This is a genomic window from Bradyrhizobium sp. SZCCHNR2028 (assembly GCF_032380995.1).
Taxonomy (GTDB): Bacteria; Pseudomonadota; Alphaproteobacteria; order Rhizobiales; family Xanthobacteraceae; genus Bradyrhizobium.
The window spans coordinates 1-55,814 of record NZ_JAUHJF010000025.1; the positions used below are offsets into that span (position 1 = coordinate 1).

At 65.6% G+C, this 55,814-nt stretch carries 54 protein-coding genes, 1 tRNA gene, 2 pseudogenes and 2 riboswitches (1 of these 59 running past the window's edge); of the genes and pseudogenes, 21 read left to right on the forward strand and 36 right to left on the reverse strand.

The window, feature by feature from the left end; translation table 11 throughout:
• Window positions 1–181: pseudogene (locus tag QX121_RS27655) on the forward strand (hypothetical protein); the annotation flags it as partial.
• Between the two features lie 93 nt (window positions 182–274).
• On the opposite strand, the gene QX121_RS27660 reads toward QX121_RS27655, so the two are convergent.
• Entirely contained in the window at window positions 275–634 is a 360-nt protein-coding gene (locus QX121_RS27660) for a hypothetical protein (protein ID WP_315813544.1), read from the reverse strand.
• 165 nt (window positions 635–799) lie between these two features.
• Here QX121_RS27660 and QX121_RS27665 point away from each other — a divergent pair, with 165 nt between their 5' ends.
• On the forward strand, window positions 800–1,165 hold the full coding sequence (locus QX121_RS27665) for a nuclear transport factor 2 family protein (protein ID WP_315813545.1): 366 nt from the start codon (window positions 800–802) through the stop codon (window positions 1,163–1,165).
• A 174-nt stretch (window positions 1,166–1,339) separates the two neighbouring features.
• Window positions 1,340–3,205, forward strand: coding sequence for an AMP-dependent synthetase/ligase (locus QX121_RS27670; RefSeq protein ID WP_315813546.1), 1,866 nt, complete (start codon window positions 1,340–1,342; stop codon window positions 3,203–3,205).
• 34 nt (window positions 3,206–3,239) lie between these two features.
• On the opposite strand, the gene QX121_RS27675 is transcribed toward QX121_RS27670, so the two are convergent.
• A tRNA-Gly gene (locus QX121_RS27675) sits at window positions 3,240–3,313 on the reverse strand.
• 242 nt (window positions 3,314–3,555) lie between these two features.
• Between QX121_RS27675 and QX121_RS27680 the strand changes: the two genes are divergently transcribed.
• From QX121_RS27680 to QX121_RS27700, 5 genes are all read left to right on the forward strand, one after another.
• Window positions 3,556–3,975, forward strand: coding sequence for an SPW repeat protein (locus tag QX121_RS27680; RefSeq protein ID WP_315813547.1), 420 nt, complete (start codon window positions 3,556–3,558; stop codon window positions 3,973–3,975).
• Window positions 3,976–4,199: 224 nt separating this feature from the next.
• A complete protein-coding gene (locus tag QX121_RS27685) occupies window positions 4,200–4,772 on the forward strand; it encodes a methylated-DNA--[protein]-cysteine S-methyltransferase (protein ID WP_315757628.1) in 573 nt (190 codons plus the stop codon).
• A 76-nt stretch (window positions 4,773–4,848) separates the two neighbouring features.
• Complete coding sequence (locus tag QX121_RS27690) at window positions 4,849–5,688, forward strand: AraC family transcriptional regulator (RefSeq protein ID WP_315813548.1); 840 nt, start codon at window positions 4,849–4,851, stop codon at window positions 5,686–5,688.
• A 52-nt stretch (window positions 5,689–5,740) separates the two neighbouring features.
• Complete coding sequence (locus tag QX121_RS27695) at window positions 5,741–6,100, forward strand: VOC family protein (protein ID WP_315813549.1); 360 nt, start codon at window positions 5,741–5,743, stop codon at window positions 6,098–6,100.
• A 10-nt stretch (window positions 6,101–6,110) separates the two neighbouring features.
• Complete coding sequence (locus QX121_RS27700; protein WP_315813550.1) at window positions 6,111–6,512, forward strand: SRPBCC family protein; 402 nt, start codon at window positions 6,111–6,113, stop codon at window positions 6,510–6,512.
• Between the two features lie 16 nt (window positions 6,513–6,528).
• On the opposite strand, the gene QX121_RS27705 is transcribed toward QX121_RS27700, so the two are convergent.
• Both QX121_RS27705 and QX121_RS27710 read right to left on the reverse strand, forming a co-directional pair.
• Window positions 6,529–8,007, reverse strand: coding sequence for an MATE family efflux transporter (locus tag QX121_RS27705; RefSeq protein WP_315813551.1), 1,479 nt, complete (start codon window positions 8,005–8,007; stop codon window positions 6,529–6,531).
• A 120-nt stretch (window positions 8,008–8,127) separates the two neighbouring features.
• Entirely contained in the window at window positions 8,128–9,234 is a 1,107-nt protein-coding gene (locus tag QX121_RS27710) for a 2'-deoxycytidine 5'-triphosphate deaminase (protein WP_315735780.1), read from the reverse strand.
• Between the two features lie 112 nt (window positions 9,235–9,346).
• A riboswitch (SAM riboswitch) is annotated at window positions 9,347–9,426 on the forward strand.
• Window positions 9,427–9,502: 76 nt separating this feature from the next.
• Here QX121_RS27710 and QX121_RS27715 point away from each other — a divergent pair.
• Window positions 9,503–10,711 (forward strand): O-succinylhomoserine sulfhydrylase, encoded by a 1,209-nt coding sequence (locus tag QX121_RS27715; RefSeq protein ID WP_315813552.1) that lies wholly within the window; start codon window positions 9,503–9,505, stop codon window positions 10,709–10,711.
• 81 nt (window positions 10,712–10,792) lie between these two features.
• Here the strand turns inward: QX121_RS27715 and QX121_RS27720 are convergent, their stop codons facing one another.
• From QX121_RS27720 to QX121_RS27730, 3 genes are read right to left on the reverse strand one after another with little or no spacing between them, the layout of a single operon-like run.
• Window positions 10,793–11,953, reverse strand: a complete 1,161-nt coding sequence (locus QX121_RS27720) for an SGNH/GDSL hydrolase family protein (protein ID WP_315813553.1) — start codon at window positions 11,951–11,953, stop codon at window positions 10,793–10,795.
• Window positions 11,954–11,966: 13 nt separating this feature from the next.
• Window positions 11,967–12,725, reverse strand: a complete 759-nt coding sequence (locus QX121_RS27725) for an SGNH/GDSL hydrolase family protein (protein WP_315735774.1) — start codon at window positions 12,723–12,725, stop codon at window positions 11,967–11,969.
• On the reverse strand, window positions 12,725–14,065 hold the full coding sequence (locus QX121_RS27730) for an OpgC domain-containing protein (RefSeq protein WP_315797791.1): 1,341 nt from the start codon (window positions 14,063–14,065) through the stop codon (window positions 12,725–12,727). Before QX121_RS27730 ends, QX121_RS27725 begins: the two co-directional genes overlap by 1 nt.
• Before the next feature lie 323 nt (window positions 14,066–14,388).
• On the opposite strand from QX121_RS27730, the gene apaG reads away from it, so the two are divergent.
• Window positions 14,389–14,781, forward strand: coding sequence for a Co2+/Mg2+ efflux protein ApaG (gene apaG / locus QX121_RS27735; protein WP_315735770.1), 393 nt, complete (start codon window positions 14,389–14,391; stop codon window positions 14,779–14,781).
• Window positions 14,782–15,682: 901 nt separating this feature from the next.
• On the opposite strand, the gene QX121_RS27740 is transcribed toward apaG, so the two are convergent.
• From QX121_RS27740 to QX121_RS27750, 3 genes are all read right to left on the reverse strand, one after another.
• Window positions 15,683–16,690, reverse strand: a complete 1,008-nt coding sequence (locus QX121_RS27740; RefSeq protein WP_315797792.1) for an Hsp33 family molecular chaperone — start codon at window positions 16,688–16,690, stop codon at window positions 15,683–15,685.
• A gap of 253 nt (window positions 16,691–16,943) precedes the next feature.
• Window positions 16,944–17,870, reverse strand: a complete 927-nt coding sequence (gene argF / locus QX121_RS27745; RefSeq protein WP_315717175.1) for an ornithine carbamoyltransferase — start codon at window positions 17,868–17,870, stop codon at window positions 16,944–16,946.
• 8 nt (window positions 17,871–17,878) lie between these two features.
• Window positions 17,879–19,090 (reverse strand): aspartate aminotransferase family protein, encoded by a 1,212-nt coding sequence (locus tag QX121_RS27750; RefSeq protein ID WP_315813554.1) that lies wholly within the window; start codon window positions 19,088–19,090, stop codon window positions 17,879–17,881.
• 477 nt (window positions 19,091–19,567) lie between these two features.
• On the opposite strand from QX121_RS27750, the gene QX121_RS27755 reads away from it, so the two are divergent.
• Complete coding sequence (locus QX121_RS27755) at window positions 19,568–20,083, forward strand: GcrA family cell cycle regulator (protein WP_315717142.1); 516 nt, start codon at window positions 19,568–19,570, stop codon at window positions 20,081–20,083.
• Between the two features lie 121 nt (window positions 20,084–20,204).
• On the opposite strand, the gene QX121_RS27760 is transcribed toward QX121_RS27755, so the two are convergent.
• The 4 genes from QX121_RS27760 to QX121_RS27775 all read right to left on the reverse strand — a co-directional run bounded on the left by QX121_RS27760 (window position 20,205) and on the right by QX121_RS27775 (window position 24,818).
• Window positions 20,205–21,512: an ATP-binding protein gene (locus QX121_RS27760; protein WP_315740514.1), complete on the reverse strand. Its 1,308-nt coding sequence runs from the start codon at window positions 21,510–21,512 to the stop codon at window positions 20,205–20,207.
• A gap of 28 nt (window positions 21,513–21,540) precedes the next feature.
• Entirely contained in the window at window positions 21,541–22,596 is a 1,056-nt protein-coding gene (locus QX121_RS27765; RefSeq protein ID WP_315740515.1) for a lysylphosphatidylglycerol synthase domain-containing protein, read from the reverse strand.
• Window positions 22,597–23,113: 517 nt separating this feature from the next.
• Window positions 23,114–23,419 (reverse strand): hypothetical protein, encoded by a 306-nt coding sequence (locus QX121_RS27770; protein WP_315740516.1) that lies wholly within the window; start codon window positions 23,417–23,419, stop codon window positions 23,114–23,116.
• A gap of 4 nt (window positions 23,420–23,423) precedes the next feature.
• A complete protein-coding gene (locus tag QX121_RS27775) occupies window positions 23,424–24,818 on the reverse strand; it encodes an OmpA family protein (protein ID WP_315797795.1) in 1,395 nt (464 codons plus the stop codon).
• A 164-nt stretch (window positions 24,819–24,982) separates the two neighbouring features.
• On the opposite strand from QX121_RS27775, the gene QX121_RS27780 reads away from it, so the two are divergent.
• Window positions 24,983–26,041 (forward strand): polysaccharide deacetylase family protein, encoded by a 1,059-nt coding sequence (locus QX121_RS27780; protein WP_315813555.1) that lies wholly within the window; start codon window positions 24,983–24,985, stop codon window positions 26,039–26,041.
• A 116-nt stretch (window positions 26,042–26,157) separates the two neighbouring features.
• Window positions 26,158–26,967 carry an SDR family oxidoreductase gene (locus QX121_RS27785; RefSeq protein WP_315813556.1) on the forward strand — a complete coding sequence of 270 codons (810 nt, stop codon included), beginning with the start codon at window positions 26,158–26,160 and terminating at the stop codon, window positions 26,965–26,967.
• 121 nt (window positions 26,968–27,088) lie between these two features.
• Here the strand turns inward: QX121_RS27785 and boxB are convergent, their stop codons facing one another.
• From boxB to QX121_RS27805, 4 genes are all read right to left on the reverse strand, one after another.
• Window positions 27,089–28,540, reverse strand: coding sequence for a benzoyl-CoA 2,3-epoxidase subunit BoxB (boxB, locus tag QX121_RS27790; RefSeq protein WP_315813557.1), 1,452 nt, complete (start codon window positions 28,538–28,540; stop codon window positions 27,089–27,091).
• A gap of 110 nt (window positions 28,541–28,650) precedes the next feature.
• Window positions 28,651–30,339: a 2,3-epoxybenzoyl-CoA dihydrolase gene (gene boxC / locus QX121_RS27795; protein WP_315813558.1), complete on the reverse strand. Its 1,689-nt coding sequence runs from the start codon at window positions 30,337–30,339 to the stop codon at window positions 28,651–28,653.
• A 95-nt stretch (window positions 30,340–30,434) separates the two neighbouring features.
• A complete protein-coding gene (locus tag QX121_RS27800) occupies window positions 30,435–31,238 on the reverse strand; it encodes an alpha/beta hydrolase (RefSeq protein ID WP_315797799.1) in 804 nt (267 codons plus the stop codon).
• A 339-nt stretch (window positions 31,239–31,577) separates the two neighbouring features.
• Window positions 31,578–33,113, reverse strand: a complete 1,536-nt coding sequence (locus tag QX121_RS27805) for a benzoate-CoA ligase family protein (protein ID WP_315773696.1) — start codon at window positions 33,111–33,113, stop codon at window positions 31,578–31,580.
• Between the two features lie 109 nt (window positions 33,114–33,222).
• Here QX121_RS27805 and QX121_RS27810 point away from each other — a divergent pair, with 109 nt between their 5' ends.
• Window positions 33,223–34,143: a helix-turn-helix transcriptional regulator gene (locus QX121_RS27810; protein WP_315778269.1), complete on the forward strand. Its 921-nt coding sequence runs from the start codon at window positions 33,223–33,225 to the stop codon at window positions 34,141–34,143.
• Between the two features lie 7 nt (window positions 34,144–34,150).
• On the opposite strand, the gene QX121_RS27815 is transcribed toward QX121_RS27810, so the two are convergent.
• Window positions 34,151–35,473, reverse strand: a complete 1,323-nt coding sequence (locus tag QX121_RS27815) for a lipase family protein (RefSeq protein ID WP_315778268.1) — start codon at window positions 35,471–35,473, stop codon at window positions 34,151–34,153.
• 103 nt (window positions 35,474–35,576) lie between these two features.
• Window positions 35,577–36,182, reverse strand: a complete 606-nt coding sequence (locus tag QX121_RS27820) for a hypothetical protein (protein ID WP_315778283.1) — start codon at window positions 36,180–36,182, stop codon at window positions 35,577–35,579.
• A gap of 62 nt (window positions 36,183–36,244) precedes the next feature.
• Here QX121_RS27820 and QX121_RS27825 point away from each other — a divergent pair.
• The 3 genes and pseudogenes from QX121_RS27825 to QX121_RS27835 form a co-directional block, all read left to right on the forward strand.
• Window positions 36,245–36,538: pseudogene (locus QX121_RS27825) on the forward strand (shikimate kinase); the annotation flags it as partial.
• A gap of 129 nt (window positions 36,539–36,667) precedes the next feature.
• Entirely contained in the window at window positions 36,668–37,018 is a 351-nt protein-coding gene (locus QX121_RS27830) for a PilZ domain-containing protein (protein ID WP_315813559.1), read from the forward strand.
• Between the two features lie 4 nt (window positions 37,019–37,022).
• Window positions 37,023–37,280, forward strand: a complete 258-nt coding sequence (locus QX121_RS27835; protein ID WP_315813560.1) for a hypothetical protein — start codon at window positions 37,023–37,025, stop codon at window positions 37,278–37,280.
• A gap of 12 nt (window positions 37,281–37,292) precedes the next feature.
• Here the strand turns inward: QX121_RS27835 and QX121_RS27840 are convergent, their stop codons facing one another.
• The 5 genes from QX121_RS27840 to QX121_RS27860 form a co-directional block, all read right to left on the reverse strand.
• A complete protein-coding gene (locus QX121_RS27840; RefSeq protein ID WP_315786399.1) occupies window positions 37,293–37,661 on the reverse strand; it encodes a hypothetical protein in 369 nt (122 codons plus the stop codon).
• Window positions 37,662–37,783: 122 nt separating this feature from the next.
• Window positions 37,784–38,989 carry an agmatinase family protein gene (locus tag QX121_RS27845; protein ID WP_315757653.1) on the reverse strand — a complete coding sequence of 402 codons (1,206 nt, stop codon included), beginning with the start codon at window positions 38,987–38,989 and terminating at the stop codon, window positions 37,784–37,786.
• A 40-nt stretch (window positions 38,990–39,029) separates the two neighbouring features.
• Window positions 39,030–39,803 carry an ABC transporter ATP-binding protein gene (locus QX121_RS27850; protein WP_315813561.1) on the reverse strand — a complete coding sequence of 258 codons (774 nt, stop codon included), beginning with the start codon at window positions 39,801–39,803 and terminating at the stop codon, window positions 39,030–39,032.
• The gene (locus QX121_RS27855; protein WP_315740529.1) at window positions 39,803–40,624 is read right to left on the reverse strand and encodes an ABC transporter permease; all 822 of its coding nucleotides are present in this window, start codon (window positions 40,622–40,624) and stop codon (window positions 39,803–39,805) included. The genes QX121_RS27850 and QX121_RS27855 overlap by 1 nt, the downstream gene beginning before the upstream one ends.
• Before the next feature lie 151 nt (window positions 40,625–40,775).
• Complete coding sequence (locus QX121_RS27860) at window positions 40,776–41,846, reverse strand: putative urea ABC transporter substrate-binding protein (protein WP_315813562.1); 1,071 nt, start codon at window positions 41,844–41,846, stop codon at window positions 40,776–40,778.
• Between the two features lie 74 nt (window positions 41,847–41,920).
• A riboswitch (guanidine-I (ykkC/yxkD leader) is annotated at window positions 41,921–42,022 on the reverse strand.
• Between the two features lie 220 nt (window positions 42,023–42,242).
• Between QX121_RS27860 and QX121_RS27865 the strand changes: the two genes are divergently transcribed.
• A complete protein-coding gene (locus QX121_RS27865; protein ID WP_315740531.1) occupies window positions 42,243–42,578 on the forward strand; it encodes a hypothetical protein in 336 nt (111 codons plus the stop codon).
• Between the two features lie 343 nt (window positions 42,579–42,921).
• On the opposite strand, the gene QX121_RS27870 is transcribed toward QX121_RS27865, so the two are convergent.
• The 8 genes from QX121_RS27870 to QX121_RS27905 all read right to left on the reverse strand — a co-directional run bounded on the left by QX121_RS27870 (window position 42,922) and on the right by QX121_RS27905 (window position 50,692).
• The gene (locus QX121_RS27870) at window positions 42,922–43,626 is read right to left on the reverse strand and encodes an ABC transporter ATP-binding protein (RefSeq protein WP_315740627.1); all 705 of its coding nucleotides are present in this window, start codon (window positions 43,624–43,626) and stop codon (window positions 42,922–42,924) included.
• A 16-nt stretch (window positions 43,627–43,642) separates the two neighbouring features.
• Entirely contained in the window at window positions 43,643–44,413 is a 771-nt protein-coding gene (locus QX121_RS27875) for an ABC transporter ATP-binding protein (protein WP_315740532.1), read from the reverse strand.
• Window positions 44,406–45,353, reverse strand: coding sequence for a branched-chain amino acid ABC transporter permease (locus QX121_RS27880; RefSeq protein WP_315813563.1), 948 nt, complete (start codon window positions 45,351–45,353; stop codon window positions 44,406–44,408). Before QX121_RS27880 ends, QX121_RS27875 begins: the two co-directional genes overlap by 8 nt.
• Window positions 45,350–46,267 carry a branched-chain amino acid ABC transporter permease gene (locus tag QX121_RS27885; RefSeq protein WP_315740534.1) on the reverse strand — a complete coding sequence of 306 codons (918 nt, stop codon included), beginning with the start codon at window positions 46,265–46,267 and terminating at the stop codon, window positions 45,350–45,352. Before QX121_RS27885 ends, QX121_RS27880 begins: the two co-directional genes overlap by 4 nt.
• Window positions 46,268–46,412: 145 nt before the next feature.
• Window positions 46,413–47,582 carry an ABC transporter substrate-binding protein gene (locus QX121_RS27890; RefSeq protein ID WP_315740535.1) on the reverse strand — a complete coding sequence of 390 codons (1,170 nt, stop codon included), beginning with the start codon at window positions 47,580–47,582 and terminating at the stop codon, window positions 46,413–46,415.
• A gap of 261 nt (window positions 47,583–47,843) precedes the next feature.
• Window positions 47,844–49,064: an ABC transporter substrate-binding protein gene (locus tag QX121_RS27895; RefSeq protein ID WP_315813564.1), complete on the reverse strand. Its 1,221-nt coding sequence runs from the start codon at window positions 49,062–49,064 to the stop codon at window positions 47,844–47,846.
• Window positions 49,065–49,136: 72 nt separating this feature from the next.
• Complete coding sequence (locus tag QX121_RS27900) at window positions 49,137–49,460, reverse strand: 2Fe-2S iron-sulfur cluster-binding protein (protein ID WP_315813565.1); 324 nt, start codon at window positions 49,458–49,460, stop codon at window positions 49,137–49,139.
• Between the two features lie 8 nt (window positions 49,461–49,468).
• The gene (locus QX121_RS27905; protein WP_315813566.1) at window positions 49,469–50,692 is read right to left on the reverse strand and encodes a cytochrome P450; all 1,224 of its coding nucleotides are present in this window, start codon (window positions 50,690–50,692) and stop codon (window positions 49,469–49,471) included.
• Between the two features lie 77 nt (window positions 50,693–50,769).
• Between QX121_RS27905 and QX121_RS27910 the strand changes: the two genes are divergently transcribed.
• The 3 genes from QX121_RS27910 to atzF all read left to right on the forward strand — a co-directional run bounded on the left by QX121_RS27910 (window position 50,770) and on the right by atzF (window position 54,196).
• Window positions 50,770–51,276, forward strand: a complete 507-nt coding sequence (locus QX121_RS27910) for a MarR family winged helix-turn-helix transcriptional regulator (RefSeq protein WP_315813567.1) — start codon at window positions 50,770–50,772, stop codon at window positions 51,274–51,276.
• Between the two features lie 349 nt (window positions 51,277–51,625).
• The gene (locus QX121_RS27915; protein WP_409999380.1) at window positions 51,626–52,165 is read left to right on the forward strand and encodes a DUF805 domain-containing protein; all 540 of its coding nucleotides are present in this window, start codon (window positions 51,626–51,628) and stop codon (window positions 52,163–52,165) included.
• Between the two features lie 243 nt (window positions 52,166–52,408).
• The gene (atzF, locus tag QX121_RS27920) at window positions 52,409–54,196 is read left to right on the forward strand and encodes an allophanate hydrolase (protein WP_315740541.1); all 1,788 of its coding nucleotides are present in this window, start codon (window positions 52,409–52,411) and stop codon (window positions 54,194–54,196) included.
• A 186-nt stretch (window positions 54,197–54,382) separates the two neighbouring features.
• On the opposite strand, the gene QX121_RS27925 is transcribed toward atzF, so the two are convergent.
• The 3 genes in view from QX121_RS27925 to QX121_RS27935 are tightly spaced (at most 2 nt apart) and all read right to left on the reverse strand, a layout consistent with a single transcriptional unit that may run on beyond the window.
• Window positions 54,383–55,114: a GntR family transcriptional regulator gene (locus QX121_RS27925; RefSeq protein WP_315813569.1), complete on the reverse strand. Its 732-nt coding sequence runs from the start codon at window positions 55,112–55,114 to the stop codon at window positions 54,383–54,385.
• Between the two features lie 2 nt (window positions 55,115–55,116).
• Window positions 55,117–55,509 carry an oxalurate catabolism protein HpxZ gene (hpxZ, locus tag QX121_RS27930; RefSeq protein WP_315813570.1) on the reverse strand — a complete coding sequence of 131 codons (393 nt, stop codon included), beginning with the start codon at window positions 55,507–55,509 and terminating at the stop codon, window positions 55,117–55,119.
• Window positions 55,490–55,814 carry the final stretch of an AtzE family amidohydrolase gene (locus tag QX121_RS27935; protein ID WP_315813577.1) on the reverse strand. The gene runs 1,076 nt beyond the window's last position, so 325 of the gene's 1,401 nt are visible here — the last part of the coding sequence; the start codon falls outside the window, past its right edge — the gene reads right to left on this strand; the stop codon is at window positions 55,490–55,492. The genes hpxZ and QX121_RS27935 overlap by 20 nt, the downstream gene beginning before the upstream one ends.

Here is a 55,814-nt window from a genome sequence, read left to right on the forward strand (position 1 = left end):
CTGGCTGGCTGGCTGGCTGGCTGGCTGGCTGGCTGGCTGGCTGGCTGGCTGGCTGGCTGGCTGGCTGGCTGGCATGGCCGAAATCCGGAGATGCGATCAATGCAATCACGAGTTTGGACCGTGCCGAGCCCCGCCCCGCAAGCGGGCGCGGCAGGATCACTCCCAGCAGCGCGCCGTCTGATCGATCGCGAGATCGAGCGAGGTCCGGCCGATATCGCGCTGGCAGCCGGGAGGACGATCTGCCTCCCGACGCCCTCGGTCCCCGTGAAGTTAACTAATTATCGGGCAGCCGAATCCGCGCTCCAAACGTGACGAGCGGCGCATCGGCGGCGCCGAGCTGGATCTGCCGCTCCGGCACCTCCTGATAGCTGCCGTCTTCAATCTTTCTTAATTCATATTGCCAGACCGTTAACGTCTCGCCGCGCGCGAGCGCGTCGCGGATGCGGCTGGCGCCGCGTCCCGGCAGCTTGACGAGGTCGTCGCGCATCATGCCGATCATCGTCGGGCGCTCGCCGCGATGCAGCTCGAAGAACACCATGCGATTGGGCTTGTCCTGCGGCTTGAGCACGGTATCCGCCGTGAACAGCACCAGACAGATTGCGATGGCAATCCACTTCCAAGTGTCGGACATCATGAGACGCATTCCCCGCACCGCCTCCGCGCGTGGAGTAGTCCTCGCGCAAACAGGCGGCAACTTACAGTTCTGTCATTCCGGATGAGATGACGTTCGACGTAGTCGATTCGCTGCGCGCCGGGCGCGATGATGGGCTCCTCATCGTTCACAACATGGAGAGCACCGATGACCAACCCAACCGAGATCGCCGAGAGCTACATCGCGCTGTGGAACGAACGCGATGCCGCGCAGCGTGGTGCATTGCTTGCGCGTCACTGGACCGCGGATGCGCTCTATGTCGACCCGCTGATGCGCGGCGAAGGACGCGATGGGGTGGATGGCCTGGTCGCGGGCGTGCAGCAGCGCTTTCCCGACTTCCGCTTTCGCCTGATCGGCTCCGCGGACGGCCACGGTCATCATCTCCGCTTTTCCTGGGAGCTCGGCCCCGAGGATGCGGAAGCCCCGATCCAGGGCACGGACTTCGTCGAGCTGGCCGACGGCCGCATCCAGCGCGTCACCGGGTTTCTCGACAAGGTCCCGCAGGGCGCCTGACGGACGTCCCGTTCCGCCCGGCTTCCGCAGTGCGGTCGGCCTGCCGCGATGGCCGGGCTCCCATGCGCAGACGCACGACCTGTCTCGTGGTGATTGCGCTACGTCAACGTCGGATCCGGTCCGCCGCTGCAGAGCTTCTGCTTCGCGACGAGTTCAGGATCGCCGGAGACGGGCGTGCAGCAGTCAAATCCCACCGATGATCACGCCATGGCGGCCGGCACGCTGGCCGCCATCACCACCTTGCCCGAACTCTGGCGCTGGCGCGTCGAACGGAGCCCGGACAAGCAGGCCTACCGACAGTTCGACGCAGGAAGCGGCCGATGGGCGAGCTTCTGCTGGCGCGAGATCGATCTCGTCGTCGACCGCTGGCGGCGGGCGCTTGCGGCCGACGGCTTCGCCCAGGGTGAGCGTGTCGCCATCCTGATGCCGAACGGGATCGCGCATCTCGCCATCGACCAGGCCGCGCTCTCGCTCGGACTGGTGCCGGTGCCGATGCATGCCGTCGATAATGCCGACAGCATCGCCTACATCCTCGCCGATTCCGGTGCCCGGCTGCTGCTGGTCGATTCGGACACACGCTGGGATGAGATCGCAGCGGTCGGCGAGGCCCTGCCCGACCTGCGGCGGATCGTCTGCGCCGACCGGCGAACGATCCGGCCGACCGGCGATCCGCGCCTCGTCGATCTGGAGGCGTGGTTGAACGCGGCCGGCGATGCCACGCTTCCCGGCACCCGGATCGCCATCGCGCCGCACGACCTCGCCGCCGTCGTCTACACCTCGGGCACGACGGGCCGGCCAAAAGGCGTGATGCTGTCGCACGACAACGTCGTCTCCAACCTCAAGGCCATTCATCAGCGGCTGGCGGCCGATACCGACGACGTATTCCTGTCGTTCCTGCCGCTGTCGCACACGTTCGAGCGCACCGCGGGCTACTACTACCCGATCGCCATCGGCGCCTGCGTCGCCTATGCGCGCTCGGTGAAGCAGCTGTCCGAAGATCTGGTGGAGGTCCGTCCGACCATCCTGATCTCCGTGCCGCGCATCTATGAGCGCATCTACTCGGTCATCATGCATCATCGCGCGATCGCAAACCCGCTCGAACGGGCGCTGCTCGACCTGACCATCGCGATCGGCGGCCGGCGCTTCGATGCGCAGCATGGGCGCGGAACCAGACTTTCAGCGTTCGACCGAATCGCGTGGCCGCTGCTGCAACGCCTGGTCGCCGCCAAGGTACTGGCTCGATTCGGCGGACGGCTGCACGTCGCCGTCAGCGGCGGCGCGCCGATCGCCGAGCCGGTGGTGCGGCTGTTCCTGGCGCTCGGGCTCGAGGTGCTGCAGGGCTACGGCATGACCGAGACATCGCCCGTCGTCAGCGTCAACACGCCTGACGACAACGACCCGCGCACCGTCGGACGCGCCCTGCCGGGCATCGAGGTGCGCATCGGCGACAATGACGAGTTGATGGTGCGCGGCCCGAACGTGATGCTCGGCTATTGGCACCGGCCGGAGGAGACCGCGCGCACCAGGGAAGCCGACGGCTGGCTGCACACCGGCGACCAGGCCCGCATTGACAGCGGACGCATCACCATCACCGGTCGGATCAAGGACATCCTCGTCACCTCGACCGGCGAGAAGATCGCGCCCGCCGATCTGGAAACCGCGATCCTGACCGATCCGCTGTTCGAGCAGGCCATCGTGATCGGCGAGAACCGGCCGTTCCTGACCGCGATCGTCGTGCTCAACGCCAACGGCTGGGCTGAGCAGCAGGCGAGGCTCGCGGCGCACGGCCAGCGCGGCACCGAGGCCGAAGCGGCCTCTCTGCTGCGCCACATTGCGCGAGCCGCGAAGGCCTATCCGTCCTACGCGACGCCGAAGGCGGTGCATTGGACCTTGGAGCCGTGGACCGTGCAGGAAGGCCTGATAACGCCGACGTTGAAGAACAAGCGTCCGGCGATCGAGCGGAGCTTCGCGAAGGAGATCGAGGCGATCTATGCGAAACGCGCGGCAACTTTGCGGCCATCGGCTACCGTACGAAGCTGATTTTGCAGAGCGTAGCAGCAGGACATTGCGGCATTGGAGCGGGCGAAGGGAATCGAACCCTCGTATGCAGCTTGGGAAGCTGCCGTTCTACCATTGAACTACGCCCGCGCTCGCCAATGCTTAGCCGAGACCATGCGTTTCGCCAAGCGGCTTGTTGCCGCGACACCGCCAGGCCCAGGGGTGGGGGAGGCAACAGTTCTGCACCGGCCTGATCTCCCGATCGTGATCGGCCGCGACCGCCGGCTCCGGAACGGATCGGGCCGGTCGCGCTTTTGCCCGTTGGAGGCGGCGCGCCTCGCTGCTTCGTCGCGCCGTCAAGGTCCGCCGTCAATGTCCTGGGAGCTCACATCATGCAGAGCCACAGCCCCGCGTCTCAGACCGCAACCTCGAAAGCCCTCGCCATCATGTCGGGCCCGTCGGCGCTCGACCTTTACACCCTCGGCTGCGGTCTGTTCCTGGCCGTCGCGCCCTGGCTGTTCGGCTTTGTCGGCAGCGCCGGCCGGATCGATGCTGCGTTGGCGGGGGCTGCCGTCGTCGTGCTCTCGCTCGGCGGCCTCCTGGCGTTTGCCGATTGGGAGGAGTGGCTGAAGGTCGCGCTTGGATTGTGGCTGATTGCAGCTCCGTGGCTGCTCGGGTTCGTGCATACGTCGGCGATGCATGTCAGCATCACGATCGGGATCGCCGTGACCTTCCTGAGCCTGCTCGAACTGTGGCTTGCGCATGATCCTGATTTTGCTGGCGATAGGCCTGCATTGGTGAGTCAGCCGTAGCGGCTCTGGTCGATCGCACCTCGCCTGCGCGCTGCGCCGCATTCCGTGATCGCGATGCCGATGACAGAGATCGCAGGCAGCGATCGCAACGGGACGCTTGACAACCATCACCCAAATCAGGGCAAACCCGCCCCGGTCACGCCGCGCTGTTAACACTTTGTAAACAAAGTTGATGCGGGCGATCGTGACGATGATATGATGTGGCGTGGGGTTGGGGTGGCGTCATGGGGCGTGGGTATACGATCTTTGATACGGCCCTCGGCCGTTGCGGCATTGCGTGGAGCGATGCCGGAATCACCGGCGTACAACTGCCGGAAGCACGGGAAATCGAGACGCGGCGGCGCCTGTTTCGCCAGTTTCCCGAAGCGCGGGAGCAGCGCCCGTGTTCGAATATTGAACTCGCCATCGAAGGCATCACCGCCATGCTGCGCGGGCAGGAGGTCGACTTCTCCGATGTCGTGCTCGATCTCGGCGGCGTGACACCATTCAACCAGCGCGTCTATGATTGCATTCGTGCCATTCCGCGCGGCGAGACGCGCAGCGCCGACGCGATCGCAGACGAACTGCACGTTCCCAAGGCGCTGAATTCGATCGCGCAGGCGCTGAGCAAGAATGCGCTCGTGCTGATCGTTCCCTGTCACCGCGTGCGCGACATCGGCAACGGTCTCGACAAGCCGTCGCCCAACAGCGGCGTCATCTCCAAACGGCGGCTGCTGTCGCTCGAAGGCGCACGGCCTCATGCGGGCCTGACGTTGTTCGACGCGTTTCTCGCGGTCGACCGGCCGCGCGCGTCGTAAGCGGGCGCCTCGCTGCGCGCGATATTATCTCGGACGCAGCCCTCCTCTTTCATCCGCAATGCGCTAGATTTGCAGGATGACCGCCACCATCCTGTTCGAAAGCCGTGACGTCACCGTCTCCGAGTTCCGCTGTGCGGCGGTTCCGGGCGAGCGTCCCTATGTCGAGCAGTATTCCGGCTACTCGCTGTCCTATGTGCGCAAGGGGAGCTTCGGCTGTCGGCACCGCGGCCGCTTCTTCGAGCTGGTCACCGGCTCGCTGCTGGTGGGCCATCCCGGCGATGAGTTCATGTGCACGCACGATCACGTCTGCGGCGACGAATGCCTGTCATTCTTCTTCGATCATGCGCTCATCGACGAGATCGGCGGCAACAGGCTGGCCTGGCGGGTTGGCGCGATGCCGCCGCTGCCGGAGCTCATGGTCCTCGGTGAGCTCGCGGAGGCCGTCGCCGCGCGCGAGCAGGACCTCGGTCTGGACGAGGTTGGCCAGATCATCGCCAGCCGCTTCGTCGCGACCGCCACGGGCCAGCAGGAACGGGCGGCGACGCCAAGCCTTCGCGATCGCCGGCGCGCGGTCGAGAGCGCATTGTGGATCGACGACAATGCGGCGCGCGACATCGATCTGGCGGCTGCGGCTGGTGAGGCCGGCGTCAGCCCGTTCCATTTCCTGCGGCTGTTCGCGGCGACGATCGGCGTGACGCCGCATCAATATCTGATCCGCTCCCGCTTGCGGCACGCCGCGCGGCGTCTCAGCGAGGAGGATACGCCGGTCACCACCATCGCCTACGATTCGGGTTTTGCCGATCTGTCGAATTTCACCCGCACCTTCGCGCGCGCTGCCGGCGTGTCGCCGGCGAAGTTTCGCAAGGCATCGCGCGGCGAGCGCAAGATTCTCCAAGACCATCTGAGCCGCCATTGATTGGATGATCCCAGCGCGTGCGACAGCCGCACGCGAAGCATGGAGATCATCGATGTACGATCATATCGGCCTCAAGGTCGGCAATCTGGACGCCAGCGTCCGCTTCTACACATCGGCGCTGGCGCCGCTCGGCCACATCCTCTGCTCCAAGGACGAGGCGTCGGCGGGCATCGGCCCGAAGGGGGAGCCGGCGCTGTGGCTGTATCTCGACAAGGGCGCCAGCAAAGGCGCCGCCCATATCGCGTTCCGCGCCCGGGACCACGCGGCGGTCGCCAGATTCCACAGCGAGGGGCTGAAGGCCGGCGGCAGCGACAATGGCGGCGCCGGGCCGCGCGCGGATTACAGCCCGACCTATTACGCCGCCTTCCTGATCGATCCGGACGGCAACAACATCGAAGCCGTGTGCCCGTAGGGTCAGCGCCATGGCATCGATTCAGAAGGACATTCCGATCGCAGCCCCGGCGGCTGCCGTGTGGGACGCGGTGCGCGATTTCGGCGCTGTTCATACCAGGCTGGCGCCCGGCTTCGTGACCGATACCAAGCTCGACGGCGACGTCCGCATCGTCAGCTTCGCCAACGGCAGCGTGGTGCGTGAGCAATTGGTCGACTGCAACGACGAACGCCGGCGCCTCGTCTACGCCATCAAGAACGAGCGCATCACTCAGCACAGCGCGTCGTTTCAGATCGTCCCGGAAGGCGAGGCGCGCTGCCGGGTGATCTGGACGACCGACGTGCTGCCACACGAGATCGCGCCCTATATCGAGCAGCAGATGGCGCTCGGCGCGCGCGCGATGCAGGACGCCCTAGGCGGGCTGCGCGCCTAGACGAGTCGAGCAGCCGTCAGCCGACATGCGGAGATGGCGGGATCTGCGCCCCCGAGCCGAGCTCGGCCGCCAGCACGGCCGGGCGCAGCTCCAGCGCTGCGGCCGGCTTCGGGCCCCAGCGGGTGAGCATGACGCTGGCGAGCGTCAGCACTCCGAGCAGGACCATCGAGGACGCCGCCAGCATGAAGAAGTCGCCCTCGGTCGCGGCATGGCTCAGCAGATAGCTACCGCCTGCGGCGATGAAGACGAGCCGCACCGTCTGTGCCAGCACCGGACCGATCACCCTGGCTGCGCCCTGCGAGGAGAAGTACATCGAGATCGCCAGGCCGATGAAGGCATACATTGGCGCTGCGACCTGAAGATAGTGCCGGCCGGCGCTGCGCGCGCTCTCGTCCTGGGTGAAGATGTCGACCCACAATTGCGGGACGATCGCGATCAGCGTCGACAGCGCACCCACCGACGCGAAAGAGACCAGCCCCGCCGTCCAGGCGATCCGGCGGGCGCGCGCGATTCTTTCCGCACCGATCGCCATGCCGACCATCGGCACCGAGGCCATGCCGACGGAGAACGCGACAGTGGTCACCATGAATTCGAGCCGTGCGCCGATGCCGTAGCCGGCCAACACGGCGGTGCCGAACGATGCCAGCATGTGCGTGAAGATCGCGATCGACAGCACGGATTGCAGCGGCGAGAAGCAGGCGATGGCGCCGACCTTGAGGATGTCGGCGAACATCGCACGGCTGATCTTGAGACCTCGCAGCTTCGGCCGGACGCGCGCTCGGCCCGAGGACAGATACCAGCCCATCACCGAGATGCTGACGCAGAACGCCAGCAGCGCGCCGGCGGCGACGCCGCGCATGCCGAGCCCGAGGCCCAGACTCAGCGTGCCGCCGAGCACGATCTGCAGCAGTGCCGAGCTGAGGATCATGAACGACGGCAGCTTCATGTTGCCGGTGCCGCGCAGGATGCCGGCCATCGAGTTCATCAGCCAGGGCAGGATCGCGCCGCCGAAGAAGATCTGCAGATAGGCTGTGGCATGGCTCAGCACCGCGCCGCGGCCGCCGAGCACTTCCAGCAAGGCGGGACCGAACACCAGCATGCCGACCATGAAGGTCGCGCCGAACAGCAGCGCAATCAGCAGCGCGTGCGTGGCGAGGGTCGAGGCCCGTTCGGTGTCGCCGGCGCCGAGCGCCCGCGCGATCGCCGAGGCCACGCCGCCGCCCATGGCGCCGCCGGACATCGTCATGGTCAGGATCACCAGCGGGAACACCAGTGCCATCGCCGCCAGCGCCTCGATACCGAGCCGGCCGATATAGGAGGTCTCCGCGATGACGACGCAGGTGCCGGCCGAGTTCGCGATGATGTTCGGCCAGGCCAGCGACAGCAGGGTGCGCAGAATGGGTCCGTCGACGAGCGCATTCCGAACCGGCTTCGCGATGGGCGGCAACGTACGCCCCTCGCCGACCGGACTGTCGGCCAAGCCGATCTCGGACATGCTCGCTCCCCGTTTGGCCGCGCCATCTGGCGGGACCTTTGTCGTTCCTCCTAGCACACCGCCGGGCCGCGCCCCGTGCAGCGGGCGCATTGGGGGTGCGCGGTCAGCGCGCAGCCGGGCCTAGAGGCGGAAGTGCTTGGAGAGCTTCAGGCCCTGGGCCTGGTAGTTGGAGCCGATGCGGCTGCCATACATCGCGTTCGGCCGGGCCAGCATCTTCTCATAGACGAGGCGGCCGACGATCTGGCCATGCTCGAGGATGAACGGCACCTCGCGCGAGCGCACCTCAAGCACCGCGCGCGAGCCCTGCCCGCCGGCGCCGGCATAGCCGAAGCCGGGATCGAAGAAGCCGGCATAGTGGACACGGAATTCGCCCACCAGCGGATCGAACGGCACCATCTCGGCGGCGTAGTCCGGCGGCACCTGCACGGCCTCCTTCGAAGCCAGGATGTAGAACTCGCCGGGATCGAGAATGAGGCTGCCGTCGGGTCGCGCCTTGATCGGCTCCCAGAACTCCTCCACGGCATAGCCGGCGCGGCGGTCGACGTCGACGACGCCGGTATGGCGCTTGGCGCGATAGCCCACATAGCCGTTGGCATTGCTGCCGGACAGGTCGACGGAAAGAGCGACGCCGCCGACGAGATCCGCATCATCGCGATCCACCAGCCGCTCGGCCTGATGCAGCGCGATCAGTTCGTCCTCCGACAGAACCGCGTCGCGGTAGCGGAAGCGGACCTGGGACAGGCGCGAGCCTTCGCGCAGCAAAACGGGAAACGTCTTCGGGCTGATCTCGGCGTAGAGCGGACCGTGATAGCCGGCTCCGATCATGTCGAATCGTCGCGTGCCGTCGGCGATCACGCGGGTGAACACGTCGAGCCGCCCGGTCGAGCTCTTCGGATTGGCGGCCGCGACGATGTCCTTCGGCAGCGCGAGACTCTCCAAGAGCGGCACGATGTAGACGCAGTTGGTCTCCAGCACTGCGCCGTCGGCGAGCGCGAATTCGTGCAGCTTCAACTCGTCGATACGCTCGGCGACCGTCGCGCCCGGCCCGGGCAGAAAGCTTGCCCGCACGCGATAGGCGATGTCGCCGAGCCGCAGGTCCAGGCTCGCCGGCTGGATCTGGCTTTCGACAAAATCGTATGCGGGGATGATCAGGCCAGCCTCCGCCATCGCCACGATCATGCGATCGGGGAGGATGCCGTGGGCGTCGGGGCTGAGCGAAAACGGCAAGACCTGATCCTTTGCAGGCGCCGGAACGGCGGCTTATCGAGCCTATATAGGGTCTTTTTACCGGTTATCCGATGGCTGGCTTGACGGAAAGGCCGGTTGCGACTATGAGCACGACTTATCCCGTGGTGATTTGAGCCGGCCGGCTTGCAGCCACGTTAAATAAGTCGCTAAACAGGCCGGGGACGATTGTGATCCCGGCCGTGAGGAGTTTTCCCAGGCCGGTTTTTTTGTGCCCATCGCTGGAGGCGGTGGTCACGATGGAGGTCACATGTCGAAGTCCCCCGCGAAGGCCCCGGCGTCGTTCGCCCGCTATCGTCCTGAAACCCGCCTGGTGCATTCCGGCACCTTGCGTTCCGAATTCGGCGAGACCGCCGAGGCGCTCTATCTGACGCAAGGCTTCGTCTACGCCACCGCCGAGGAGTGCGAGGCGCGCTTCAAGGGCGAGGATCCCGGCTTCATCTATTCGCGCTTCTCCAACCCGACCACGGCAATGTTCGAGCGCCGCATGATCGAGCTCGAGGGCGCCGAGGCCTGCCGCTCGGCCGCAACCGGCATGGCCGCAGTCACCACGGCAATCCTCGCTCCCCTCCGTGCCGGCGATCACGTCGTCGCCGCCAAGGCGCTGTTCGGCTCGTGCCGCTACGTCGTCGAAGATCTCTTGCCGCGCTACGGCATCGAATCGACCCTGGTCGATGGGCTCGACCTCGACCAATGGCAGAAGGCGGTCAGGCCGAACACCAAGTCGTTCTTCCTGGAGAGCCCGACCAATCCGACGCTCGACGTGATGGACATTCCCGCGATCGCCGAGATCGCGCACGCCCGTGGCGCGCGACTGATCGTCGACAACGTGTTCGCGACCCCGATCTGGCAGAGCCCGCTCGCGCTCGGCGCCGACGTCGTGGTGTATTCCGCGACCAAGCACATCGATGGCCAGGGCCGCTGCCTCGGCGGCGTGATCCTGTCGTCGGAGGCGTTCATCGCCGAGCACATCCACAATTTCATGCGCCAGACCGGTCCGTCGATCTCGCCGTTCAACGCCTGGGTCCTGCTCAAGGGCCTGGAGACCTTGGCGGTGCGCGTGCGCGCGCAGACCGAGACGGCGGCGAAGGTGGCCGACTTTCTCGCGGCGCATCCGAAGATCTCGCGGCTGATCTATCCCGGTCGCGAGGACCATCCGCAGGCGGCGACCGTGCGCAAGCAGATGCGCGCCGGCTCGACGCTGGTCGGCTTCGAGGTGAAGGGCGGCAAGGCCAGCGCGTTCCGCACGCTCAACGGCTTGAAGCTCGCGCGCATCTCCAACAATCTCGGCGACGCCAAGACGCTGGTCACGCATCCGGCGACGACGACGCATCAGCGGCTGACGCCCGAGGCGCGCGCCGAGCTCGGCATCAGCGAGGGCTTCATCCGCTTCTCCGCCGGGCTCGAGCATGCCGACGATCTGATCGAGGATCTGGATGCGGCCCTGAGGGCCGCGTAGCGAATGGCCGCATAGAGAATGGCGAATAGGGCGTACCGATTGCATCCTATTCGCTACTCGCTATTTCCCTACTCGCCACTCTCACATCGGCCGATAGGTCAGCACGTTGGCCGGCGTGTTGATGCCGAGCTTGACCTGGCCGACCGAGCGGATGATGTCGTCGCCGAGCAGCTGGGCGAAGCAGGCGTAGCCCCAATCGCTCATGTGCAGACCGTCCGAGATCACGAACTCGTTGATCGGGATCGCCTGCCGCTCGTGCCAGTCGCGCATCACCTCGAAGCGGGGGAAGATGCCGGCGTGATGCAGCTCGGCGATACGCCCGAGCAGCTTGTTCATGCGGCTGGCGTTCTCCGAGCGCTCGTTGACGCGCGGCGAATATTGCAGGTCGACCAGCACGACATCGGAGGCCGCCGCCTGGATCTTGGCGACGCCGTCATCGACCAGCTTGGCGGTCTCGGCGGGATCGAGATCGCGCAGCACGGCATTGGTGCCGACCTGCCAGATCACGAGATCCGGATGCCGGTCGATCACCGACGTCTCCAGCCGCTTCATCATCTCCGGCGCATCCTCGCCGCCGACGCCGGCATTGATGACGCTGATGTCGACCATCGGATATTGCCGGCGCAGCTGCGCGGCGAGCCGATTCGGATAGGTGTAGTCCGGCGCGCTCGCGCCATAGCCCTGCGTCGACGACGAGCCGAAGGCGACGATGACGACCGGCAGGCCGGAGGCGAGCTTGTTGGCGACGTGCGGCAGCGAAATGAAATTCTTCTTGGCGACGCCCTTCGGCGTCAGGCACGGCACGCGGTTGAAGATGTCGGTGGCCGACTTCGCGACCTGCTTGACCTTGTCGATCGCCCGCTCGGTGATGCTGCGCGACGGCGGCGCCGCCACGACGGCCTGCCCGGCTGCAGCCGGCGGCTGTGCATCGGTCATGGCCGGCGCGGTCGTCGCCGCAGGCGGCGAGGTCGTGGCCGCCGGGCGCGCCACGGCGATCGGCCCGGGCACCTGATCGCTCGCCTGCGCCACCGTGACGTGACCGATGCTCGGTCGCCCGCTGATCAGCGGAGCCTTTGGATCGGAGCTCTCCACATCGGAAAGCGCGGCGGGCACAGCCGGCGCTGCGCTCTGCGCCCGTAGCTTCTGCGGGCTCAGCGCGAGGGCGATGGCAATGGCAATGACCGCAACGGCCGAAAGCTTCTCCCATGTCCCGGAGACGCGGTGACACTCATTCGACGTCATGAACGACATAACCCTAGTTCTGCTGCGCCGGCCCGATATGCGCCGCGTCGATGATGAACTTCGACAGCGCCCGGCCGAGGCAGTCATGAACCTGCTTGGCCAGCTCGACCCCGTGCGTCGGATTGAACAGGTCGAAATCGCCCTGCTCGTTCCATTGCCGCATGATGGCAAACCGATCGAACAGCGGAATGTCCCGGTGCTGCGCCACCACACGCATGTTGTCGACATAGGGCGGCACGGAGATCAATGTCTCCGTCCGCGGACTGTATTGCAGGTTCATCAAGACGACGTCAGCTCCCGCCTTCTGCAGCGTCGCCACACCGTCGTCGACCGCCTGCCGGAACTCATCAGGATCGATCGACCGCATGGCGTCGACCGTGCCGGTCTGCCAGATGACCAAATTAGGCCTTTTTCCTTCCACCAGTTTAACGAGATTGCCCGCGACCTCCTCGGCCGTCTTCTTGGGCTGCAGCTCGATGCTGAGATTGACGGCGACGGTTGGCAGCTTGTCCTTCAACGCAGCCTGCAGACGGGCGGGGTAGGCATTGGCGTCGGAGGTGCTGACAATGGAGGATGACCTGCTTCCGACGACGAGAATATCCAGCGTGCGGCCGTTCTTGACGGCGTCTGCAACCTTCGGGAGCGGGCTCTCGGTGGTCAGCAGGTAGGCCGGCACCTCGCAGTTCTGCGGCGCCTCTTCCGCGCGCGCAGAGGCCGCCAGCGAAACAGCCAGCACTGCGATACCAAACCTTAACCACGAGACGGACTTCATCAGCCCCCTCCCGCCAGATCGGCGTTGCTGCGCGCACCTTTTCGCGTCGCGCCCTTATCGGCCTCACGCTTGTACCACGAAATCAACGACGCCACCCCCCACATGATGAGGATGCCGCAAAGGCTGATGACCGCGTGCATCATGGCGCCGCCGGACACTTCGGCAAGGACGAAGTGGCCCGCAAACGCCAGAAACACGCCGAGACAGAAGATCTCGAGCGAGTGTTGCCCACAGACAATCAGCGGACGCAGCCACGGCGACTTCAAGAGCGGCCAATCCTTGCGCAAATAGTGCACGGTGAGTGCTGCGAGTGCGAGAAAATGCGCGAAACGCAACACGTCAAGGTCGGTCTTGTCGATCGGATACATCCACTGCTCGATTCGGCGCGGCATCAGATGGCCGAGCTGCGGAATGTACCAGGTCAGGGTCACGCAGAAGGCCGCGACCAGATAGGCGACGCAGAGCCCGAGCGTGATCGGTGAGTTGATGATGCGCGACATGCGCCGCGCGCCGCCGAGCGCGCACCAGGCGCCGAACACGAACAGCAATTGCCAGGCGAACGGATTGAAGGCCCAGAAGCCGTTGGGATAGGCCGTCAGATAGAGATCGAGCTCCCAGGTCACGGCATAGAGAATGACGGATAGGCCGAGCGTCACGTCGGGCCGCCAGCGCATCAGCCACAGGATCAACGGCAGGAACAACATCAGCACGATGTAGAGCGGCAGCACGTCCATATTGACGGGGCGGAAGCGCAGGATCAGCGCCTGCACGATGGTCACGTCCGGCTGCTTGAGAAAATCCATGATTCCCATCTCTTCGGTGTAGAGCGGGTTCTCGAAGCTGGTCGCGACGTAGGAGATCTCGGCGAGGAAGATCGTGAACAGGAAGACGTGGGCGACGTAGATCTGCCAGACGCGGCGCAGGATGCGCGCGGTTGCGACGATGAAACCGGCATCCTGCATCGCCCGGCCGTAGACGAACGCCGCCGTGTAGCCTGAGATGAAGATGAAGATCTCGGTGGCGTCGGAGAAGCCGTAGTTGCGGAGCGTGAACCACGTCAGCAGGTTCGGCGGCAGATGGTCGATGAAGATCAGCCATAGCGCCAGCCCGCGAAACAGGTCGAGCCGCAGTTCGCGCTCGCCGACCGCCGGGAAGGTGATCGCAGGGACGGCGGTGATGGCGGGTGCAGCGCTGACGGCCGGCGCAGCCGCGACGGCAGATGCAGATGCAACCGCAGGTGCAGCCGCGCTCGCCGCAGCGGCAGTCTCCGTAGCCGGCGCGGGTGCGGCGCTGGCTGCGGGGGCGGACGGTCCGGCAAGGCGATCGACAATCGACGTCATCAGGCACCGCGTCAAAGCTGCCAGCCCTCGAGGCCCGGCAGGGGAAATGTAGGGCTGCGCAGTTTTCGCGCAAGCGATGAAGGACTTATCAGCTGGGCCGTGCCCAGTTTTTCGACCTTGGCGGACGGCTGGTGGCGATCGCACGACGCAGGACAGGGCGATCACCGCCAGGGTGCTGCCGGCCGCGCCCGATCCGAGCCCAAGGAACGGATCGCGCATACGGGCGACAGAGTCCGCGATTCTGGTGCCATAATGCGGAACTGTGTTGAAAGCACGATGGCGTCCCGATTGGTTCCGGCGCTGGTTTCCGCTACAATGCCACCATGTATCGCGCCGTGACTCGCCACATCGAAGTGACCGTCGAACCGAACTTCCTGCCTGAGAAGTCGTCGGTGGCCGATGGCCGCTGGTTCTGGTCCTATACCGTCGTCATCACCAACAGCGGGGAGGAGACGGTGCGGCTGCGCAGCCGGCACTGGATCATCACCGATGGGATCGGCCGGCAGCAGGAGGTCCGCGGCGAGGGCGTGGTCGGCGAGCAGCCGGTGCTCGCGCCGGGCGAGCGCTTCGAATACACCTCCGGCGTCCCGCTCACCACCGCGTCCGGCTTCATGGCCGGCTCGTACCAGATGGAGAGCGAGAGCGGTGAGCACTTCGACATCGCCGTGCCGGCCTTCTCGCTCGACAGCCCCGACGGCAAGCGGGTGTTGAATTAGCTGAGAAGGCATGCAGTTCGACTGCCCCCAGTCGTCCGCTCGCTGTCTCTTGTGCTGCTCTCGACGTTCAACACCTTGTCCTTGCGGCTCGCCTCGCCTGCCGATGTTTGGCCCGCTGTCGTCCCGGCAAGCTTCCGACAACGCGCCAGCGGACGACGTGCAATACGATGGATCCTGTACTCACGCCGCACGTCATCGCTCTCGCGACGCACCTCGCGTCCGAGCTTTGCCCATTCATCCGCCCTCTGCAAATAGAGGGCGCAGGGAAGGCCAGGCCTCGGCTGAGGCCTGCGGCCCGCCTGCAGAAAAAAATGCAGGCGGCAGGTACCACAGGTTCAGCCGGAACGACCCGGCCCTCCCTGCGCGACTGGTTTTAACGGCTGCTTCGCGTTCTCCCTGGCGCGCCGGGCTTTCTGGCCGCCATCCCCACGCGAAGCGAAGCCTCAACGTGAGTTGATATCAGCATCGGGATATCAGGACCGCGCGACTTGACCGTGCGTGGATCGCCGTTCGTCCGCGCAGACTGAACTACGCTGCGGCAACACACGCCCATCGCCTCCCACTGCCAACGGTCCGTGACGGTCGCGAAACGCCCCTCATGCGGCAACAGGATGCGCGGAAATGTGCCAGTGATTTGCCCGACGGCACAAGTTGTTTGTTGCTGCGACCAATCAACGCGACGGGCAAGGATGTGGCGTCGATCAGCGAGAAAACCGATTTTCAACAACGAACTAATCGAAATCGCCGGCGCACACGAACTCCCGACATTCTCTCCGACGCCGCGCGACGCAGCCTATCGAGCGTCATCGCGAGGAGCGAAGCGACGACGCGCTCGCGATGACGTACGGAGGGCTGTCGCTCGACCACGATCGCTACGATGCGCGGAGCGAGCGCAACAGAGTCAATTCTCCGTCACGCCGGCTTCATGCGGCGTGAACTGATAGACCGAGGAGCAGAACTCGCAGGTGACGACGACCTTGTCGTCCTGCACCATGTCGGCGCGGTCCTGGGGCGAGAAGCTCTTCAGCATGTTGGCGACCGCATCGCGCGAGCAGGAGCAGCGCGCCTGCAGCGGCACGGTGTCGAACACGCGGACGCCGCGCTCGTGAAACAGACGATACAGCAGCCGCTCGCCGGACAGCGCCGGGTCGATCAGCTCGATATCCTCGACCGTCGCGACAAGCGATTGGCCCTCGATCCAGGCCTCGTCTTCCTCGACCGCATGCAGCTCGGTGCCCTCGGGCGCATCGCCGGGATGCAGATCGGCCTGGCGCAGGCGCTCGGGCGCCTGGGGCAGGAACTGCGTCAGCAGGCCGCCGGCGCGCCAGCGGTGCTTGCCGCCGCTCCACTCCTCGCCGACGGCGAGGCGCACACGGGTCGGGATCTGCTCGGAGCGCAGGAAGTATTCATGCGCGGCCTCCTCCAGACTGCCGCCGGTAAGCGCGACGAGGCCCTGGTAGCGGCTCATGTCGGCGCCCTGATCGATGGTCATTGCCAGATGGCCCTTGCCGAGCAGACCGCCGGAGTCCTTGGCCGAATCCTTCAGCTCTTGCAGTCGCGCCTCGTCATAGCGTGCGTAAGCGCGCAGCCGGTCGGGCGCCTGGAAGTCGACCACCAGGAATGACACCGGCCCGTCGGTCTGGGTCTGCAGGATGAAGCGGCCGTCGAATTTCAGCGAGGAGCCGAGCAGCGTCGTCAGCACGATGGCCTCGCCGAGCAGCTTGCCCACGGGCGCGGGATAGGCGTGCTTGGTGAGGATATCGTCGAGCGCGGGACCCATGCGGGTCAGTCGCCCGCGCAGATCGAGCGCCGCGACCTCGAACGGCAGCACGGCGTCGTCGACCGGCACCGCCGAGGGCGCGCGGCTGGTATCGAGGTTGATGTCGGTTTCGGGGGAATTGGTTGTCATGGGGCGTATTTGGGGATGATTAAAACGAATGGAAGGGCATCCCCCGGCTGTCGTCCCGGCCTCGCGCCGGGACCCATACCGCGGATGCTATCGAGGGACGTCGGTGGTAGTCGCCGACGCTAAGCCGTAACCGACGAGCCACGATCGCCCCAACTACGCAGAGCAACGGCCACCGTTGCAAATCAGTTCGATCACGCGGTATGGGTCCCGGCGCGAGGCCGGGACGACACCAGTGAAATTGCGCCGTCGAACCCTAAGCTCGCTCGCCGAAGCACCAGGCCAAGATGCCCTTCTGCGCGTGCAGGCGGTTCTCGGCTTCGTCGAAGACCACCGACTGCGGGCCGTCGATCACCTCGTCGGTGACCTCCTCGCCGCGATGGGCCGGCAGGCAGTGCATGAACAGCGCCTCCGGCTTGGCCAGCGACATCAGCTTGGAATTGACCTGATAGGGCTTGAGCAAATTGTGGCGGTGCTCGCCATCCTTGTCCCCCATCGACACCCAGGTGTCGGTGACGACGCAGTCGGCACCGGCGACAGCGACCTCCGGATCGTGGCCAAGATGGATGTCGGCCCGGGTGGCGCGGATGAAATCCTTCATCGGCTTGCCCGGCGACAGCTGCGGCGGGGTGGCGACGTTGAGCCGGAACTTGAAGCGCTCGGCGGCATGCGCCCAGGAGGCCAGCACGTTGTTGTCGTCGCCGGTCCAGGCCACGGTGCGGCCCTCGATGGAGCCACGATGCTCCTCGAAGGTCATCACGTCGGCCATCACCTGGCAGGGATGCGAGCGCCGGGTCAGACCATTGATCACGGGCACGGTGGCGTGCGCGGCGAGCTCGAGCAGCGCCTCATGGCTGAGGATGCGGATCATGATGGCGTCGACATAGCGCGACAGCACGCGCGCGGTGTCGGCGATGGTCTCGCCGCGGCCGAGCTGCATCTCGGTGCCGGTCAGCATGATCGCCTCGCCGCCGAGCTGGCGCATGCCGACGTCGAACGACACGCGGGTGCGTGTCGACGGCTTGTCGAAGATCATCGCCAGCACCTTGCCCTCGAGCGGCTTCTTCGCCGGCTCGCGCGCCTTCAAGGTCTTCTTCATCGCGCTGGACAGCGCCAGCACGTTGCGCAACTCCTCCACCGGCATCTCGGTGAGATCGAGGAAATGACGCGGCGTGTTGCCCATGGTCTTGCTCATGATGCGGCCGCCTGCTTGGCAGGCCCGCCCGACAGCGCCGCGCAGGCGCGATCGAGCATCTCGACCGATTGTTCGATTTCGGATTCGTTGACGATCAGCGGCGGCAGGAAGCGTACGACGTTGTCGCCGGCCCCCACCGTGAGCAGCTTCTGATCGCGCAGCGCCGCGACCAGATCGCCCGACGGCACCACCGCCTTGACGCCGATCAGCAGGCCCTCGCCTCGGATCTCGGAGATGACATCGGGATGACGATCGAGAACGGCACCGAGCTTCTGCTTCAACAGCAGCGACATCTTGCGGACGCGATCGAAGAATCCGGGCGCCAGCATCACGTCGAGCACGGCGTTGGCCGCGGCGACCGCCAGCGGATTGCCGCCGAAGGTCGAGCCATGCGATCCCGGCGTCATGCCCGACGCGGCCTCGGCCGTCGCGAGCACGGCGCCGATCGGAAAGCCGCCTCCGAGCGCCTTCGCCAGCGACATCACGTCCGGCGTGACGCCGAGCCAGCGATGCGCGAACAGATCGCCCGTGCGGCCCATGCCGGTCTGGACCTCGTCGATGACCAGCAACAAACCGTTGTCGTCGCAGAGCTGGCGCAGCGCCTTGTAGAACGGCAGCGGCGCGGTGCGCACGCCGCCCTCGCCCTGCACCGGCTCGACCAGGATACCGGCGGTGTGCGGACCGATCGCCTTCTTCACTGCTTCGATGTCGCCGAACGGAACCTGATCGAAGCCGTCCATCGGCGGACCGAAGCCGTCGAGATATTTGGCCGAACCTGTCGCGGCGAGCGTGGCGAGCGTGCGGCCGTGGAACGCGCCTTCGAACGTAATGATACGATAGCGTTCGGGATGTCCCTTGGCGGCGTGATATTTGCGCGTGATCTTGATCGCGCCTTCCATCGCCTCCGCGCCCGAATTGGCGAAGAATACGTAGTCGGCAAAGCTCTGCTCGCACAGCCGCGCGGCGAGGCGCTCGCCATCCGGGCTCTTGAACAGGTTCGACATGTGCCAGAGCTTGGCCGCCTGCTCCTGCAGCGCCTTGACCAGATGCGGATGCGCATGGCCGAGCGAATTGACTGCGACGCCCGAGGTAAAATCGAGATAACGGTCGCCATTGGTCGCGATCAGCCACGCGCCTTCGCCGCGCTCGAACGAAAGATCGACCCGGGCGAATACGGGGAGGAGATGCGTAGCGGCAACACTGGTCATGGCGGATCACATGAGCTGACGGGCCGGCCGAGACACGCGCCACGCGGCGCCATCGCGCATCAGGGACCCCACCCTGGAAAACAAAATGTGCCGCCTTTTCAAGGCGGCACGTGCATCTATTGTATGCGGGCAGCGGTGGGAGTCAACTACGCGTCAGCTGATGCATGGGGGGCCGGCCCGTGAGATTCCGGACGCCTGACACAGCTCGAGACGTGCCACAGGGAACCACGGAATGTGTGGACTGCGGCCGCCGACTCTTGCGCGGGAGTCACGCCATATTGTAGCGTTTTCAACGTCGAGTACGACATCTCGTGCGGCAGTTCTGATCCCTCTCGAAGTTCTCTGAGTTTGCGTAACGTCCGGGTGCCTTGCGCGCGCCCGGCGAGGGACAAGGGATTCTGCCGCCAGGGATTTTCTTGAGACAGCATCGCAGCGCCGTCCCGGAATTGGCCGGCGCAACGCGAAGGGAAAGGTTCGATGACCGTATTGACCTGGTCCGACGATCGCGTCGAGCAACTGAAAAAACTCTGGGAAGCCGGACTGTCGGCCAGCCAGATCGCCGCGGAACTCGGAAACGTGACGCGCAACGCCGTGATTGGCAAGGTGCACCGGCTGGGCCTGTCCGGCCGCGCCAAGAGCCCGGCCACCGCGGCACCGCGCCAGCGCAAGGCGGCCCGCCCGGCACAGCCGATGATGCGGGTGGCGCGCCCGGTGGCGCGCGGCAACACGGCGCTCGCACAGGTTTTCGAAGTTGAGGCGGAGCCCGATCCGGTTGCATTCGACAACGTCGTGCCGATGAACCAGCGGCTGTCGCTGCTGGAGCTCAACGAGGCGACCTGCCACTGGCCGGTCGGCGATCCCTCGAGCGCGGATTTCTTCTTCTGCGGCGGCAAGGCGCTTTCTGGCCTGCCCTATTGCGCGCAGCATTCGCGCGTCGCCTATCAGCCCGCGGCCGACCGCCGCCGCCAGCCGGCGAAGTCGACCACGCGCTGAGCGGCCGGCGACCACGGCGGGCGATGAGGTGCTCCGCATCGCCTCGCGATGTCCGGCCTCTGTTCACAACGATCGATGATATGCGCCCGGCCTGCGCCGGGCCGCAAGATGCGCCCGCCCGTCAGGCGCGTGCTGCGGGCCTGGACTGCGGAAAGCAGGCCGTGAAAGCGGCGCCGTTGCGCGGCACGCTCTCGATCAGAAGCCGGCCGCGATGGCGGTTGAGGATGTGCTTCACCAGGGAGAGGCCGAGCCCGGTGCCGCCCTGCGCGCGGCTGTCGCCGACATCGACGCGATAGAAGCGCTCGGTCAGCCGCGGCAGATGCTCGGGCGCGATGCCGGGGCCGAAATCGCGCACCTTGACCCGGATCTCCGGCGCGTTCTCGGCGGAGACGGCCTGCTCCAGCGAGACGATCACGCGGCCGCCCGAGGCGCCGTATTTCAGCGCGTTCTCGATCAGGTTCTCGAACACGCGCAGCAGTTCCTCGCGGTCGCCGGCGATCGTCACCGGCGCCTCCGGCAGGCTGGTCTCGATCACCACTTGGCGCTCGCGCGCCAGCGACTCCAGCCCGTCGGTGACCTGGCGGATGATGGGAACGACGTCGACCATGGCGTGGGGCTGGACATGCGCCGACAGCTCGACCCGCGACAGCGACAGGAGATCGTCGATCAGCCGCGCCATGCGCGTCGCCTGGATGTGCATGATGCCGAGGAAGCGCTCGCGCGCCTTCGGATCGTCCTTGGCCGGCCCCTGCAGCGTGTCGATGAAGCCCGAGAGCGCCGCCAGCGGCGTGCGCAGCTCGTGGCTGGCATTGGCGACGAAATCGGCGCGCATCTCCTCGACCCGGCGCAGCGGGGTCAGATCGTGGAACGTCATCAGCATGCATTTGTCGGTGCCGCCGAACGCCGTCGGCACCGGCACCGGCGTGATGATCAGCTCCATCCAGCGATCGACCGGAACGTGATCGTGATAGGTGGCGCGGCGGATCTCGGTGGTGGCGATCGCCTCGCGCAGCGCGGTGATGATCTCCGGCGTGCGCAGCGCGAATTGGGCGAGTTCGCCCTTGCGCAAGGCAGGCGCTAGCTGCGCGGCGGCGGCGTTGAGGTGGATGACGCGGCCGGCGCGGTCGAGCAGCACGGCGGGATCGGGGATGCCTTCGACCACCGCGCTCACGGCCGGCGCCTCGACCGGGTTGGCGTGGCGCTCCTCCTCCCGCTTGGCGACCGCGCCATGCAGCCGCCACGGCACCAGGGCTGCGGCGGCGATACACAGGAATACCGCCAGGGCCCGCAGCGGCAGCAGCTCGTCCAGCAGCACGAGCCCGGCAAGCGCTAGCGCCGCAGCCAGCAGGATGATCGCGGAATGGCGCAGCCGGTCCGGCCAGGGGGTGAAGATCGAGAGCGCCGTGTCGGAGGGAGCGTCGAGAGCCATCTCGTCCTACTATTCCCTTGAGCTGGCGTCAGGCACCGGAATCGCTGCGCTTCCTCACAAAAGCGGCTTCAGGCGGGGGGCCCGGATCGAGGCTGAGCGCGGCCTGCCGCAGCCGCTTCGACCGCGTGCTGATGATAACCTCGCGAAACGTCAGCAAGATTACAGAAATGAGGAACGGCGCCAAATAATACAGCATTCGGAACAAGAGCATTCCGGCCAGCAGCTCCTCGCGATCCATCTGCCACAGCCCGACCAGCATCGCGGCGTCGAACACGCCGAGCCCGCCGGGGGAATGGCTGGCGAAGCCGAGCAAGGTCGCCGAGACGAAGATCACGGCCACGACGACGAAGCCGAGATTGGGCTCGTCCGGCACCAGCACATACATCGCGAGCGCGCAGAAGCCGAGGTCGATGATGCCGATCGCGATCTGCAGCAGGGTCAGCGGGCCGCTCGGCAACACCACGGTCCACGGCCCGCGGCCGACCACGCGCGGCTTGGTCCATACCCAGGCGACATACCCCAACAGACCGACCAGGATCGCGATCGCCGCCATGCGGTTGGCCCAGGGCGGCAGCTGGTCGATCGAGGCCGCCGCCTCCGGATGATAGCTGATGCCGAGCCCGAGCACGGCGGCATTGCCGAGCCAGAACGTCAGGCCGGCGAGGAAGCAGATCTTGGCGACGTCGATGGCGTTCAGCCCATGGGCCGAATAGACGCGGTAGCGCACGGCACCGCCGGTGAAGACGCTGGCGCCGACATTGTGGCCGATCGAATAGCTGGTGAAGGCGGCCAGCGCATTGACGCGGTAGGGCACGTGGTCGTGGCCGATCGCGCGCACCGCGAACAGGTCGTAGAAGGTCAGCGTGAAATAGCCGGCGGCGACGAACAGCGCGGCGAGCGCGATCTGATGCGGCTCCGTGCTCTTGATCGCCTCGAGCACCTCGTAGGTGTCGATGCCGCGCAGCATGTGGTAGAGGACGTAGCAGGCGACCGCGATCACAGCGATGCTGATCAGCACGCCGAGCTTGTGCAGGACTTGCTTCTCGCGCAGGAACGTGGCCGCTCTGCGTATGGCTTCAAGCATCTACACCTCTCACCGTGATCCGATCACGACGGCCGGGGACGCAGCGCCCCGGAGGCCGCCGCGTCATGTGCGCATACAACGCCCTCGTAGCGCGTTTCGACGCATTGGGGAACACGGAGCGTGCGAACAAAAGCGTACACATGGATATACTTAGCAGGCTTTACGGAAATGCGATGCACCGTTTTGCCGCACATGAGGCAAGACATCAGGCAAAGACATCAGGCAAGCCATCATGCAGGACGGAGCGTCGGCGCACGCTCCCGGCCAGCCTGCAAAGCCCAGGTTAAACTTCGGTGAGGAACGCGCATCTCCGGGCTTTCCGGGGGGCCCCACGGCTGGGCGGGTCGTCATCGTTCAACGATAAGCGCCGGCTGCGCGTTTGACAGGGTCGCACCTCGTCAAACCTTCGTGTCTCGCAGTTGCGATGACCCGGGCACGCGGACGGCGGGGGGCGCCGCCGCAGTCTTGGCAGCAGTCTTGGCAGGTGGCGTCGGGCGCAGACCGCCGGGCGGCCGCTTCAGGCCGCCGATTTCGTCCGCATGCTGCGGATCACCACCAGCGCCCGCAGCCACGTGCCGATGGCGCAGCCGACGAGGTAGGGCACGAACATGATCAGCAGCAGCTCGAGCCAGTAGCCGGCCCGGCCGGGGATCAGGCAGGCCACGGCCGCCGCGACCAGGCCGGCGGCCAGCACCGCCAGCAGCCAGGTCAGCCAGCCCGACACGCGCGGGGCGCGATGCACCACGGCGACCCAGCCCATCGCCAGCCCGATGGCGAAGGCGCCGGCCAGCCAGCCCCAGTGAAAGGCAACGAGATAGGCCATGACGTTACCTCACCACGAATTCGATGCGGCGGTTCTGTGCCCGGCCGTCGGCGGTGTCGTTGGAGACGACCGGCTGGGTGCTGCCATAGCCGATCGGGGTGAAGCGGTCGGCCGGCAGTCCGGCCTTGACCAGATAATCGACCACGGCCTGGGCGCGCTTCTGCGACAGCACCTGATTGGCCGCGGGGTCGCCATCGGCATCGGTGTGGCCGATGATCTCGACATTGGCGGAGGGGCAGCGGAACGCGATCTCGACGAGGCGGTCGAGCAGACCGGTGGAATCCCTGTCGAGGTCGCTGCGGCTGGTCTCGAATCGGATCTTCGCCTTGCCGAGCAGGTCCGAGAACAGCTGCTGGCACACCGTGGGATCGACCGGGGCGGCTGCCGGCTTCACCGTGATGTCGGCCTTCACCTGCCAGCCCTGTGGGACATCCTTGGCGAGCCCGGTCCGGATCTGGGCGGCGGCGGCGTCATAGAGCGCGTCGCCGGAGATCTTGATGTCGCGGTCGGACACCACCAGCGTGCCGGTCGACAGCCGCGACAAGGCGCCCAGCGCCGGCACCACCGCATTCACGAAGTTGGTGGGCGCACCGATGCTGTTCTTGAGATTGTCCACGACCTTCTCGCTGAAGAATTTTCGCGATGAAGAGCCGACGACGACGGCGTGGATGTTCTCGTCGGGAACGTTGCCGGCGAGCGTCACGGTGACCGCGACCGGGTCCTTGTAGGCCTGGAAGATGTAGGGCGGCGCCTTGACGTCGTTGCTGGCGACCTTGAAGCCGTCCGGCAGCTTGCCGAGCGCAGCTGCGATCGCCTCGCGGCCGCCGAGCTCGCGTGCCATGCCGGACAATGCGACCTCGCCATCGGAGATCGTGAACTTGCCGTCCTTCAGCCTGCCGATCTGGCCGATCAGCAGCAGCGCCGCATCCTCGAAGCGCGTTGGCGCGCCGCGCGCCAGGCCCATCTGGTCCGCGACCTCCACGCCTGGCAGCGCCGCCCGCGTCGCGTCCATCAGCCTGCCCTTCAAGGCGGGCAACGGCGCATTGCCGCCCAGCGTCACCCGGACGACGTCGCGTTCGGCCGACCAGACGAAGGGCTTGGCCTCGGGGACCAGCCGCGTCTCGTCGTTGACGAGCCGCACGCCGGCCACGCCGTCCACCGCAGCGACCGCATCGCGGCGTCCAGCCTCAGAAAATGCATTGGCGCGCAGCGAGACATCGCGGCCATCCACCGTGATGCTCGTCCTGTCGAGCACGGCCCCCTTCAGGACGGCCGAACTGCGGCCGGCGAGATCATTCTCCAGGGGAACGGTGCTGGTCCAGGCCGCGAGGCCCCAAAGCACGATCAGCGGGAGGACGCCAGGCCACCATTTCCCGCTCCACCTGAAAAGTCCACGCATTCGTCATCCGTCGCATCGAGGAAGCAGAGAGAAAACAAACCCTTGCATGCCTGTCAAACCGGAAATGAGGCGCGCCGCACGGTACGTTGCGACCGCAGGCTAAGGCTTTCTTCAATCATTCGTCGGTAACCTTGTCCCGACACTCACCGGGCCGCATATTTCAGATGAGGCGATTTCGCAAAACCTTTATCCGTGCCGGCCTGGAAGCGCTGTATCTGAGCGGCGCGCATGTCTGGCTGCGCCCGATCTTCTCGGGCGTGGGAGCGATCTATACGCTGCATCATGTGCGGCCGCACCACGACGCCGATTTCCAGCCCAATTGTCACCTCGAGGTCACGCCGGATTTCCTGCGCGAAATGTTGTCGCACCTGCGCGACCACGACATCGAGATCATCACCCTCGACGAGTTGCACAGCCGGCTGGTGGCGAAGGACTTCTCGCGCCACTTCGCCTGCTTCACCTTCGACGATGGCTATCGCGACAACCGCGACTTCGCGCTGCCTGTCATGCGCGAGTTCGATGCGCCGTTCACCATCTATGTGACGAGCGATTTCGCATCGGGACTGGGCCGGCTCTGGTGGGTGACGCTGGAGCGGCTGGTCGCGAAGGCGCAAACGATCGACATCGAGATCGGCGGGCTGTCGCTGCAGCTCGATGCATCGACGTCGGCAGCCAAATGCGTGACGTTCCAGCGCCTGCACGATTGGCTGCGCGCACTGCCGGGCGAGCACGACGTGCGGCGTGAGATCAGCGCGCTGTGCGCGCGCTACGACGTCGACGAGGCCTCGATCTGCCGTGAGCTCTGCCTGTCCTGGGACGAGCTCCGGGCGCTTTCGACTGAGCCATTGATCTCGATCGGCGCGCATTCGATCAGTCACTGCAATCTCGCCAAGCAGACCGAGGAGACGGCGCGCATCGAGATCGCCGGCAGCCGTGCTCGGATCGAGAACGAGTTGCAGCGGCCGGTGCTACACATGGCCTATCCCTACGGCGACCGCGCCGCCGCCTCCCAGCGCGAGTTCGTGCTGGCGGCCGCGAGCGGCTACAAGACCGCCGTCACCACCCGCCCCGGCATGATCTTCGCCGAGAGCGCCGATCATCTCACGGCCCTGTCGCGTGTCTCGCTGAATGGCCACTACCAGGACGCCCGCGTGCTGCCGGTGCTGACCTCGGGCGCGGCCACCGCGATGTGGAACGGCTTCCGCCGCATCGACGCGGCATAGGCCCGCATAACGTTCCCCTCCGATTGAATTGCGGCGAATTCGTGCGACTGCGTCTCCCTTGACGTGCTGGCGCGTCCCGCTCACAAGCGCGCATGACATAAGGAAAGGGAGGCTTCATGCTCAGGAACTTGTTCTCACTCGAAGGACGCATCGCGCTCGTCACCGGCGGCTCGCGCGGCATCGGCAAGATGATCGCATCCGGCCTGCTCGCGCATGGCGCGGCGCGGGTCTATATCACCGCGCGCAAGGCCGGGCCCTGCGAGGCGACCGCCAAGGCACTGACGACGGAATATGGCGGCGAATGTGTCGCGCTGCCGATCGACATTTCGACGATGGCCGGCATCGAGACGCTCGCGGGCGAGATCAAGAAGCGCGAGCCCAAGCTCGACATCCTCGTCAACAATGCCGGCGCGGCGTGGGGCGCCGACTTCGACGAATTCCCGGAGAGCGGCTGGGACAAGGTGATGAACCTCAACCTCAAGACGCCGTTCTTCCTGACCAAGGCGCTCGCAGCTCCCTTGCGTGCGGCGGCCAGCGCCGAACGGCCGGCAAAGGTCATCAACATCGCCTCGATCGACGGCATCTTCGTCAACCCGCTCGAGACCTATTCCTATGCGGCGAGCAAATCCGGCCTGATCCATCTGACGCGGCGCATGGCGGCCAAGCTGATCAAGGACCACGTCGTTGTGACCGCGATCGCGCCCGGACCGTTCAAGTCCGACATGAACAAGGCCGCGCGCGACAACGCCGACGAGGTCGCCTCGCGCGTGCCCGCCGGGCGCATCGGCACCGACGAGGACATGGCGGGCACAGCGATCTTCCTCGCCTCGCGCGCGGGCGACTACGTGGTGGGGAATACGATCGCGGTCGATGGCGGTATCGTCTACGCAAACCCGGGCATTCCGGGCGCGGGCTGGGATAGTTGAGAAGGGCGAATAGCGAATAGCGAATAGCGAATAGCGAATAGCGAATAGCGAATAGCGAATAGCGAATAGCGAATAGGCTACTTCCCCTATTCGCTACTCGCAACTCGCTATTCGCCTCTCATCAAGTCTCGATCTTCACGTACTCGAAGTCACCCGGCTTGTTGTCGATGCCGACCTTCGGGGGCGCGATCCACGACGCGTACTCGCCGATCTCGGTGACCGGCTTCATCAGTGAGGAGATGTAGGCGCCGTCATCGGTCGAGGGCAGCCAGTCGCTCTTGCGCTTTTGCCAGGTCCCCTCGTCGATCAGGATGCCGTCGGGTGTCGCATGGACGTCCTTGAACTCGCCGATGGCGCGGTGGAAGGCGGTATGCGGCAGCTTGAGCTGGAAGTCGTAGCCGGCGGTGCTGATGATCTTGTTCCAGCGCAAGAGGCCCTTGATGCAGTCCTGCGAGTAGTCGTCGCGCAGGCGCATGTTGAGCGCGGTCAGCGCCGGCTCGTCGACCCGCTTGATCTCGCCGTCGACCAGCTTGAGCACCGGATAGGTCGCGTTCTTGAGCTGGTGATCGTCCTGGATCTGGGTCTCGTGATAGCGGCCCTTGATGCCGGCATTGAAGGCGTTCGCAGCGTTGGTCGAGACCTCGGAGCCGAACAGGTCGAGCGACAGCGTGTAGTGCAGGTTCAGCTTCTTCTGGATGGTCGGCAGGTCGATCACGCCAAGCGCGCGCACCTTCGCGATGTCAGTCGGATCATCGATGCCGGCGGCGCGCATCGCCTCCACGGTGCGCTGGATGACACGGCCGACGCCGGTCTCGCCGACGAACATGTGGTGCGCCTCCTCGGTCAGCATGAAGCGGCAGGTGCGCGACAGCGGATCGAAGCCGGACTGCGCGAGGCTGTGCAGCTGCATCTTGCCGTCGCGGTCGGTGAAGTAGGTGAACATGAAGAACGACAGCCAGTCCGGCGTCTTCTCGTTGAAGGCGCCGAGCATGCGCGGGCTGTCCGCATCGCCCGAGCGGCGGCGCAGCAGCTCGTCGGCCTCCTCGCGGCCGTCGCGGCCGAAATATTTTTGCAGCAGATAGACCATCGCCCAGAGGTGACGGCCCTCCTCCACGTTGACCTGGAACAGGTTGCGCATGTCGTAGAGCGACGGCGCGGTCTTGCCGAGATGGCGCTGCTGCTCGACCGAGGCCGGCTCGGTGTCGCCCTGGATCACGATCAGGCGGCGCATCAGCGCGCGGTATTCGCCGGGGACCTCCTGCCAGGCCGGCTCGCCATAATGCTCGCCGAACGGAATCTTGCGGTCTTCCTCCTGCGGAGCAAGCAGGATGCCCCAGCGGTAATCCGGCATCTTGACGTAGTCGAACTTGGCCCAGCCGCGCGGATCGACCGAATAGGCCGTGCGCAGGTAGACGAGCGACTGCTGGAAGCCGTCGGGACCCATGTCGTTCCACCAGTCGACATAGCCGGGATGCCAGCCTTCCAGCGCCTTGAGGACCTGGCGGTCCTCGGCGAGATTCACGTTGTTCGGAATCTTGGTCGAGTAGTCGACGTTCATGATGTTCATGTTCATGGAGACCTCCGGGGGGCTTTGATCAGTTGGAGGCGAGTAGCGAATGGCGAGTAGCGAATAGGGGGTCCAGACATCCTTCCCTATTCGCTATTCGCCACTCCCTGCTCCCCTTACACTCGCGTCATATCGTAGCTCGGCCGCTCGCCGGTGCCGTAGCGCCGGAGCGCGCCCTCCTCGCCGACCGCGTTGGGGCGCTGGAAGATCCAGTTCTGCCAGGCGGTGAGGCGGGCGAAGATCTTCGATTCCATCGTCTCGGGGCCGGCGAAGCGCAGATTGGCTTCGAGACCCGTGAGGCTGTCCGGCGAGAAGCTGGCGCGCTCCTCGAGGAAGACGCGGATCTCGTCCTCCCAGTCGATGTCGTCGAGCGCGAAGGTGACGAGGCCGAGCTCCTCGGCCTCGTCGGCCTCGAGCGGCTTGCCAGTCTGCGCGCGGACACGCTCGAGATCGTTGGGATCAGCGAGGAAGCGCGACTCCAGCCGCGTCAGGCCGTGACTCATCGGATAGGGGCCGAAATTCATCGCCGACAATTCGATCGCCGGCGCCGGACGGTTGTCGCCCTGGATGGTGCCGATCAGCATGTAGGAGCGGTCGGAGGCGAACACGAGCTCGGCGAGTGTGCCGGCAAAGCAGGAGCCGGGCTCGACCAAGGTCACCAGCGTCCGCGACGTGACGTCGATGCGCTTCAGCACGCGCTTCCAATAGTGACGGATCTCGTTGACCAGCCAATGCGCCTTGTTGGCCTCCAGGAAGGCGTCATGGGCCAGCACCTGGGCGCGCTCGCCATGCGACTTGAACACCAGCATGGCGATGCCGAGCTCGTTGATGCGCAGATGCAGGATGGCATCATCCAGCTCGCGCGCAACCTGCAGCGGCCAGAACGATGCGCCCTGCGCGATCATGCCGTCGATGTCGGCGGGCGGCGCGGCTTCGGGGGCCGAGATCGTGATCGTGGCGATGCGGGCGGCGCGATCGATGTCGACGTTGACGAAGCCGTAGCGTACGCTTGACGCATCGATCACGCGCTTGAGCGGCGTGAGCGCAACGCCCTTGCCGCTGCCGTTGCGCTTGGAGGCGGCCGCGAACTCCTTGGCGCGCTCGGCCACCTTGGCATCGACCTTGGAGTTCGGCGCGATCTCATCGACCAGCCGCCACTGCACGGCGCGCTTGCCCTTGACCCCCTCTTCCGTCGTGCAGAACGCATCGGCGCGATCGCGGCGCACCTTGCGCTTGTCGACGACGCGCGTCAGGCCGCCGGTGCCCGGCAGCACGGCGAGCAGCGGAACCTCCGGCAGCGACACCGAGGACGATCCGTCATCGGCGAGGATGATGTGGTCGGTGGCGAGCGCGAGCTCATAGCCACCGCCGGCCGCTGTGCCGTTCACCACGGTAATGAAGCGCTGGCCGGAATTCTCGCTGGAATCCTCGAAGCCGTTGCGGGTCTCGTTGGTGAACTTGCAGAAGTTCACCTTGTGGGCATGGGTGGCGCCCGCGAGCATGCGGATGTTGGCGCCGGCGCAGAACACACGCGGCTTGGCCGAGCGCAGCACGACCACCTTCACCTCGGGGTGTTCGAAGCGCAGCCGCTGCACGGCGTCCGCCAGCTCGATGTCGACACCTAGATCATAGGAATTGAGCTTGAGCTGGTAGCCCTCGAACAGGCCACCATTCTCGTCGACGTCCATGGCGAGCGTCGCCACCTCGCCGTCGATCGAGAGCTTCCAATGTTTGTAGCGGGAGGGATCGGTCTGAAAATCGATGAACGTCTTGCCTCCCGCGAGCACGCGGTCTTCCCCGGCCATGAGTCACCCTTCGTTGGAGTGCTTATCGTTGAGATGCACAATAATTCATGTTTTGACCGACGTCTACGACAAAAAGCCGAAACATGCACTTTGTTTCATGTTCGTGATGCCGGGGCCGGCAAGGTCGCGGCCGCGAACTCGGCGATGACCCGCAAGGTGGCGTCAGGCGACTCGCGATGCGGGGAATGGCCGGTCTTGGGAAGCATCGTCACCTCGACCGGGCAGTAGCACTCCTCTTGGATGATCTCGACCTGGCGGATGGTACCGTACTGGTCGTCGATGCCCTGGATCACCGCGACGGGGACGCGGATGTAGGCGAGGTCGCCGGTGATGTCCCAGGCCCGGAATGCCGGATCGAGCCAGGCGCCGTTCCAGCCATGGAACGCGTTGTCGACGTCCTTGTGCCAGCGTCCGAGCTTGGCGCGCAGCTCCGTGGTTTCGTAAATGGTCTTGATAGCGGCGATCGACGCGACCGAGACGTCCTCGACGATCACGTGCGGGGCGATCAGCACGACACCGTCGAGGCGATGATCGGCGCGGCCGCCGGCGTAGATCGCCGCGATCGAGGCGCCATCGGAATGGCCGACGAGGAGACCGCGCTGGAAGCCGATCGCATCAAGTAGCTTCGGCAGCACATCGCGGGCCTCGCGTTGCATGTAGTCGAGCGGCCGCGGCAGCGTCACCGGGCTTGAGGCGCCGTAGCCGGCGCGCGAATAGGCAAACACGGAGGCGCCGGTGGCTTGTTGGAGCTTGTCGGGAAAATCGCCCCACAGGCCGACCGAGCCGAGGCCCTCATGCAGCAGCACGATGCATGGCGCGTCGGATGGCTGCGGACCGATCAAGCGATATTCGAGTTGAGCGGTGTCGATGGTGAGGAAGCCTGATGCAGCTAGCGCCATCGCGACCGCTCCGTCTGCACGTGATGTAAAATGCTCCCGCAGCTCGCTCCCTCGTTCCCTCCCCCCTTGTGGGGGAGGGCTAGGGAGGGGGGTAAGCCACACGCACCGGCGCGCGTGGTACCCCCCTCTCCACCTCTCCCCCACAAGGGGGGAGAGAGCCGAGCGGAGTTCGCGGCGATGAGTTGCGTCACCATGCACATATCCCGGCCCCGTCATTCCGGACGGCGCAGCGAAGCTGGGCCGATCCGGAATCTTGAGATTGTCTGTCGCTTGATCTCACCCACGTCGAGCTTCCGGGTTCGCGACTGCGGCGCGCGCGGGAATGACAGCCAATGACAGCTAATGTGCCCCCTCGCGCAGCTTGAAGCGCTGGATCTTGCCGGTCGCGGTTTTCGGCAGGCTGTCCACCACCTCGATCCAGCGCGGATATTTCCACGGGCCGATCTTCTGCTTGACGTGTTCCTTCAGTGCCTCGTGCAGGGTCGAGCGATCGACGCTCGGGCGCAGCACGACATAGGCCTTGGGCTTCAACAGGCCTTCCGGATCGGCTTCCGGCACCACGGCCGCTTCGAGCACGGAGGGATGCGTGATCAGGGCGCTCTCGACCTCGAACGGCGACACCCAGATGCCGGAGACCTTGAACATGTCGTCGGAGCGGCCGCAGAAGGTGTAGCGCCCATCGGCGTCGCGGACATATTTGTCGCCGGTGCGCGTCCAATAGCCCTCGAAGGTCGAGCGGGTCTTGTGGCGCTGATTCCAGTAGCCCTCACCGGCGGACGGTGCATGCACCAGCATCTCGCCGACCTCGCCGTCCGGCACGTCCTGGCCGGCCTCATTGACAAGACGAACCTGATAGCCCGGCACAGGGCGCCCCGATGAGCCGTATTTGATGTCCCCGGGCGCGTTGGACAGGAAGATATGCAGCAGCTCGGTCGAGCCGACGCCATCGAGAATGTCGACGCCGAACCGCGCCTTCCAGGCATTGCCGACCGATTCCGGCAGCGCCTCCCCGGCCGAGGTGCAGATGCGCAGAGCGCTGCCGGCCTTCTCATGGCGCAGCGACTCATCGTGCAGCATCGCGGCGAACAAGGTCGGCACGCCGTAGAAGATGGTCGGATTGTAGCGGTTGAGGAGCTTGAACATCAGCGCCGGCGTCGGGCGCTCGGAGTTGAGGATCGTGGTTGCGCCGACCGACAGCGGGAAGGTCAGCGCATTGCCGAGGCCATAGGCGAAGAACAGCTTTGCGGCTGACAGACAGACATCGCTCTCGCGGATGCCGAGCACTTGGCTGGCATAGGTCTCGGCCGTCGCGGCGAGATTGCCGTGCAGATGGCGCACGCCCTTGGGCATGCCGGTCGAACCGGATGAATACAGCCAGAACGCAGGCTCATCCTCGTGGGTCGCGACCGTGTCGAACTGATCGCTCTCGCGCGCGAGCTCCTCGGTGAGCAGCTTGTGGCCGAAGGCATTGGCGCCGGACACGACGACGCAATCGAGATCCGGCATCCGGCCGACAATGTCCTTCACGACCGGATACAGCGCCTCGGACACGAACAGCACGCGGGCGCGGCAGTCCGCGAGCACATAGGCGTATTGCTCCGAGGTCAGCAGCGTGTTGAGCGGCACCGGGACGACGCCCGCGCGCATCGCGCCGAGAAACACCGCGGGGAAATCCACCGTGTCGAGCATGATCATCGCCACGCGCTCCTCGCGGCGGACGCCAAGGCGGCGCAGCATGTTGGCGACGCGGCAGGTCTGCTGTTGCAGACCGCGATAGGTCAGCTCCGAGACCGTGTCCGTGTAGGCGAGCTTGTCGCCGCGCCCCGCCTCGACATTGCGGTCAAGCAACCACGATACCGCATTGTACGACTTCACGGCATTCTCCCCGGATTTTTGAATTATAATTCATACAAGGCCACCAACATCGCTTGCTGTCAATCCTCCTCGGCATTATGTTTCCTGGTCAAAAGAGTACCTCAGGGATATGACGCCACACAGCGATGCCCCGCGCGACGACGGCCAGTCCGCGGCCGAGACCGATTTCCTCGACCAGCTGGGCCAGCGGGTGCGGCGGATGCGCGGGCTCGCCGGCATGTCGCGCAAGGTGCTGGCCGAGGTCTCCGGGATTTCCGAGCGCTACATCGCCCAGCTCGAAAGCGGCAAGGGCAATGTCTCGATCGTGCTGCTGCGCCGGATCGCCAATGCGATCAACGCGCCGCTCGACGACATCATCCCCGGCGGCGAGCCATCGCCGGACTGGCCGGTCATTCGCGATCTCCTGAAGAAGGCGACCCCGAGCCAGATCGCGGAGGTCAAGGAGCTGCTTGCCGGCAGCGCATCGGCGCCATTGCGGCGTTCGTTCTCAGGCATTGCGCTGATCGGCCTGCGCGGCGCCGGCAAGTCGACGCTGGGCAAGATGCTGGCGGAGCGGATCGGCTGGAGCTTCGTCGAGCTGAACAAGGAGATCGAGCGGCAGAACGGGCTTTCGGTTGCCGAGATCATCGCGCTCTACGGCCAGGAAGGCTTTCGCCGGATGGAGCAGGCCGCCCTGGTGCAACTGCTCGCGCGCAAGGAGCCGATGGTGCTGGCGACCGGCGGCGGCATCGTCTCCGAGCCGGTCACCTTCGACCTGATCCTGACCTCGTTCTACACGATCTGGCTCAAGGCCGAGCCGGAGGAGCACATGGGGCGTGTGCGCAAACAAGGTGACCTGCGGCCGATGGCCGACGACCGCTCGGCGATGGCCGAGCTGCGCAACATCCTGGCGAGCCGCGAGCCGCTGTACGCAAGGGCCAATGCGGTGGTCGATACGGCGGGGCTGTCGGTCGAGGCGGCGGCCGCACGGCTGGGCGAAGCCGTGAAGCCGGTCATCGCCAATGAGGCGCGCATGTTCGCGCGGGGGTGACGGTCGTTTAGAGGTGAGCGACGCGCGACCTGCGAGCTTTCGACGATCCGAGCTTGAGCTTCTGATGCGAGCGCATCGACACCAGCCTCGCGGTCGAGCCGCCCAGCCGCGTCCGCCACGCCGGCGGCAGCGCATCTGGCGAGACAGCCACGGTCGTCCGCGCGCGAACAGGTGTCGAGGCGTAGCGCGTCGGCTGCTGGCCATCGGCCATCGACACCAGCATGTCGCCATCCTCACCAGGCGGCTGGTATTTCAACCTGCAGTCCGCGGGCGACGGCGGCACCTGATAGGTCTTCAGGCGGTCGCCGTCATAGGACAGCTCGACCGTCTTGACCGCGAGCGGACGAATGCCGTGAAGGTTCAGCAGTCCGGAGCCCGGGACCGCGTCGACCTTGACGGTCCTGACGAACGGGCCGCAGGTCGAACTCGCCGACGGATATTCCTGGACCGCCCAGCGCGGCCACGCCAGGACCTCGCCCTCCTGATAGATGCGATCGATCACGAGTTGCTGGGAGTTGGCGGTGCGGATCGTGTTGGCGAGCAGGTGCGCGCCGGTCACGGGCGAGGGATCGAACGCAAACACCTTCACGATCTTCGGGGCGTTCGGATCGTGCGCGAGCGCGACGAACTGCGCCAGGCCGCCGCCGAGCGAATGTCCCGTCGATACGATCTGCGGCTTCCTGCGCGCCACGCGGTAGCAGTCGAGGCCTTGGATCATGCCGAGAATGCCGTCGATGTTGCGGCGCAGTTGTTGATAGTAGTCATCATAGGGCGAATAGAAGCGGTTGGCGTTCGACAGCCAGTCGCCGGTGCTGAGGCCGACAGTGCCGCGAAACACGAGATTGACCTCGCTGCACGCGGTGTGATCGACAGCCGGCGAACGCTTGCGGGCCCAGACCTGGAAGGCGGGCCCGCTGCCGAACTCCCATCCCCGGTTCTTGAAGGCTGCCTGACACGCGGCATCGGTGGGCACGATGCATGTCAACGGCTTGTCGCTGCCGAACTGATATTGCCATCCCTTCAGCGCGGCCTGGCCGAACGGGGCAGCCTTTGGCTCGAAGATGTTGCCGACCACGAAATTGACGTCGGCGCCAACTCCGTCATCGTCCTGCTTGAACCTGTAACGGTCGAGATCATCGATCGCGAGATAGGCCGCAGCGGCCTGGATGGCATAGGGCGCGTAGTAGCGCGCATATTTCACGAACGGTGAGGCCTTGATCCGCTGGACGTCTTCGTCAGACGCCTTCTGCGCATGGGCCGAGCAGGTGATCAGCAATCCGAGGAAGGTCGAAATGACAAGGCATACCGCCGAAACGAATTGTCTGCGCATTGCAGCATCTCACGATTGAAATCAATCAGGGGATGCATATGAACACGATCGCTCGCGAGCGGCAATACGTATCGACCGCCGCGGCTGGCGCTGCGAGAACGCCCTATCCTGACACCCGTTCACGGCGCTGCGGTGACGTGCGCCTGCCTGCCACGATCAGCGCGACGACGAACACGAGAAACGCCACCAAGGCCACCGGGGCCCCGATGAAGACGTTCCAGCCGATCCGCACGGCTTCATGCGCGGGATCGCCGACGTCTCCGCCGTAGATCCTGCACCAGGGTGGAATGCCGCCCTCATTGGGATGGCACTCGGCGTTCACCAGTGGCGAGATCGACAACATCGGCCCAAAATAGGGAAGGATCGCCAGCGGGAGGCTCGTTGCCAGCGCGAGCAGAATGCGGCTCCAACGCCGCCGCCATCCCTGGACGATCGCAAGGTAGCACAGGGCTAGCCACACCGCGGAGAGACCGAAAGAGAAGCCGATTGCAACCATGGAGCCGGCCTGGAGCGCGCCGCGGATCAGGGCGCTGGCCGCAAGCGGGCCAAGATGGCAAGGCGCGTTGGCGGCGGGCTCGCAGCCGCCCAGCCGCGCACCGAAAGAGACGAGCAGTATTGTAATTTCGGGGAGAAATGGAATCAGCACGAGCGCAAGGAGAGCGATTCTCCAGCGCCCGCCGCCACCGCTCCCCTCAGAGTTCGTCTCCATGGGCTCTGCTGTTAGCCAAATCGCGCCCTGGTTGCAATCTCTCCGTAGCGAGCCCTGGGCCCGAGCCGGTCGCCTTCGACCTGATCCTGACCTCGTTCTACACCATCTGGCTCAAGGCCGAGCCGGAGGAGCACATGGGGCGCGTGCGTAAGCAGGGCGACCTCCGCCCGATGGCCGACGACCGCTCGGCGATGGCCGAGCTGCGCAACATCCTGGCGAGCCGCGAGCCGCTGTACGCGAGGGCCAATGCGGTGGTCGATACCGCGGGACTGTCGGTCGAAGCGGCGGCCGCACGGCTGGGCGAAGCGGTGAAGCCGGTCATCGCCAATGAGGCGCGCATGTTCGCGCGAGGGTGAGCTCGCGCAACGTCAATGCCGGCACGTCGCGGCATCCGCGTTAACCACCGCCGTCATTTTCATACCGCCGATGGTGGCCACACACCCTCCGATTGCTTAATAGATCGTTAAGTGACTGGAGGACGCACCATGGACAATCGTCGCAGCGAGGCTCGCCAACGCGTCTATTATGGCGGCGTTCTGACATTCAACGCTGGCAGCTCGACGCTCGCCTGCATCGTCCGCAATTTCAACAACCGCGGCGTCAAGATCGAGCTGGACGGGACGGTGCTGCTGCCCGACCGGGTCGACGTCACGATCGAACGGCGCGGATGGTCTCGGCACGCACGCATGATCTGGCGCGACGGTGCCGGCGCCGGCCTTGCCTTCGACCAGGATAGCGAGGTCATCTCGCTGGAATGGGCGCGCACGTTGCGCGAGCGCGAGCGCACCAACAAGCGGCTCAAATCCCGACTCGAACAGATGCTGTCGGGATACTGAGCGCATGTCCGAGGTCTCGCGAGAACAAGAGCACCTGCTGCTTGCAGCTGCCGATGCGCCGCAGAGCCCCGCTCGCGCTGCCGAGCTTCAGCCGCGATCATCCTGGCTGCGGCGCGTCGCCCTCCTGCTCGCCGCTCAATATGTCATCGTGCTGCTGATCGGTATCGCGGCCGCGTCCACCGTGCGATCCTATGTGCTGCCGGAGGTCGTCGACCGTTTCGAGGCCGTCGCAGCGGCGCTCAAGCGAACGCCGCTGCCTTGAGTTCTGACCTGGTCACTCGATCTCCCGCAGCTCCGCATAGGTCAGCGGCAACAGGCCGGCGCCGTCGAAATAGATGAAGCGGAGGCGGCGGCGGCGTGAGATGAAATTCGACGGCAGCGGATCGTAGCGGAAGGTGCCGCCGCCGAGATGCGGCGTCAGGCTGCCGACATCGGTCAGCGCGTCGATCTCCACCCGCAGCAGCTTGAGGCTGGCGCCATCGCGCAGGATCTCGAACGGGATGCGCGCCAGCCGCAGGAAGCTGGTCGGATCGGGGGCGGCGATGAAGCCGTCGACGAAGGCGGCCTCGACCTTGTCGAGGTCGGGCTCGGTCACCGCGACCGGCTTGGCGCCCTCCGGCTGGTGCGGCGTCTGCCACTGCACCGGTGCGCGCCCGTGCGCATGGTTGTGCCCGGGGCCGTGCGGCGGATGGTCATGATGATGGTCGTGATCATGCGCGTGGTGATCATGGCCGTGATGGTGGTGATGATGTCGCATCGCGGGCCTCAATAGCTGACCGGCTTGTTGATGATGTGCTTGTGGCTGCCGAGCTTGCCATGGGCGACCATCGAGCCGAGCGCCTCGACCACGACGCGGACGCCGATCAGCGCAGTGATGTCCGAGGTGTCATAGGGCGGCGAGACCTCGACCACTTCGAGCCCGCACAGCCCCTCGGCGGCGACGAGGCCGAGCAGCTTGAGCGCCTCGCGCGGCAGGAAGCCGCCGGGCTCGGGCCAACCGGTGCCGGGCACGAAGCCGCAGTCGATGGAGTCGACGTCGAACGAGATGTAGACCGCGTCGGCATCCTTCCAGGCCAGCTCGAGCGCGATCTCCGCCGTCTTCTCCAGGCCGATCTTCTCGATGTCCGCGATGGTGAGGACGTTGGTGTTGCGCTTGCGCGCGACCTCGACACCCTCGCGCGGCACCTGCCAGCCGCCGATGCCGAGCTGCACCAGGTTGGTCGGCGACACGTTCGGCAAATTGGTCGCCCAGTACCAGGGCGTGGTGTGCATGCGCTCGTCGAGATCCTTCTCCTGGATGTCGATGTGGCGGTCGAAATGAATGATGCCGATGCGCTTGTCGGTACACTGCGCGATACCGCGCACGCAGGGGAAGCCGATCGAATGGTCGCCGCCGAGCATGATCGGCAGCGCTCCGGACGAGAACACATGCGCGACGCCGCGGCTGATCTGGTCGAAGCTCTTTTCGAGGTTGGCGGGAATGGTGAAGACGTCGCCGGCATCGCACAGGGTCATCTGCTCGCGCAGGTCGACCCCGAGCTCGTAATTGTAGGGCGTGTAGAGCGCGGAGATGCGGCGGATGCCCTGCGGCCCGAAGCGGGTGCCGGGGCGATAGGTGGTGCCGGAATCGAAGGGAATGCCGATCACGGCAGCGTCGTATTTGGCGACGTCACGGACGTTCTCGACATAGGGCGCCTTCATGAAGGTGTTGATCCCGGCGAAATGCGGCAGCTCGCCGCGCGCAAAGGTCGGGATCTCGCGATCGGTCAGGCTGTCGGCGCCGGGCAGGCCCATGTCGAGCGCCCATTGCCGCTCCTTGCGCCAGCCGTTGCTTGGCAATTTGCCCTCGGCCTCCAGCGCCTGCCAGCCTTGGGTGGCCATCTTGTCGAAGTCCGGATGGTGGCGGCGCATGCTCTGGCGCTGCGGCTGCAAGCCGGCACGGCGTGACCTGCGCATGGATGGGAATGACATGAAGACTCTCCTTCGTTTCTTTCGACATTTCTTGAACTGACTATTGCGCCGCCTGCACGCTGGCGCGGATGAAACCGAGCACGGGCACGGCGCTGTCGCGGGTGAGATCGAGGTCGTAAGTGATGCGCGCGCCGAACCGCTCCGGCGCCTGCGGATCCTTGCGCGGCCGGTCGAGTGCGATCAGCCGCGTGGCGAGGCCGAACGCCTCCTTGATGTCGTGGGTGACCATCACGATGGTCATGTTGTGCTCGCGCCACAGCGGCTTGATCAGCGCATGCATCTGGGCGCGGGTGCCGGGATCGAGCGCGCCGAAGGGCTCATCGAGCAGCAGCACGCGCGGCTGCTTCGCCAGTGCCTGCGCGATCGCCAGGCGCTGCTGCATGCCGCCGGACAACGCGCTTGGATATTTGTCGCGATGCTCGGCCAGGCCGACGGCCTCGATCAGCGCGAGGCTCTTCTCCATCGCCTCCTTGCGCGCCGACCCGAACAGCCGCGCCGTGAACGGGCTCGCCGCGAGCTCATAGCCGAGCAGCACGTTGCCGAGCACGGTCAGATGCGGAAACACCGAGTAGCGCTGGAACACGATGCCGCGGTCCGGCCCCGGCTCGGCCGGGAAAGGCTGGCCGTCGAGCAGCACGGCGCCTTGCGTCGGCTTCTCCTGGCCGAGGATCAGACGCAGAAAGGTGCTCTTGCCCGCGCCGGAGGGGCCTACGATCGACAGGAAGGTGCCGGAGGCGATCTCGAGGTTGATGCGTTCGAGCACGACCTGGTTGCCGTACTCGACCCAGACGTTGCGGAACGACAGCGTGCTCATCAGCGCGCTCCGCCGTCATATGCCCAGGGGAACGCGCGCCGGCCGATCCACACCAAGGCCAGGTCGAACAGATAGGCGAGCAGCGTGATCCAGACGACATAGGGCAAGATCACGTCCATCGACAGATAGCGCCTGACCAGGAAAATGCGGTAGCCGAGCCCGACGTCGGAGGCGATGGCCTCCGCCGAGATCAGGAACAGGAACGCCGGGCCGATCATCAGCCGCAGGCACTTGATCAGGCGCGGCATGATCTGCGGCAACACGACACGGATCGCGACCTGCCAGGTCGAGCCGCCGAGCGTTTGCGCCTTGATCAGCTGCTCGCGCGGCATGGCCTGCACCTCGAGTGAGAGATCGCGCACCAGCGTCGGCGTGACGCCGATGACGATCAGCACCACCTTGGACAATTCGCCGAGCCCGAACACGATGAACAGAACCGGCAGCACCGCCATCGGCGGGATCATCGACAGCACCGCGACCAGCGTGCCGAAGCCGGCGCCGGCCACCGGCAGCAATCCGATGGCGAGTCCGAGCACGAGCCCGATCACCGCCGCGATGCCGAGCCCGAGCGCGAGGCGCTGCAGGCTCGCCGCCGTGTCGGACCACAGCACGTAGTCGCCGGAGCGGCGATCAGGCTCGGTCGCGAGCCGCTTGGAGGTCGCGACCATCTCGGAGACCGGCGGCAGCAGCTTGTCGTCGGGATTGTCCGCGCGCCGCTGCGCCGATCCGACCACGTAGATCAGCGCGATCAGCAGGAACGGCAACAGAGCCAGCAACAGCCGGCTGCCCCGGTTCGGAACGACGTTCATGGCACGCGGCATCGACAGACTCCGTCATTCCTCATTGAAAGGAGGCGCGCCAGCGCCGTCTCGAACCATGAGGCCCCGATCCGGACGTCATTCTTCGAGACGCTTGCGCTCGCGCAAGCTCCTCAGGATGAGGGGAGACACTGGTTGCCCGGCGGGAACACGGTCAGAGCTTCCCTTCGGCCGCCATCTTCATGAAGGTCGGATCGAAGCGCAGCTTCACGTTGCTGACCGAGCCCAGCGCCTTCGTTGGCGTGGAGATGCCGACCGCGTCCTTCGATTTCACTTTCTCGCCAAGCAGATTGTGATCGAAGCAGAAGGTGCGCACGAGATCCATGATCTTCGGCAGCTCCGGCCCGGTCATGAAGGCGAGCGCGTCCTTCGGCTCATAGTACATGAACGTGGTCTTGAGCTGGGTCTCGAAACCGGCGAGATCGGTGCCCGACAGCTTGGCCATCGCCTCGCGCGCGGCCTTGCCCTTCTCGCTCTGTTCCTTCATCAGCGCGATGGTCTCGTACCAGATGCCGACCAGCGCCTTGCCGAGTTCCGGATTGTCCTTGAGCGTCGCGCTGTTGACGACCAGGAGATCCTCGATCTCGCCGGGGATCTTGCTGGAGTCGAACACCAGCGTCGCGCCCGGCTCGGCCTTCACCTCCAGGAGTTGCGGATTCCAGGTCACGACCGCGGTGGTGTCGGGCGACTTCGCAGCGGCGACGATGTCGGCGTCGGAGGTGTTGACGGTCTTGATGTTCTTCTCGGACAGCTTCACGGTCTCGAGGCCGCGCGCCAGCAGATAGTGCGACACCGAGAGCTCGACGAGGTTGACCTTCTGGCCCTTGATGTCGGCCATGGTCTTGCCCTTCTTCAGCACCACGCCGTCATTGCCGTTGGAGTAGTCGCCCATGATGATGGCCGACGTGTCGACGCCGCCGGCAGCGGGGATGGTCAGCGCATCCATGTTGGTGACGGTGACGCCGTCGAACTTGCCGGCGGTATACTGGTTGATCGACTCGACGTAGTCGTTGATCTGGGTGACCTTGATCGAGATGCCGTATTTGTCGGCCCATTTCTTGACGATGCCGGACTCGGCCGCATACGGCCACGGCATCCAGCCGACATAGATCGTCCAGGCGATATTGAATTCCTTCTTCTTCTCAGCTGACGCGGGCGACAGCGATGCGGTCGCCAGCGTCGATGCAGCGAGCAGTGCAACAAACAGATTTCGCGCTTTTGCCATGTCCAGTCCCTCATCGGTTTTCTGACCGCGGACTGGCATGAAGAACCTCGTGCCTGCCAAGCGCGGCCACTGAGGTCTCCCGGGTTTTTATCCCGCCGTGCACCAGGGCTCTCCCCTGGCGGCTGCTCTCGGACCAGCATTCTCGATGGAGAACCGGAACCCTAGCTGCCAACTCTGAGCAACGAGAGGAGCAATCCGCGTGCCAGGGAAAAATGCTTGCGATTCAATGGAACCGGCGGCACGCTGTGCTCAAAAATTCGGCACTCAGAATTCTTCTTGGGCGAGGTGGCACGTCAGCCGACGCCGGTCATGCAACGACCGCATGAACCGTCCGGTGCACGGGGGCGACATCATCAGGCAGGCACGTCAGTCGCAGTGATTTGGAGTCTCGTTGATATGATCAGGTCTTCCGGGATCGCATTGGCAACCATTCTGGCTCTCAGCCTCGCCGCCGATGCAGCCTTCGCGCAGAGCGCGCCCGCTCCCGATGCGCCGGCGCAACCTGCTCCCGCCGCAAGCCCCACGCCGACAGCCACTCCCGCACCAGCCGCCTCGGCCGAGAAACCCGGCGACGCCAAGCCGGCCAGCGAGGCGACCGCGCCGAAGAAGACGCGGACGAGGACCAGCACGCGCAAGGAAGTCGAGGACTCCCTGCGCAGCGGCACGGTGCCGTCACGCTATCGCAGCCGGGTGCCGAAGGAGTACCAGAAGTACATCCCGTTCCATCGCTGAGGTCTAGAGTGGCGGCGTCATTTTCACGATGATTCCGACGATCAGCATGAAGGCGAGACACAGCCCCGTCTCAAGGTCAGAATGAACAGACCAGAAGCCGCGCAGGCCGGCCACGGCCTTCTGTGGTGATTCGATTCGAATACGAGGTGCACGCATTTGTTCAACCTCTGATAAAAGGAAAAACAAACTACTACCCTGGAAAAATAATCCCGTCCAAGCCGCGCCTCAAGGCGAAAAATCAGCGCATGTCGGGGCAGCAATCAAAATCTACGCCCAACGCCCGACGCGATCTTGATTTGAGTCAATCCGCATCCACGTCGGAATAGCCGGCAGCGCGCCGCCCTCAAATACCCAGATAGCGGTGCTGCAGCTCCGGCTCGGCCATCAGTTGCTCCGACGTGCCGTGCCACACGGTGCGGCCACGCTCGATGATGTAGTGGCGGTCGCAGATGCGGGTCAGATGTCCGACATTCTTGTCGATCACCAGGATCGACTGCCCGCGCGATTTCAGCAGCGACAGGCAGTTCCAGATCTCCTCTCGGATCAACGGCGCCAGACCCTCGGTCGCCTCGTCGAGAATGAGGAGTTTCGGGTTGGTCATCAGGGCGCGGCCGATCGCCAGCATCTGCTGCTCGCCGCCGGAGAGCTGGTTGCCCATGTTGCTGCCGCGTTCGGCGAGCCGCGGAAACAGCGCGTGGATCTTGTCGAGCGTCCAGGGATCGGACGCGCCGAGCCGGTTGGTCGAGGCCGCCACGAGATTCTCGGTGACGGTCAGATTCGGAAAGATCTGCCGTCCCTCCGGCACCAGGCCGATGCCGAGCTGAGCGATCCTGTAGGACGGCAGCTTTCGTGTCTCCTGACCGCTGAAGCGGATCAGGCCGGCGCGCGCCTGGGTGAGACCCATGATCGAGCGGATCGTGGTGGTCTTGCCCATGCCGTTGCGGCCCATCAGCGAGACCATCTCGCCGGGACGGATCGCCAACGACAGGCCGAACAGGACCTGGCTCAGGCCGTAACAGGTCTCGATGCCGTCGACCTCGAGCAGCATGGCGCTTGTCCCCAGATCAACCATGGCCGACCACCACGTGCTGATCGCCGAGATAGGCGCGCTTGACCTCCTCGTTCTGCCGGATCTCGTCCGGCTTGCCCGAGGCGATGATGCGACCATAGACGAGGACCGAGATGCGGTCGGCGAGCGCGAACACCGCCTCCATGTCATGCTCGACCAGCACGATCGACACTTCCTTGCGCAGCTCGTTCAGCAGCTTCACCATGCGCTGCGACTCGGTCACCCCCAGGCCGGCCATCGGCTCGTCGAGCAGCAGGAGCTGCGGCTTGGTCGCGAGCGCGACCGCGAGCTCCAGCTCGCGCTGCTCGCCATGGCTTAGCTTCGACACCAGCACATCGGCGCGATGGCCGAGACCGACGCGCTCCAGCGCGGCGTGCGCGGCGGCACGCAGCGGCTTGTCCTTGCGCGCGGCGGCGAAGAAACGGAACGAGTGCTTGCCGTCATGGGCTTGCGCCGCAAGCGCGACATTGTCGGCTGCGGTGAAGTCCGTCAGCAGCGAGGTGATCTGGAACGAACGCGCCAGCCCCAGCGCGCTGCGCTTATAGGCGGGGAAATGCGAGATGTCGCGGCCCCCTAAGAAAATGCGACCCGCATGCGGCGCCAGGTGGCCGGTGAGCTGGCTGATCAACGTGGTCTTGCCGGCGCCGTTCGGCCCGATGATGGCGTGGATCTCGCCCTTGGCAACATCGAGACAGACGTGATCAGTCGCGACGATGCCGCCGAAGCGGCGCACGAGATTGTCGACGCGAAGCAGAGGTTCAGCCACGGTTCAACCTCCCGAGCATGCCCATGATGCCGCCGCGGCCGAACAGCACAATCAGCAGCAGCAGCGGCCCCATGATCAGCGCCCAATATTCGGTGATCTGCGACAGCACCTCTTCCAGCACCAGGAACACGACCGAGCCGACGACCGGCCCCATCAGGGTGCCCATGCCGCCGAGGATGACCATCACCATGAGGTCGCCGGAGCGGGTCCAGTACATCACGGCAGGGCTGACGAAATCGGTGTTGTTGGCAAGCAGCGCGCCGGACAGGCCACAGAGCATGCCGGCGATGACGAAGCAGGCCAGCTTGTAGCGCTTCGACGGGAAGCCGATCGCCTGCATGCGCTGCTCGTTGGAGCGCAGGCCCTGCAGCACGAGGCCAAAGCGCGAATTGACGATGCGCCAGACCAGCACGACGACGGCGAGCAGGCAGAACAGGCAGAGATAATAGAACTGCACGCGGTTGCCGAGATTGATGAGGCCACCGAAATCACTGCGCTTGTAGACGGTGAGCCCGTCATCCCCACCGTAACGGGCGAGGCCGGACGCGACGTAGTAGGCCATCTGCGCAAAGGCCAGCGTGATCATGATGAAATAGACGCCGCGGGTACGCAAGGAGAGCGCGCCGATGACCAGCGCATAGAGCGCCGAAACCGCGATGGCGACCGCGAACTGGGCATAGCCGGAGCCGATGCCCTCCTGCGCCAGGATGCCGACGGCGTAGCCGCCGATGCCGAGATAGGCGGCATGGCCGAAGCTCATCATGCCGCCATAGCCCATGATCAGGTTGAGGCTGACGGCCGCCAGCGCCAGGATCACGATGCGGGTGAACAGCGTGAGGATGAAGATGTTGCCGGAGAGGTTCGAATAGACCGGCAGCAGCACCAGGCCGGCCACGACGATGATGGCCACGATGGTCGAAACGTTGAACGAGGATTTCATCTGCGGTTGGCCGGAAACAGACCTTCAGGCCGCGCCACCAGCACGATCGCCATCAGGAGATAGATCAGCATCGACGACATCGCCGGCGCCGCAGTGGAGGCCGCGGCCGAGTTCAGGACCTGGCGCAGCAGATTGGGCAGGAAGGCGCGGCCCATGGTATCGATCAGGCCGATCATGATCGCCGCGATGAAGGCGCCGCGGATCGAGCCGATGCCGCCGATCACGATCACCACGAAGGCGAGAATCAGGATGTTCTCGCCCATGCCGATCTGCACCGTGAGGATCGGCGCCTGCATGAGCCCGGCGAGGCCGGCGAGCGCGGCGCCGAGGCCGAACACCAACGTGTAGAGCAGCTTGATGTTGATGCCGAGCGCGCCGATCATCTCGCGGTTGGAGGCGCCTGCGCGGATCAGCATGCCGATCCGCGTCCTCATCACGCCGAGATAGAGCAGAAGCGCCACCAGCAACGCCACGACGATGATCGCGAGCCGATAGGCCGGATATTGGATACCGGGCAGGATCGTGACCGGGAAGGCGAGCCAGGATGGCAGCGGCAGCGCCAGTCCCGCCGGGCCCCAGATCAGCCGGACGGCCTCGTTGAAGAACAGGATCAGGCCGAACGTCGCGAGCACGTGGTCGAGATGGTCGCGCCCATAGAGATGGCGTAGTGCCGTGAATTCGAGCACGATGCCGAGCAGAAGCGTGGCACCGAGCGCCATGACCGCGCCGAGCACGAAGCTGCCGGTCCAGGCCACGAAGGTCGCCGCGAAATAGGCGCCCATCATGTAGAGCGAGCCGTGGGCGAGGTTGACGAGGTCCATGATGCCGAACACCAGCGTCAGGCCGGCGGCCAGCAGGAACAGCAGCAGTCCGAACTGCAGCCCGTTCAGGAATTGTTCGACGACGAGAAGCATGCCCCTCACTTCACGCTCAAAAAGACGGCGGCAGAACCCGTTCCAGGCGCTGCCGCCATGTCCGTCCCGATCTTAGGCCGGAGATGTTTTAAGCTTCAAGCAAATTCCAGGCCTGTTTCGTCCCCTGGCTCGGAATTCTTTCCGCTCACTTCATCGGGCACTTGTCGTGGAAGCGGTCCTGGTCGTTCTCGACGATGGTGGCGACCATCTTCAGCGACAGCTGGCCGTCGGCGTCCTTGACCACGTCCTGCAGGTAGAAGTTCTGGATCGGGATGTGGTTGTTGCCGAACTTGAAGGAGCCGCGCAACGACTTGAAGTTGGCCTTCTCCATCTCGGCCTTCATCGCGTCCTTCTTGGACGTGTCGCCCTTGACCGCAACCACGGCGCTGTTGATCAGCTGGGCCGCATCATAGGCCTGGGCGCCGTAATAGGTCGGACGCAGGCCGGTGTATTTCTTGCGGTAGTCGGCGACGAATTTCTTGTTCTGCTCGTTCGGCAGGTCGTTGACCCATTCCTGGGCGCCGGGCACGCCGATCGCATTGTCCTTCTGCAGCGGCAGCGACAATTCGTCGACGGTGAAGGCGGTGTAGAGCGGCATCTTCTCCTTGAGGCCGGCCTGCGAATATTGATTGAGGAATTGCACGCCGGCAGCGCCGGGATAGAACACGAAGATGGATTCGGCGCCCGAGGCGCGCGCCTTGGAGAGCTCGGCGGAAAAGTCGAGCTGGCTCGGCCACACCGTGTATTCCTCACCGACGACCTGGCCCTTGAAGGTGCTCTTCACGCCCGCCAGCATGTCCTTGCCGGCCGCATAGTTCGGGCCGATCAGAAACACCGACTTGACGCCCTTCTGGTTCATGTAGAGGCCCATCGCGGCCGGCGTCTGGTCGTTCTGCCAGGAGGTCGAGAACACGTAAGGAGAGCACAATTCACCGGCGAGCTGCGACGGGCCGGCATTGGCCGAGATCAGAAAGGTCTGGGAATCCACCGCGGTCTTCAGCGACGCCAGCAGCACGTTCGACCAGATGTAGCCGACGATGAAATCGACCTTGTCGGACTGCACCAGCTTCTCGGTCTTCTGCTTGCCGACGTCAGGCTTCTGCTGGTCGTCCTCGTAGATCACCTCGACCGGTTTGCCGTCGATCTTGCGGCCGAGATGGTCGAGCGCGAGCTCGAACGAATTTCGCATGTCGTTGCCGATCACGGCGGTCGGACCGCTGAACGTCGAGACGAAGCCGATCTTGATGGTGTCGCCGGCGAAGGCCGTGCTCGAAAACAGCAGCGCCGCGGCGCCTGCCAGCCAGAACCTCTTCATGGTCTTCCCTCCCCTCAAGCAAATCGTTCTTATCGTTGTTTCGTCGCCGGCACGCAGTAGCACGACCAGCGGCGGCGTTTCGCCGCAGCATCCGTCGCGCGGTGCTGATCCTGCGGGTCATCGATCCATGCACCATAATTCCCGGAAATGGACAAAGGCAAGAACTATAGTGCCTGTTAAGGATACCGCAGCACAGCAGAACCGGCCGCGTCAGCCTGACACGGCCGGCTGCGATACTCTCGGTATCACTCGCAACGAGCGTCACTTCACCAGCGCGCAACCACCGTCCGCAATCGGCCGGAACGCCTGCTCGGCCGGAATCGTCGAGACCAGACGATAGTAGTCGTAAGGATATTTCGACTCCTCCGGCTTCTTGACCTCGAACAGATACATCGGGTGGATCACGCGGCCGTCGGCCCGGATCGTCACATCGCCGAACAGCTTGTCCTTGCCCTTCACCGTCTTCATCTGCGGCACGACGTCCTTGGCATCGTCACTGCCGGTGGCCGCAACCGCATTGAGATAGGCAAGCGTCGAGGCGTAGACGCCGGCCTGGTTGCCGCTCGGCATCTTGCCGTTCATGCCGGGGCGCGCCGCGAAGCGCCTGGCGAAGGCGCGGGTATCGTCGTCCATGTCCCAGTAGAAGGCTTCGAGCAGTTGCAGGCCCTGCGCCGCCTTCAAGCCCATGCCGTGGATATCGTTGATGAACAGCAGGAACGCGACCAGCGACTGGCCGCCCTGCTGGATGCCGAACTCGGACGCCTGCTTGACCGCATTGATGGTGTCGCCGCCGGCATTCGCCAGCCCGATCACCTTGGCCTTCGAGCCCTGCGCCTGCAGCAGGAACGAGGCGAAGTCCGTCGTACCGAGCGGATGCTTCGCCGAGCCCAGCACCTTGCCGCCGTGCTTCTCGATGTAGTTGGTCGCCTCCGCCTCGATGCCCTGGCCGAGCGCGTAGTTCACCGTGATGAAGTACCAGTCCTTGCCGCCGCGGCCCATCATCGCAGCCGCCGTGGTGTTGCCGGTCGCCCAGGCGTCGTTGACCCACTGAATGGTGTTCGGCGAGCACGCCTTGCCGGTCAGATCGGAGCTCGCGGTCGACGACGCCAGGAACGTCATCCGGCTGTTGCGCAGCAGCTCGTTGACGGTGAGGCCCACGGCCGAGTTGGGCACGTCGACGACGGCATCGACCTTGTCGACATCGAGCCATTTGCGCGTGATCGCCGAGCCGACATCGGCCTTGTTCTGGTGATCGGCATAGACGATCTCGACCTTGATGCCTTTACCGCCGCCGTTGAAATCCTCCGCCGCCATGCGCGCGGCCTCAACCGAGCCCATGCCGTTGGTGTCCTGGAAGATGCCGGAGATGTCGTTGAGCACGCCGACGCGTACGACATTGTCCGAGATCTCGCCGGCCCGCGCCGCGCCTGCAAGGCAGAATATTGCGACCAGCGCCAGCGCGCACGAATTGAGCTGCTTCATGATGTCCTTCCCCGTGTGTGTTGCTTGTTTGATTGTTGTCGTTGCGACTGGAGATCGTCTCCAGTTGCGAAATCAGCTCTGCCGATCCGGAACGCGCACCACCAGTCCGGCCAGCGCCGGCTGCACCTTGATCTGGCAGGACAGCCGGCTGTTCGGCCACCGCTCGGCTGCGGTGCCGTCCAACAGCGCATCCTCATCGTCGGACACGGGATCGAGCTTCCCGGTCCAGGCGTCGTCGACATAGACGTGGCAGGTGGCGCAGACGGCGTTGCCGCCGCATTCGGCGACGATGCCGTCGATGCCGTGGGTCAGCGCCGCCAGCATGACGCTGGCGCCGTCCTCGGCCTCCACGCTTTCGCTGCGGCTGTCGGGATGGATGAAGGTGATCGTGGTCATGGCACAGCTCAGGCTGGAGTAAAGGTGACCGGCAGGCTCTCCAGCCCGCGCAGCGTGTTGTTGTAGCGGCGCTTCGGCTCGCCGCTCATCGTGACGCTCCCGACCTTGCGGGCGAGCGCGGTCAGCACCGCCTCGCCTTCGAGCCGCGCGACGAGCTGGCCGACGCACATGTGGATGCCCGAGCCGAAGCCGACATGACCGGATACTTTTCGGGTGATGTCGTAGCTGTCCGGCTGCTCCCAGCGGCGCGGGTCGCGATTGGCGCTACCCAAGAACATCAGCACCTTCTCGCCTTCGGGAATCGTGACGCCGCCGAGTTCGACGTCACGCGTGGTGGTGCGGAAGAAGGTCTGCACCGGGCTTTCGAACCGCACGGCCTCCTCGAACGCGTTGCGCGCCAGCGACGGATCGGCGCGCAGCCGCGCCCATTGATCGGGGAAGCGCGCCAGGCAATAAACTGCGGCGCCGATGCCGTAGACGGTGGTGTCGAGGCCGGCCGACAGCAGCGAGCGCACCAGCAACGGCGCCTCGGCCGGCGTGATCTCGCCGCTGTCGCTGAAGGCGTGGATGCAGGAACCGAAGCCGCCGGGCGTGAGATTGTCGCGCTGGCACTGCTCCGTGACATAGGCTTGGTGCGGCGCCGAGCGCTCGATCGCCTGCTGGCGCAGCTCATTCGGCGGACCGAACGCGTTGAACACCAGGCTCGCATAGGGAATGAGATGCTCGCGCCCCTCCGGCTTCAGCCCGAGCGCATCGGGAAAAACCGACAGCGGATAGGCCTCGGCGAGATCGGGGATGGCGTCGAACGAGCCCCGGCCTACAAGCTCGTCGATCTTGGCCTCGGCCGCCGCCATGAAGCCGTCGCGCAGCCGCTTCATGACAGCCGGCGACAGCACCTTGCTCAGCACCGCGCGCGTGCGTGTGTGCGCCGGCGGATCGGCCTCGAGGATCAGGCTCGGCGGCCGCCACGGCTTCTCCTTGGCGAAGTCGCTCAAGCCCACGCCGCGGCTGGAGCAGAACGTCTGGGGATCGTTGAGAACGGCATAGACCTCGGCGTAGCGGGCGACGCCGTGGACGTTCCACGCGTCCAGATGGACGACGGGGCCGGCCTCGCGCATCTCCTGATGCGCTGGATAGGGATCGTCGAAGAATTCATACGAGAACGGGTCGATGGCGAGGTGCGGAATGGCCGGCGCCACACCGGCAGCAGGGGAAAGACCTGTTGGGTTCATGCGGAGCTCCCGAAGTTTGGCCTTGTCATGCGGCTTTTCGTATCCGTATGAGTGGCGATGCATGGACGTTGGGGATCATGAGCGAGAAATCCGGGACGCCGCGCAAGGCGCAGCCGCGCGAAGCTGAGAGGCAAGGCCTCACGCTCGATCTCGACCGCTATGTGCCGGCCTTCATCACCTTCATCGCCAACAAGCTGTCGAACAGCGCCACCGCGTTCTATCAGCGCAATTTCGGCGTCAACGTCACCGAATGGCGTATCATGTCGCTGCTGGCGATCGAGCCGGGCATCCCGGCCTCGCGCATCTGCAGCGTGATCGGCTTCGACAAGGGGCCGGTCAGCCGTACGCTGGCGCTGATGAAGGGCCGCGGCCTGATCGCGATCCGCAACGATCCGGAGGACGGCCGCAGCCATTCGATCTCGCTGACCGCCAAGGGCCGCGCGACGCACGACAAGGTCATCATCGCCGCGCTGGAACGCGAGCGGCGTCTGCTCGCCTGTCTCGACAAGGATGAGCGGGAAGTCCTGATCACGCTGCTGCGCCGAATCCACGACAATCTCGACGCCGTCACGGGCGCGAGCTGAGCCACTCAGGCAGGAGCCGCCGAACGGCTGACCCGTCCGCTGCGGCAATCTGTTGGCGCGCGCGCAAGCGGCCGCGCCTGCGGCGAGCAGGCTGCGCATGACGTTCCCGTCCCTTCTTCGAGACGCGGATCATCCCGCGCCTCCATTGCTGATCGGGTCGATCGTTCCACATGTTAGTTGCTTTAGCAACGATATATTTTCGGCCGCATGAGATCCGGCAGCGCGAAAGCGCCGTCGCACTCGATCCTTCAAATTCTAGCTATCGGCGAAGGCGCGCGGCAATTTCGCCCTGATATGCCGTGTCGGCTGCGCTCCCGATTGCGGCGCGGCCTGCGGGGAGAGGCGGATGTTGGGGTTCATTTTCGGTTTCAATGCGCGTCTCGGCCGTCTGCAATATTTTCTCGCCTCGCTCGGTCTTGCGCTGGTTTCGGTGGTCCTGATCGTGGTCGTGGCCGTCGGTCTTGCCGCCCTCGCCCCTCAGAAGTCGGAGCTGACGGTGAGCTTGCCGATCGTGGTGCTGATCGGCCTGTGCCTGGTGGCGAACCTGATGCTGCAGGCGATGCGCTTTCGCGACATCGGCTGGGACCCGGTCTGTGTGATCCCGGCCTGGATCGCCGTCATGGTGCTGGACTACGTGATCGCCGGCCGGTTTCCCGAATACGCGGCGACATCATCGCACCACGGCACATGGGTTGGCGCCCTGGTCAATCTCGGCCTAAGCGTTGCGCTGCTGTTCTTCCCCAGCGGGGCTGACGACGCGCCATCGTCGGGAGCTACCGTGGGTCGCCCGCCGTCCGCATCGTTCCGGACGGTCCGTGGCGCCGGCTCGGCCACCGAGGCACGGCTCGCGCGCATCACCGGCGGGGAGGCCGAGCGGCGCGGGTACTAGGCGGCGGCGCCCAGCCTGCTCACCAATTAGGCAAATCGCCTTCGGCAACCACATCCGAATGCCCGACGGCCTGCCGGACGGCGCACCAACCCACTGACTTTCAATATTTTTCCGTATCAGGCCCGCATCCCCGCCGTGTACACAATGGCACATGGCTTGCTACGTTCGCAGCCGGATTGGCGAAGCGGAGCGCAAGGAAATGGCAGGCCAGAGTTTGGGCTCGGACGAGACGCGGAGCGCCGCGTGACCGAGACCATTGCCGAGATCGTCGCCGCCCATCGCGCCGGCCTGACAACGCCAAGCGACACGATCGCGCGCTGCTACGCCCGGATTCGCGCGCACAACGACCCTGCCATCTTCATCAGCCTGCGCGGCGAGAAGGACGCGCTCGCGGAGGCCGAAACCCTCGCCGACAGGGACAGATCGTTGCCGCTCTACGGCGTGCCCGTTGCGGTGAAGGACAACATCGACGTGGCGGGCCTCCCGACCACCGCCGGCTGCCCGGCCTTCGCGTACACGCCATCTCGTGATTCCACCGCGGTGGCGCGGCTGCGCGCCGCTGGCGCGATCATCATCGGCAAGACCAATCTCGACCAGTTCGCCACCGGCCTCGTCGGCGTGCGCTCGCCCTATGGCATTCCGAAAAATCCGGTGCGTGCCGATCTCGTTCCGGGCGGATCGAGCTCGGGCTCGGCGGTCGCCGTCTCCGCGGGTCTCGTGCCGCTCGCGCTCGGGACGGATACTGCCGGCTCCGGCCGCGTGCCCGCGATGCTCAACAACATCGTCGGCCTGAAGCCGAGCCTCGGCATGATCTCGACGTCCGGCCTGGTGCCGGCCTGCCGCACGCTCGACTGCATTTCGGTATTCTCGCTGACGGTCGACGACGCCGTCGCGGCGCTCTCGGTGCTGGCGGCGCCGGATCCGCTCGATCCGTTCTCGCGCGACCGGCCGCTTGCGGCCGTGACGGCATTTCCCGAGGGCGTGAAGCTCGGCATTCCCCGCCCCGGGCAATTGATCTTCTTCGGCGACAAGGCGGCGGACGCCGCCTATGGCGCTGCGGCCGCGCGCTTCGTCAAGCTCGGCGCCGAGCTGGTCGAGTTCGACCTCGAGCCGTTCTACGAGACCGCGCGGCTGCTCTATGAAGGCCCCTGGGTCGCCGAGCGCTATCTCGTGATCCGCGATCTCCTCGCCTCCGATCCCGATGCGATCCATCCGGTCACGCGCGAGATCACCATCGGCGGCGCGCGCGGCAGCGCCGCTGATACCTTTGCTGCGCTGTACCGCCTGCAGGCGCTGCGCAAGGTGGCCGAGCACACCTTCGCCGATGTCGACGCGCTGGTGCTGCCGACGGCGCCGACCGCCTACACCACCGCGGACGTGCTCGCCAACCCGATCGAGCTCAACAGCCGGCTCGGCACCTACACCAACTTCGTCAACCTGCTCGATCTCTGCGGGCTTGCCGTGCCGGCTGCGATGCGCAGCGACGGCGTCCCGTTCGGCATCACCCTGCTTGCGCCAGCCGGCCGCGATGCGGCGCTCGCCAGTCTCGGGCGCGCCTTCCATGCCGACACGGCGCTGCCGGTCGGCGCCAAGCCGGTCCCGCTTCCGCCGCTCGCGCCCGTGTCTCCGGCACTGCATGGCGACGAGATCGCCGTCGTCGTCGTCGGCGCGCATCTCTCTGGCATGGCGCTCAATCACGAGCTGACCGCTCTCGGCGGCCGCCTGCTGGAAGCAACGACCACCGCGCCTGACTACAAGCTCTACGCGCTGTCGACCACGCCGCCCAAGCCCGGCATGCTGCGGATCGACGACGGCCAGGGTACTTCGATGGCGGTCGAGCTCTGGGCGCTGTCGGCGGCGAGCTTCGGCAAATTCGTCAACCTGATTCCGCCGCCGCTGTCGGTCGGCACCATCCGCTTGGCGGACGGCCGCACCGCCAAGGGCTTCCTCGTCGAGCCGGCCGCGCTCGATGGCGCCCGCGACATCTCGGAGTTCGGCGGCTGGCGAGCGTATATGGCGCAGAAGGGCTGATCTATTTCGCGCGTCATGATTGCGTGCGCTGCCGTAGGGTAGGCAAAGGCGCGCCCGTATTGTCCCAACGAGCGAGATCGCGGTGGCGCCGTGCCCACCGTTTCGCCGCGGAGTCCGTGGCCCGACGGTGGGCACGCTGCCGCTTGACGGCGGCTGCTTTGCCCACCCTACCGCTCGAACGAAGAGCTACACCGACACCGCGTAGATCTCGTATTCGCCGCGCACCAGCTCGATGTGCGCCTTCATGGCGCTCGCTGCGCCGGCCTTGTCGCCGCGCAGGATGGCGACGACGACGCGGTCGTGCTCGGCATGCGACTTGGCGAGGCGGCCGAGATTGCGGAACTGTGCGCGGCGAAACGGCTGCACGCGCACCCGCGTCGCCAAGGTGATCTCGGCGATGTAGGCATTGTGCGCGCCGGCATAGATCGCGTTGTGGAAGCGCTCGTTGACCTCGTGGAAGCGCTCGGGATTGCCGGCGTGGCTGAGATTGCGCAGCTCCTCGTGGATGGCTTCCAGCCGCTGCCGCTCGACCGGCGTCATGCGCTGCGCCGCGAGACCGGCGCACAGGCCCTCGAGCTCGGCCATCGCCTCGAACATGCCGGTGAGGCGGTCGGCCGACGGCCGCGCCACCACCGCGCCGCGATGTGCACGCGCCTCGATCAGGCCGGACGTCGCCAATTGACGCAGCGCTTCGCGCACCGGCGTGCGCGAGACGTTGAAGCGCTTGGCGATCTCGGTCTCGTCCAGCGGCGCCCCTGGCGCCAGCGCGCCGCGCACGATCTCATCGGCGAGCTGCAGGCGCAGCTCCTCGGCGCGTGTGATCTTCGCAACCGCAGGCGGCGCGCGGTCGATGCGCTTGATCTCGGAGTCGCGGGCGGGCCGCTGCCGCGTTCGCGGCCGAAGATCGTCCAGGCTCATCCTCAGCCGCCTTTTGCTTCATCGATGATGCTGACATGGGCAGCGACGATTCTCCAGCCTTCCGGAAACCGGATCCAGGTCTGCATCTGGCGTCCGACCTTGCCGGGCGCGGTGTCGCGATAGAACAGCGTCGAGGCGACCGCGGCGTCACGGCCGTAAGCGGTGATCACGGTGCGCGCGGTCCGCCGCATCAGCCCGGCCGGCGAACGCGCGGCGCGAAATGCCGCGATCTCGCCGTAGCCATAGAGGTTCTCGCCGATGCCGTAGCGCAGCGTGCGGGAGTCCTGCTTGAAAAGCTCGTCGAGCACGGCGACGTCGTTGCCGACCAGCGCCTGTTCATAGCGCTGGAACTGCGCGGTGACTTCCGCGACGACGTCAGGCAGATCGACTTCCATTCTCCAGAACTCCTCGCGGGGCCGGCGCAGCGGCGACGCCAAGCTGTTGCAAGGCGTGGGCCACACGCAATGCGACATGTTCGCACCACGGCGCCGCGATGATCTGCACGCCGATGGGCATCGGCTCGAGCGGAATCGGAACGGCGACGACGGGAAGCCCTATGAACGAGATCGGCTGGGTATGAATGCCGATATTGGCGCGCACCGGCAGCTCGACGCCGTCGAGCACGAAGGTCGCCTGCCCGAGCTTGGGTGCGACGCAGGGCGTTGCAGGCGCGATCAGCACGTCGACGGACTTGAACAGC

Coding starts and splice junctions, on each gene's coding strand:
- QX121_RS27830 (WP_315813559.1), top strand. CDS start 36,668: ATGGACAATCGTCGCAGCGAGGCTCGCCAACGCGTCTATTATGGCGGC.
- QX121_RS27845 (WP_315757653.1), bottom strand. CDS start 38,989: ATGTCATTCCCATCCATGCGCAGGTCACGCCGTGCCGGCTTGCAGCCG.
- QX121_RS27715 (WP_315813552.1), top strand. CDS start 9,503: ATGTCGAAGTCCCCCGCGAAGGCCCCGGCGTCGTTCGCCCGCTATCGT.
- QX121_RS27895 (WP_315813564.1), bottom strand. CDS start 49,064: ATGAAGCAGCTCAATTCGTGCGCGCTGGCGCTGGTCGCAATATTCTGC.
- QX121_RS27660 (WP_315813544.1), bottom strand. CDS start 634: ATGATGTCCGACACTTGGAAGTGGATTGCCATCGCAATCTGTCTGGTG.
- QX121_RS27755 (WP_315717142.1), top strand. CDS start 19,568: ATGACCGTATTGACCTGGTCCGACGATCGCGTCGAGCAACTGAAAAAA.
- QX121_RS27680 (WP_315813547.1), top strand. CDS start 3,556: ATGCAGAGCCACAGCCCCGCGTCTCAGACCGCAACCTCGAAAGCCCTC.
- QX121_RS27850 (WP_315813561.1), bottom strand. CDS start 39,803: ATGAGCACGCTGTCGTTCCGCAACGTCTGGGTCGAGTACGGCAACCAG.
- boxC (WP_315813558.1), bottom strand. CDS start 30,339: ATGGCCGGGGAAGACCGCGTGCTCGCGGGAGGCAAGACGTTCATCGAT.
- QX121_RS27750 (WP_315813554.1), bottom strand. CDS start 19,090: ATGACCAGTGTTGCCGCTACGCATCTCCTCCCCGTATTCGCCCGGGTC.
- QX121_RS27815 (WP_315778268.1), bottom strand. CDS start 35,473: ATGCGCAGACAATTCGTTTCGGCGGTATGCCTTGTCATTTCGACCTTC.
- QX121_RS27725 (WP_315735774.1), bottom strand. CDS start 12,725: ATGAAGTCCGTCTCGTGGTTAAGGTTTGGTATCGCAGTGCTGGCTGTT.
- QX121_RS27720 (WP_315813553.1), bottom strand. CDS start 11,953: ATGACGTCGAATGAGTGTCACCGCGTCTCCGGGACATGGGAGAAGCTT.
- boxB (WP_315813557.1), bottom strand. CDS start 28,540: ATGAACATGAACATCATGAACGTCGACTACTCGACCAAGATTCCGAAC.
- QX121_RS27765 (WP_315740515.1), bottom strand. CDS start 22,596: ATGCTTGAAGCCATACGCAGAGCGGCCACGTTCCTGCGCGAGAAGCAA.
- QX121_RS27810 (WP_315778269.1), top strand. CDS start 33,223: ATGACGCCACACAGCGATGCCCCGCGCGACGACGGCCAGTCCGCGGCC.
- QX121_RS27665 (WP_315813545.1), top strand. CDS start 800: ATGACCAACCCAACCGAGATCGCCGAGAGCTACATCGCGCTGTGGAAC.
- QX121_RS27785 (WP_315813556.1), top strand. CDS start 26,158: ATGCTCAGGAACTTGTTCTCACTCGAAGGACGCATCGCGCTCGTCACC.
- QX121_RS27760 (WP_315740514.1), bottom strand. CDS start 21,512: ATGGCTCTCGACGCTCCCTCCGACACGGCGCTCTCGATCTTCACCCCC.
- QX121_RS27780 (WP_315813555.1), top strand. CDS start 24,983: ATGAGGCGATTTCGCAAAACCTTTATCCGTGCCGGCCTGGAAGCGCTG.
- QX121_RS27770 (WP_315740516.1), bottom strand. CDS start 23,419: ATGGCCTATCTCGTTGCCTTTCACTGGGGCTGGCTGGCCGGCGCCTTC.
- QX121_RS27695 (WP_315813549.1), top strand. CDS start 5,741: ATGTACGATCATATCGGCCTCAAGGTCGGCAATCTGGACGCCAGCGTC.
- QX121_RS27835 (WP_315813560.1), top strand. CDS start 37,023: ATGTCCGAGGTCTCGCGAGAACAAGAGCACCTGCTGCTTGCAGCTGCC.
- QX121_RS27885 (WP_315740534.1), bottom strand. CDS start 46,267: ATGCTTCTCGTCGTCGAACAATTCCTGAACGGGCTGCAGTTCGGACTG.
- hpxZ (WP_315813570.1), bottom strand. CDS start 55,509: ATGGAAGTCGATCTGCCTGACGTCGTCGCGGAAGTCACCGCGCAGTTC.
- QX121_RS27730 (WP_315797791.1), bottom strand. CDS start 14,065: ATGACGTCGATTGTCGATCGCCTTGCCGGACCGTCCGCCCCCGCAGCC.
- QX121_RS27900 (WP_315813565.1), bottom strand. CDS start 49,460: ATGACCACGATCACCTTCATCCATCCCGACAGCCGCAGCGAAAGCGTG.
- QX121_RS27890 (WP_315740535.1), bottom strand. CDS start 47,582: ATGAAGAGGTTCTGGCTGGCAGGCGCCGCGGCGCTGCTGTTTTCGAGC.
- QX121_RS27910 (WP_315813567.1), top strand. CDS start 50,770: ATGAGCGAGAAATCCGGGACGCCGCGCAAGGCGCAGCCGCGCGAAGCT.
- QX121_RS27880 (WP_315813563.1), bottom strand. CDS start 45,353: ATGAAATCCTCGTTCAACGTTTCGACCATCGTGGCCATCATCGTCGTG.
- QX121_RS27775 (WP_315797795.1), bottom strand. CDS start 24,818: ATGCGTGGACTTTTCAGGTGGAGCGGGAAATGGTGGCCTGGCGTCCTC.
- QX121_RS27860 (WP_315813562.1), bottom strand. CDS start 41,846: ATGGCAAAAGCGCGAAATCTGTTTGTTGCACTGCTCGCTGCATCGACG.
- apaG (WP_315735770.1), top strand. CDS start 14,389: ATGTATCGCGCCGTGACTCGCCACATCGAAGTGACCGTCGAACCGAAC.
- QX121_RS27905 (WP_315813566.1), bottom strand. CDS start 50,692: ATGAACCCAACAGGTCTTTCCCCTGCTGCCGGTGTGGCGCCGGCCATT.
- QX121_RS27800 (WP_315797799.1), bottom strand. CDS start 31,238: ATGGCGCTAGCTGCATCAGGCTTCCTCACCATCGACACCGCTCAACTC.
- argF (WP_315717175.1), bottom strand. CDS start 17,870: ATGGGCAACACGCCGCGTCATTTCCTCGATCTCACCGAGATGCCGGTG.
- QX121_RS27870 (WP_315740627.1), bottom strand. CDS start 43,626: ATGCTGCTCGAGGTCGACGGCATCGAGACCTGTTACGGCCTGAGCCAG.
- QX121_RS27820 (WP_315778283.1), bottom strand. CDS start 36,182: ATGGAGACGAACTCTGAGGGGAGCGGTGGCGGCGGGCGCTGGAGAATC.
- QX121_RS27705 (WP_315813551.1), bottom strand. CDS start 8,007: ATGTCCGAGATCGGCTTGGCCGACAGTCCGGTCGGCGAGGGGCGTACG.
- QX121_RS27685 (WP_315757628.1), top strand. CDS start 4,200: ATGGGGCGTGGGTATACGATCTTTGATACGGCCCTCGGCCGTTGCGGC.
- QX121_RS27855 (WP_315740529.1), bottom strand. CDS start 40,624: ATGCCGCGTGCCATGAACGTCGTTCCGAACCGGGGCAGCCGGCTGTTG.
- QX121_RS27865 (WP_315740531.1), top strand. CDS start 42,243: ATGATCAGGTCTTCCGGGATCGCATTGGCAACCATTCTGGCTCTCAGC.
- QX121_RS27690 (WP_315813548.1), top strand. CDS start 4,849: ATGACCGCCACCATCCTGTTCGAAAGCCGTGACGTCACCGTCTCCGAG.
- QX121_RS27700 (WP_315813550.1), top strand. CDS start 6,111: ATGGCATCGATTCAGAAGGACATTCCGATCGCAGCCCCGGCGGCTGCC.
- QX121_RS27740 (WP_315797792.1), bottom strand. CDS start 16,690: ATGACAACCAATTCCCCCGAAACCGACATCAACCTCGATACCAGCCGC.
- QX121_RS27925 (WP_315813569.1), bottom strand. CDS start 55,114: ATGAGCCTGGACGATCTTCGGCCGCGAACGCGGCAGCGGCCCGCCCGC.